Source organism: Dyella monticola, from assembly GCF_003363155.1.
GTDB lineage: Bacteria > Pseudomonadota > Gammaproteobacteria > Xanthomonadales > Rhodanobacteraceae > Dyella_B > Dyella_B monticola.
This window is the reverse complement of record NZ_QRBE01000013.1, coordinates 57,055-114,725: the sequence shown is the minus strand read 5'-3', so window position 1 is coordinate 114,725 and position 57,671 is coordinate 57,055. Positions and strand designations below refer to the sequence as shown.

Sequence of the window (57,671 nt, the reverse complement as noted above, 5' to 3'; positions counted from 1 at the left end):
ACCCGACGGCGGTCGCATCACCTTACGGTGCGGGCTGCACGACCACATTCCCTATCTGGAAGTGGAAGACAGCGGCCCCGGCATTGCTCCGGCCGAGCGTGAGCGCGTGCGCGAACGCTTCTACCGCGCCGCCGGCAGCGACGGACAGAGCAGCGGCCTGGGGCTGGCCATCGTCGAGGAAATCGCGCGCAGCCACCATGCCCGCTTTGAGATATTGGATGCGCTGGAAGGTAGTGGCGCGCGGATGAGAGTAGTGTTTCCGGGCGCATAGCGCGCGGCCTCGCACCTCCATAACCTTACGTCACGCTTCCGCATCGGCCGTCGCTGTAGCTGTACTGTCACGTACAATTTTTTTGACCGCCCCCCTTTTCGCGGCGGCACGATGCCTCCATAGTCGGGGGCTATCCCCGTGAGGCTTGCCCCGTGTCCATACCCAGTGCCGTCAAAAGCACCCCGATCTACGGCCGCCAGCAACTGCTCGACTACCTCGCCGCCGGGGAAAAGCCGCGCGAAGCATGGCGCATCGGCACCGAACACGAGAAATTCGGGTTCCGCGACGACGATTTGCGCCCGCCCACATTCGAAGGCGACCGCGGTATCCGCGCGCTGCTGGAAGGCATCGCGGCGCGCTACGGTTGGGAGATCGTGCGCGAGGGCGAGACACCTGTCGCGCTGGTCCAGGGCAACGCCAACATCACGCTGGAACCGGCCGGGCAACTGGAACTATCCGGCGCGCCACTGGAAACCATCCACCAGACCTGTTGCGAAGTGAACAGCCATCTGGAGGAAGTGCGTGCCGTGGCGGACGGGCTGGGCCTGGGCTTTTTGGGCATGGGCTTCCAGCCTAAGTGGCAGCGCGACGAGATGCCATGGATGCCCAAAGGTCGCTACAAGATCATGCGCGACTATATGCCCAAGGTCGGCTCGCTCGGCCTGGACATGATGAAACGTACCTGCACCGTGCAGGTGAACCTGGATTTCGAAAGCGAACCGGACATGGTGCGCAAGTTCCGCACCAGCCTCGCTCTGCAGCCGATTGCCACGGCCTTGTTCGCCGACTCCCCGTTTACCGACGGCAAACCCAACGGGTATCTGTCGTACCGCTCGCACGTATGGACCGATACCGACGCCGATCGCACCGGCATGCTCGACTTCGTGTTCGAGGACAGCTTCGGCTACGAACGCTATGTCGATTACATGCTCGACGTGCCGATGTACTTCAGCTACCAGGACGGTCGCTACATCGATCTGGCCGGCAAGGACTTCAAGCGTTTCATGAGTGGCACGCTCGAGGAGCTACCCGGCACGCACGCATCCCTGAAAGACTGGGCCGATCACCTCACCACCGCATTTCCGGAAGTGCGCCTGAAGCAATACCTGGAAATGCGCGGTGCCGATGGTGGTCCATGGAATCGTCTGTGCGCGCTGCCCGCACTTTGGGTCGGGCTGCTCTACGACGACGAAGCACTGCAAGCGGCGTGGGATCTGGTGAAAGATTTCACGCGCCAAGAACGCCATGCCTTGCGCGATGGTGTACCGAAGCATGCACTCAAGCTGCCGTTCCGCAACGGCACCGTGCGTGACCTTGCGCGCGAGACGCTGCACATTGCCGCGCACGGCCTGAAGCGTCGCAACCGCCTCAACCGCAATGGCGCCAACGAAAGCATTTTCCTTGAACCCTTGATCGAAATCGTCGAGGCCAACCAGACCCCGGCCGAGCGCAAGCTCGAATTGTTCAACGGTGAGTGGAACGGCAGCGTGGATCCGGTCTTCAAGGAATTTGCATATTGATTGCGGCAACGTCGTCGCACGCACCCTTTCTTGCCGGATTACTGCTCGGCGCTTCGCTGATCATCGCGATCGGTGCACAGAATGCCTTCGTGTTGCGACAAGGTCTGTTGCAGCGGCACCGTTTTTCTGTCGCACTGTTCTGCGCGCTATCCGACGCCGCGCTCATCGCGGCAGGCGTAAGCGGGCTTGGCGCTGCGATCGGCCAGCATCCACGCGCACTGGCCGTGGTGGCGTGCGCGGGCGCGCTGCTGTTGATCTGGTACGGCATCCAGGCGCTGCGCCGCGCCATTCATCCGCGCGTACTGGCGGCTGACGCCCATGCCGACACCGGCACGGTGTGGCAGGTACTGGCCACGTGCGCCGCTTTCACCTGGCTCAATCCGCACGTCTATCTCGATACCGTGTTGCTGATCGGCAGCCTCGCCTCCGCGTGGCCGTTGCTGGAGCCACGCATGCTGTTCGCCGTGGGTGCGGCAACGGCATCGTTCATCTGGTTCTTCAGTCTCTCTTATGGCGCGCGCCTGCTTGCGCCGCTGTTTCGCAAGCCCATGGCGTGGCGCGTGCTCGATGTGCTTATTGCAATAGTGATGTGGAGCATTGCAGGGAAGTTGTTGCTCTCTTTTCTCACGCGCTAGCGTTCGTCATCGCCCTAGTCGCGCGTGTGGATGCGCAACGCACGTGCAACCAGCGTGTCCAGGCTGATCTTTCCCGGCCCTGCGATCAGGAACCAGACGAAGATCAGCGTGTAGACCACTTCGTCGGCCTCGACGTAATCGTCCAATCCCATCAGGTTGGTGGATACCACCAAGGTCACCGCCACGATCATGTTGATGATCATCGGAATCGTCACCAGGCGTGTGAAAAGCCCAAGCATCAGCAACAAGCCGCCAAGCAACTCCGTCCAGGCCGACAGCGCGGCACTAAACGACGGATACGGTATGCCCCACCCCACAAAGCGCTGGGTGAATCCATCCAGGTTGTGCACCTTGGCGATGCCGGTTTCCAGCCAGAAGTAGCCAAACACCAACCGCACCACCAAGGGTCCGAGCCAACGCACGCTGTCCAGCACAGCCAGCGCGCGCGACGCCGTGGTCGCTATGAAATGACGCATTGCACATATTCCTTTGAAATAAGTAGGTGCATGATGCGTGGGCTCACCCACGCCCTCCATGTCCGGGCGTCCAGGCTTTCTTGCCGAAGGTCCTGCATGGCAAATCGCCACAGCAGCCGGACGAATGGGCATAAATGCGGGATGCACGGGCGCAGCAACCCATGGACCGGAGCAGCACAATGGCTTAGTCCGAATGTGCAGACTTGTCGCTCGGACACGTCATTCCCCGTGCCGCCATGCGGCGATCACATACTTCTTGGAGCCAGAGATATGAACATCAAGACAGTCAATGCCGGCGCGATGGCCGTGATGGTGGCCGGCTTATTTGCCGCCGCTACGGTATCGGCCGCGCCCATCGGCTCGCCCGCAGGCGACCAGGCCATGGTCAAGTGCCTGAACTCCTCGTCCTGCAAAGGCCAGGGCGCATGCAAGCAGGCCAGCAATTCCTGCAAGGGACAAAACTCCTGCAAAGGCCAGGGCTTCACCATGCAGAAGACGCAGGCCGACTGCACCGCCGCACAGGCCGCTGTGAAGAAGTAATGCATCGATCGTCCAGTACCTCTCCCCTCGGGAGAGGTACCGGCTCACCCACAAATCGCCCCATGACCGCCATGCGTCCTGATGCACTTCCTTATCTGGGCTACGGCCTTGGCCTGCGCGTGGAGTATTACGAGGCGCTGCTCGCGTCACCTCCGCAAGTCCAGTGGCTGGAAGTGGTCTCGGAAAACTACATGGTGGATGGTGGCCTGCCATTGACCTGGCTCGAGCGATTCCGCGAGCGTTTTCCGCTGGTGATGCACGGTGTGTCGATGTCGATCGGCAGCACCGATCCGCTCGATCAGGATTACCTCGCACGCCTCGCTGCCCTCGCACAACGCATCGAACCGGCGTGGGTTTCGGACCACCTGTGCTGGACGGGCGTGCAAGGCGTGAATCTGCACGACCTGATGCCGCTGCCCTACACCGAAGAAGCGCTCGATCACGTGGTGAGCCGCGTGAAGCATGTGCAGGACGTACTAAAGCGTCGCATTCTGCTTGAAAATGTATCCAGCTACGTAAGCTTTGCGCAGTCGCAACTGACCGAGTGGGAATTCATCGCCGAAGTGGCCGAGCGCTCGGACTGCCTCATTCTGCTCGACATCAACAATGTGCATGTCAGCGCGACGAACCACGGTTTCTCGTCATCCGACTACCTGCGCGGCATTCCTGTTTCGCGGGTACAGCAGTTTCATCTGGCCGGCTACGAACAAGGTGAACGCCTGATCATCGATACGCACGACGCACCCGTGTCGAACGCGGTGTGGGCGCTTTACGTCGAAGCTGTTCGCCGCTTCGGCCGCGTATCAACCATGATCGAGCGCGACGACCATTTTCCGCCCTGGGCCGATCTTCTTGCCGAACTCGACCACGCACGCGCCCTGGCCGAACCATTGCTGCGGGATGCGGCATGAGCGCGCTGCAGCAGCTACAACAGCAGATGCTCCAGGCCGTGATGGGTGGCGCAACGCAGGCGCACATGATCGAGGTACGCGGCGATGTTGTCGCCGACGCACAAAGCCGCCTGGACATCTATCGTCATGGCTATCGCGTCCGCCTGCGCGACGCGCTGGCGAACGAGTTCGTGGGTTTGCAGAGCATAGCCGGACGGCGTTTTCGCGCACTGCTTGATGCGTATATCGATACGCATCCGTCGGAGCACTACAACATCCGTTGGTACGGCAGTCGGCTCGCCACTTTTCTGGACAACACACACCGCCAGACGCCGCAGCTTGCCGAGATGGCGCGCCTGGATTGGGCGATCTCGACCGCGTTCGACGCAGCGAACGAAACACACCTGAGCGCCGGCGAATTGGCCGCTGTGCCACCGCATGCATGGGCGGATCTGCGGCTTTCCTTGCTGCGTGATCTGCAAGTACTCCCCTGCACCTGTAACGTGGACGCCTTTCGCCGCGCCGCCGATAACGGTAGCGAACGACCCCATCTGCGCCGCTACGCCGCGCCGCGGCACATGCTGGTGTGGCGTCTGGATACGCAGGTCCACTACCGCCGACTGGAGGAAGACGAATGGCAGGTGCTGTCCGCCGCCCAGCACGGGGCTCCCTTCGCCCAGCTTTGCGCGACGCTTGCCGCACGCCATGGCGAGACGGTCGCGCTGCCGCGCATGGTCGCCCTCCTGCAGGCATGGCTCAGCGCGGGTCTCGTCCATGGCCTTGGCACGGCTGCTTGAGCAATAACCGGGCAGGCACGGCCGCCCTGTAACTCCAACGGCACGCAGTCCGAATAACTGGCATAGAGCCCAGCCAAGGACGCGTTGCCCATGTACATCGAGCACCCTTCCGCCCTCGCCGGTGACTCCGCCCCGCTGCGGGTGGAGCCCGCGCTGGAGTCGTTGCTCAACCAGTCGATGCTCAAGGTCGAGGTAGTGGATGAGCTGCACTACTGCGGCGGCTGGTTCATGGACGAACCGCACCACCCATGCGGTTTATTTCACCTGGTCGGCGCGGGCCAATGCCAAGTGCAAAGCGCGGTGCTGGATGGGGCGCTGGAGCTCGAAATGGGCGATCTGGTGGTATTTCCGCATGGCGACCCGCATCGCCTCAACGCATCACCAGCCAGTGACACCGGCATTGCCGATCTGATTTGCGGCGAGCTGCATTTTTCCAGCCACGCCTATCATCCGCTCAAGCATGCGTTACCTGCGTGTTTCGTGGTTCGCGCCGCGCAGGCGGACCCGCTCTTTGCACGTCTGGCGGGAATGATGGGCCAGATGGTGCGCGCGGGCCTGCCCGGCCGCCAGGTGCTGATGAACAAGCTGGCCGATGCGCTGTTCACGCTGGCGTTGTGCGATTACGCCCAGCGGCATGCCGACCGCCGCGGACTGTTCAGTGCGCTGACCGATGCGCGCATCTGCAAGGTGCTGCAGGCCGTGCATGAGAACCCGGGCCATCCATGGACGATGCAGGCCATGGCCGCGCTCGCATGCATGTCGCGCTCTGCCTTTGCCGAACGCTTTGCGCAACTCATGAAAGTGCCGCCCATGCAATACGTTACACAATGGCGCGTCAGCATGGCCGAGCAATGGCTGCACGATCGGCAGCTTTCGGTAGCCTCGATTGCCGAACGGCTAGGCTACAGCAGTGAAGCGGCATTCCGTCGACTGTTCAAGCGCGTCAGCGGTGTCTGCCCTGGCCGAATTCGCGCCCATGGCAAACAGCCCGGCGTGCCTCAGGAAATCGCCCGATACCCGCTTTCGCCGTGACCGACGCCACGCGTCAGCGTAACGCTCCCCAACTGTGCCTGTGGCCACCTCGCTGAAACGTGGCATCATTCCTCGCAGTGCGTTGGAAACCCGCGCCAGAATGACGGGGCCGCCGCGATATGTGAATGATCGGGTCTGCCTGTCCAGGGTTTGCTTACATGGTGGCTAAGGAGATCGGCTGAATGGCATCTTTTCGAAGCGGCAGAGATGGCGGCGCCATGAGCCCCGTGCGTCCCACGCTGTCGCGACGTGTCCGCAACGGCGCCGGCCCCATGACAGCGCGCAATCTGCATGGGCACGTGGTGCAAATGCTCGGTCAGCGTATCGTCAGCGGTGCGATCAAGCAGGGCGAGGTGTTGCCGCCGGAAGCCACCATGGCCGAGGAGATGGATGTAAGTCGCACGTCCTTGCGCGAGGCGATGAAAGTGCTCTCCGCCAAGGGTCTGGTGGAAGCGCGCCCCAAAGTCGGCACCCGCGTGCGCGATGCGCGCTTCTGGAACCAGCTCGACGCCGATGTACTGGCATGGCGCTGCAATTCCATGCCCACAGCGGACTTCGTGCAAAAACTTTCGGAAATGCGCGAGATCATCGAGCCGGCCGCCGCGGCAAGCGCTGCGCGCCACCGTACCGTCACGCAGCTCAAGCGCATGCAAACGGCCCTGGAGGCGATGGAGGCCGCACCCGATCCGGAAGCCTGGACCAGCGCCGACATCGATTTCCATGAAGCGATTCTTGCCGCCACCGGCAACGAATTGCTCATCTCGCTGTTTTCGGTGATTGAAACGGCGCTCAGCAGCTACTTCACGATGTCCGCGCTCACGGCGGTGAATTTCAAATACTCGCTACCGCAACACCGCGCGGTGTTCCACGCGATCCGTGACAAGGAACCGGAGGTCGCGCAAAAGGCGATGCTCAAGGTGATTTCGGATACGCGGGAGAACTTGAGCAATAAGCGGCGTAAAGCCTGATTCGAGTCCGCTCTCGTGGCCATTGCCACCCCATGGCCGTCATGCCCGCGAAAGCGGGCATCCATCTTGCTCCGATGCAACATTGAAAATAGATGCCCGCTTTCGCGGGCATGACGCCGTTGCATATGCGCATCAATGCGCTGGGTCAAACTCGATGTAATCCACATCGTAAGCATGCTCAGCACCACTGAGCACGATGGTGTTATCGCCGTTTTTCAACGTGACGTGCACATCCATCATGCTCCATCCACTGTCACCGTCAGGCTTGCCGCTGCCCACGGCAATCACATTGCCATTTACGCTGATACGTGGCGTCGCCGCGAACCCGATATCCTCATAACGCACGCGCAATACGTGCGCGCCACCCTGATCGCGGTGGATGTCAAATTGCAGCTTGCCGTAAGGCGCCGCGGCGATGCGCGCCATGCGTCGGTTCGATGCATGCGGATTGTCGATCACCACTGCGTTGGTGCGCGCGGCATCTTCCGCTTCGTACCGATTGAAGTTGAGGGGCGCATTCGCATAGAGCATCACGTTATAGGTGGCCTTCCACGCCTGGTCCAGATTTGCCGAGGACGAGGACGTGACGTGCAGAAAACTGCCGTCCTTCTGCATCAGCAAGGCCTGCGTCCAACCCGCATGAATGTTGCCCGTGATTTTTTGCACGGGCGCGGGTACTTCCCACCACGGGCCGCGACCGCCGTCGTTGTTCCAATACAGGCTACGGCCGGCTGGATCGCCATTGCCGCCAGCGCGTTCGGCGGAAACGACGATCACGCCTTGCGCGCCACCGACAGGAAACCAGCTCGTCACCGGACAGGCCGCAGGCCATGCGCCGCCTTCGGTCTCCACCGGCGTGCCGCGATCGGCGGGATCGCCGAAATGGAGACCGTCAGGGCTGAATTTCAGATGGACCTTGCCGTTCTGCGGACCGTCGATGTCTTCGAAATTCATCACGTATCGCTTATCGGGCAGACGCGTCACCACCGCCATGCCGGGGCGCTCCACGCCGCCGGGCACCGCAACATCCGTCACTTCCTTGCCCCAGGTTTTGCCGCCATCGCTGGAAAGCTTGTGCGCGAGAAGTTGATTGAAACCTTCATCCTTGTGCTGTTCGCTGGAGTAGTAGGCGATCATCCGGCCATCGTCGAGGATATGGATGTCCGGCTCCCACACGCCATGGTTGTCCTTGTCTTCCGGATGGCCGCCACCACGCACGATCGAACCGCGGTAGTGCCAGGTTTTCCCTTCATCGGTGGATGCGTAAAGTTGAAGATCTTCCTCCACCACATGCCCTTTTTCGTCGTTGCGCGTGGCGTTGGCCGCCAGCAACAAGGTGCCGCGCTTGAGGTCGCCGCTGTCACGCGTCATTTCGGAGATGTTCGGTTGCCAGCGCAGTTGCCATGGCGACTGGCCAACGTGCTCCTGGTCGGCAATGTCCTGCATGAAGTGCCAGCTTTTGCCACGGTCATTGCTGACGTAGAGCGGAATCCCCGCCATGCCGTTCTGTTCGAAAACCAGCAGCAAACGGCCATCGGCGTGCGGATCGCCCGATTGCGTCAAGCGCACCACGGAGGCGTAACCGGTGCCCTTGGCCAAAAGCTGGCCGCTTGCCACGTCCGGCGCACGGTCCTGTGCATGCGCGACCTGCGCGCTTGCCATGGCAAGCACCAGGCAACTGGCATGCAGGGCCAGATCGCGTGTCAGTCTGCGCATGATTGAGTCCTCTTGCTTTCCATCAAGAAGCGGTCGCACGTGGCAACCGCCAGGAATAAAAAAAGGAGCACCGCGAACGATGCTCCGAGGGGGAATCAAAGCTTGAAACGGAAACCCAGGCTGACGGTGCGATCCTGGAAGCGAATATCGCGCGGACGCGTGGTGCCGTCGCCCCAATATTCGTGCAGGTCTGCGCCAAGCAGATTGGTCATTTGCAGCACGACGGTGCTATGCGTACCGATGTTGTAGCCGATCGACAGGTCCACCTGGTTCGCCGGCACGATCTCGTCGTTCACGCTCGCTACGTTCTGCGCGTTGAAGCCATCGATGTATCGGCTGCGGAAGTCATACGCCAGACGCACCGACCAGTTGTACTTTTCGTACATCAGCACCGCGTTGTAGTTGTCCTTGGACACGTTCTGCAGCGGCGTGGTAACCATCGGGCCGCCGATGTATTCGGGCGACTTGGTCGAACCGTCGATGTAGGTGAAGTTCAACTGCGTACCCAGACCGTTCCAGATGCCCGGCAGGAAGTCGAAGAATTGCTGATAAGCCAATTCCACGCCCTGCAGATAACCGCTGCCGGCGCTCTGCGGCGAGCTGATCTGATACAGCTGGCCGCCGATCGTTTCGTTGGTCACGTAGCTCTGGATGTAACCGTTGATGTTGCGATAGAACGCGCCCGCGCTCGCATAACTGCCCGGCGAGAAATACCACTCCAGCGACAGGTCGTAATTCGTGGAACGGATCGGGTTGAGGTACGCGTTACCGCTGCTGCCGTTGCCCAGGCGATTGACCGTACCCGGGTTGAGCGAGATCGACGGATTCAGATCGCCGAAGTCAGGATAGGTCACCGTCTTGGCAGCATTGAAGCGCGCCTGCAGCGTATCGGTGAAATGCAGCACCGCGCTGACGTTCGGCAAATAGACCGGTGCATGAGTGGACAATTGCAGCGGCGTGTAGATGCCGGTCGCCGTGTTGAACGAATACGCATCCAGATCGCGATGTACCTGCTCCACGCGTGCACCGATCAGGCCATCCAACGGCAGGCCGAACAGCGTCGCGGAGTACGCGCTTTGCAGGTACGCGGCGTAGGTCTTCTCGTCGATGTTGTAGTAGCGACCCGGATCGACCGGCGCCAGGCCTTGGTTGGTACCGTACAGCGCGCGAATCGCATTGGCATTGCCGACCAGATAGTTGTAGCAGCCGGTCAGCCAGCCGCCTGCCAATGCCGGACTGCCAGGCATCGCGCAGAAATAATTGGCCGGGAAGCGCGCCAGTACCTGGTTGGCCGGGTTCGGATTGAGGCTGAGTTCACCGGTGCCGCCGGGCGGTGCGATCGAGTTCTGCACGCTGCCGATATAGCTGGATGTGCGATCCGCCGTACGCACGCCGAACTGCAGGTTCTGGAAGAAGCCCGATTCGAAGGTGTATACGCCATCGGCGCGCCACGCCAGTTCATTGCCGCGTTCGTCGAACCAGGTCTGGTACAGGCCGTTGAGATAGTAGTTCTGCGCGTTGTTTTGCGGATTGCCGGCAAGCGACCAGTTCTGCTGGTTACCGGCGGTGCCGTTCCACACGGTGGTGATCGGGCCTTTCAGGAACGTATCGACGATCAGCGTATCTTCGGTGTATGAGGATGCGGTCTCGGACAGGTCGGTCGAGAGGCTCCACGCATCGTTATGCCATTTCGCGCCGATCGAGCTCTGGATGTCGTGGCCATGCTCCTGATGCGTCTGCGTGCTAGTGGCGGCGTAGCTGTTGCCGCTCCAGGTTGCGCTGGTGGCGTCGCACACGCGCTGACCGTAGTAGGCGCCCGGCAGCGCGTCCGCGTAGCAATTGTTACCGACGGTGTAGGACGTCGGCGTCGCCGTGCCGTTCGGATAGGTGAAGAAGAACGGCTGGTTATAGCTGTCGTAGTCGTAATCCATCATGCCTTCGGCGTAGATTTCGGTCTGCTCGTTCGGCTTCCATTGCAAGGCGTAGTTCACTTCCGGCCGGCGGCGGTAACCGATGTTGTAGTCCGCGCCGAAACCGTTGGGCACTTCGATGAGGCTACCAGTGGAGCTGCGGATCGGCGTGCCGCTGGTTGTTTCCAGCAGGGTCGGGAAATCGCCCCACACAGCCTTGTAGTCGTAATGCTGGGTGTTGATGCTCGCATTGAGCAAAGCACCAAAATCACCGGCATCGGTATGCCAGCGATCGCTCAGCAGCAAGCTGGCATTGCCGTCGGTGCGCGCCGCTTCCGCGCTGTTGGTACCTGTAATGGTGCCGGCAACCTCAGGACCCTGGAAATCGAGCGGGCGGAACAATTGCATGTTGACCAGGCCCGCGATGCCGCCATCAGGCTGGCTGGCATCGCTGGTCTTGTAGACCTGCACCGACTTCACCGCGGTGGCGGGCAGATCCTGGAACGCGAAGGAGCGACCGGTGCTGCTGAAGATCTCGCGACCGTTCAAGGTCGTTTCCACGTTCGGCAGGCCGCGTACCACCACGGTATCGGTCTCACCTTGGAAACCCTGCGCGATCTGCACGCCGGTAATGCGCTGCATGGCATCGGCAACGCTGTTGTCCGGCATCTTGCCGATGTCCTCGGATACGATCGAGTCGACGATATTGTCCGAATCCTGCTTCATCTCGGCCGCCGAACCCAAGCTCGCATGCAGCGGCGTCACCACCACGGTGGAAAGTGTGGAAGCATCGGCCTCCTGCTTCTTTTTCTTATCCTTGCTGTTGGTGGTGGCATTGCTGGGCTGCGCGTCGCTGGTCTGTGCATTGCTCGTGCCATTGGCCGGCTGACTGATGTCGGACGGCTGGGATGCCGTCGTCGCCGCATGCACTGGGACCAACGACGATGCGATGGCTACGGCAAGCAACGTCATGGTGCAGGTGATGGTGTTGCGCTTCATGGTTCCTCCCCTTCCCGGCTTAGACTGCCCGCGTTTTGGCAATCGGCCGACCGGTGCTGTGAATGTTGGTTTTCTAAGCAGGTTTCTATATTAATACTACTATATGATCACCGGCATCCAGCCAGAAAAAAAGCCGCGACCCTGCGGCCTTCTATCGCAGTGAACCGTCAGTGCACCGTGTTCATGGCATGGGTGTCGTCCGTTAACGGCAGCAGTGCACTCGCCGGCACCACGCCACGCGGTGCACTGGTCAGCGCTTTGAAAATGTCCGCTTCGCGCTGGCGATAAGGCGTTCCGTCCTGCCGGAGCAGATCATGGAACCAGATCACCGGCGGTTGCAGCGTGTACGGACGTTGCCACGAATCCCACGGGAAAATCGTCTGCGTCTTGCCCGACACAAAACCCCAATTGACCATGCCCACATCGAGCTTCTTGCCCAGCGGAAGCACCCCGTCGATCGTCGAACCCGCACTGCGCGCCATGTATTCGGTGCAAATCACCGGGCGCCCGTACCCGCGCAATTGCTGCACGCGCTTGAGGAACGCCTCAGGGAAATCGTAGTTGTGGAACGTGATGATGTCCGACTCGGTGAGCTGCGTCCGTTCTACCGCGTTGAGTGCGTGCAAGTTGGACCAGTCCGGGTCATGCCACACGCCGCTGGTCAGCGGCTGACTCGGATGTTGGCTGCGCGCCCAGGCAAACACTTCCGGCAGCAAGTGCGCCACGCGCTGGAACTTGTCCTTCGGTTCTTCGGCCGCGTAGTTGCCACCGCCATCGTTGTCCGGTTCGTTCCATACATCCCAGGCAAGCACGCGATCGTCATGCGCAAAGCTGCCAACGATATCCTTCACATAGGCTTCCAGCTGCGGGTAGCGTGAAGGGTCGTCGAGTATCTTCGTGCCCGGTGCCTGCACCCACCCGGAGTTGTGTACGCCGGGAATCGGCGGATGTTGCGGACCCAGTGCGGGATCGGGATCCCAGCACGAATCGAACAGCACGAAAATCGGCTTGATATGATGCTTGGCGGCGATGCTCAGGAAGGTATCGATGCGCTTCTTGAAACCATCGCGATCCTGATCCCACAACAAGTTGTGCAGAAACACGCGCATGGTGGTCATGCCGAGCCCTTGCGCCCAGCCGAGCTCCTGATCGATACGCGCCGGATCGAAACTTGACGCCTGCCACATTTCCAACTGATTGATTGCATCGGAAGGAATGTAGTTGCTGCCCACCGGCCAGGGCTGCTTTGCATACCAGGCTTGCGCCTGAACCGCGCTCCATCGCTGCGCATCTGCAGCATGCGATGTCGAGACACCGATCACCGCCATTGCAAGACATCCTGCCCACCACACTCGCTTCATTGCTACATCCACCTTTGATCTTTGATACGGACTTGTTTGCAGGAGAAGGCTTTTCCAGATGCAAAACGACGCTCCGTCGCAGTACCGCTCCCTGAGCGCATCAGCGTGTTCTATTTATTCGCCGCAGCATCGATGCCGAAGCGATATACGATGATGTTCCGATAGGTTTCACCCGGGGCCAGGCGTGCCGATCCGAAATCGGGATGATTGGGTGTATCGGGAAACAATTGCGGCTCCAGTACGAACGCATCACCCTGCCGATAAATATGGTGATCCTTGCCCACCGTCGTGCCGTCCAGGAAATTACCGGAATAGAACTGCAACCCGGGCTTGCCGGACCAGAGCTTCATCACACGACCCGATTGCGGATCTTCTACGCGCGCAACCACGCGCGGCTCGACTTCCTTGCGACTGAGCACCCAGTTCATGTCGTAGCCGTGACCGAACAGCAACTGCTGCGATCGACCATCGCGGATGTCCCGCCCGATCGGCTTGGCCTTGCGAAAATCGTAAGGCGTGCCGGCGACCGGTGCGAATGATCCGGTGGGAATGGCGGCGGCGTCGCTCACCGGCGTGATGGCATCGCCGGGAATCATCAACTCCTGATCCATCACCGAACCGGAGCCTTCGCCGGCAAGATTCCAATACGTATGATTGGAAATATTGACGATCGTGGGCTTGTCCGTCGTCGCTGAGTAGCCGATTTTCAGCTGGTTGTCGTCACTCAGCGAATAAGTTGCCTTGACGGTGAGCGTACCCGGATAACCCTGGTCGCCGTCGGGGCTGACGTACTCCATCGTGACACTGGGTGTGGCGCCGGCTTTCACATCGAGAATCTTCCACGCCTGCATGTCGAAACCTTTGGCGCCGCCATGCAGGGAGTTCGCGCCGTCATTCAAGGTGAGGTTATAGGTCTTGCCATCCAGCGTGAATTTCCCATGCGCGATACGGTTGGCGTAGCGACCCACCGTGGCGCCGAAATATTGCCGGCGATCCAGATAACCCTGCAGCGTGTCGTAACCAATCACCACGTCGGCGAGCTTGCCGTTGCGATCGGGCACCAGCAGCGATTGCAACGCCGCGCCATATGTCATGACGCGCGCACGCATGCCATGACTATTGGTCAAGGTAACGATCTCTACATTCTGACCATCTGCCGTGTGTCCAAACGACGCGCGGGTGGCCTGCCCGGCCGCTGCGGCGAGCGGCAGCATGGCCGCTACCGTGTAGATGGAACCGAGCAGAACAGCACGTTTCATCAAGCGGATCCCCTTCCCGAATGGAGTGGTGACATGCCCTGTCGCTTCTGAGCATATTGTATGATTATATACACGCAGGGCCGGCTGGGCTTTACGCGCTGCAGCATGAGCATCGAACGATTCAAGTGGGGGCAGAGCGAGTGATGTTTGCATGAGTGGGGATTGACGCAACGCGTGGCGGAAAAACCAGGTGTTATAAGCAGGCAACATGACAAACACACCATGCGGGCTGCAACCTGCGAACAGTTACCGGCCGTAACCATCCGATACGAATACTTTTGCGCAATGCAGCACGACCTTCTCTTTTCCATCACCGAACATGAGCACCGATGAGAGTTGCAACCACCCGTAATTTGCACGGCCATGTCACCCACGAGCTGGGAGAGCGCATCGTGAGCGGGGCATTGCGGCCCGGCGAGGTGCTGCCGCGCGAGGAAGCGCTGGCCGAACAGATGGCCGTAAGCCGCACGGCGCTGCGTGAAGCATTGCGCGTGCTATCCGCCAAGGGCCTGGTCGAAGCGCGTCCGAAGGTTGGCACGCGCGTGCGCGAAGAACGTTACTGGCAGCAACTCGATGGCGACGTGCTGGCGTGGCGCTGCGCATCCATGCCGCCCGCCGCGTTCGTGGAGAAGCTGGTGGAAATGCGCGAGATTTTCGAACCGGCGGCCGCGGCGTTCGCTGCGCGTCGCCGCGATGAGGCGCAGCTCAACGAGCTCCAAACGGCCTATCTCGCGATGGAGGCAGCACGCACCAGTGATGAGTGGGTCGAGGCGGATATGCAGTTTCACGAGGCCGTATTGGTCGCCACGAACAATGAATTGATGATCTCCTTGTTCTCCGTGGTGGAGACCGCGCTCGGCGCGTTCTTCGTGCTCTCCGCGCACAGGAGCAACGATTTCAAATATTCGTTGCCTTATCACCGCCAGGTCTTCGAGGCGATACGTCGCCGGCAACCCGAGGTCGCGCGTCGCGCCATGCAGCAGATGATTCTGGACGCACGCGCCAACATCACCGGTAAGCGCCGTGCGAGGAAATCCGCATGACGGATGTACGGCTCATTGGACTGGATTGGGGCACCAGCAGCCTGCGCGCCTATCTTTATGATGCTGATGGCAACGTGGTAGCCACGCGTCAGCGCGCATGGGGCATTCGCCACTTGCCCGAAGGCGGCTTCGCGGCGGCATTGCAGGCCATCACCGTCGACTGGCCTGCCTGCGTAGCCGTGGCAGCAGGCATGGTCGGCAGCCGCCAGGGCTGGCGCGAAGTGCCATACACCAACGTCCCGGCGGACGCGGCGAGCATCGCGCGCGGTATGCAACGCGCGGATGCCTGTGACAGCCACGCGCTCTGGATCGCACCCGGCCTGTGTCAACGCACGCCCGCCGATGTGATGCGCGGCGAGGAAACACAAATCATCGGCGCGCTGGCGCAACAACCGCTTTATCACGCGAGTGCGCGGTTTGTGCTGCCTGGAACGCACAGCAAATGGGCAACCGTGGCCGATGGTCGCATCGTCGCCTTCGACACCGTGATGACGGGCGAAGTGTATGCGTTGCTGATGCAGCACTCCATCCTGAGTGCGGGCGTTCCGGTGGGCGCAATGCCGCACAACATGGAAGCCTTCACGCGCGGTGTGTGCGTTGCGCGCGATAGCGGCGCGGAAGGCGCTTTCAGCCGGCTTTTTTCCACACGCGCGCAGATGTTGGCGGGCGATCTCGATGCGGCCGACGTACCCGATTTCGTGTCCGGTCTCCTGATCGGCGAAGAATTCCGTATTGCGCGCATGCGCAACGACGGCGACATTGCACCGCTTTGCCTGATCGGCGAATCGGCGCTCTGTGATCGTTACATCGTGGCGGCCGGGCACTTCGGTTATGGATCGCCGCACGTCATTGCCGATGCGTCGGCGCAGGGACTTTGGCAACTTGCTTCTGCCGCCGGCTTGCTCGCTAAGGCAACGCTTCATTCTTTTTCCGGAGTAGCAACATGATTCGCGCATGGCTCGATCCCCTTCCCCTTGTGGCCATCCTTCGTGGCCTGCGTCCAGAAGAAGCGCTGGATATCGGCCGTGCGCTTGCGGAAGAAGCGTTTCGCGTCATTGAAGTACCAATGAATTCGCCCGAGCCGCTCGACAGCATTCGTTTGCTGTCATCGGAGCTGGGGGATCGATGCCTGATCGGTGCGGGCACCGTGTTGCGACCCGAACAGGTGGCGCACATTGCTGCTGCGGGAGGACGGGTGATCGTCATGCCACACGCCGATACCGCGGTGATCGCCGCCGCCAAGCGTTCGGGCATGTATTGCATACCCGGTGTCGCCACGCCCACCGAAGCGTTCGCCGCCATGCAGGCCGGCGCTGATGCGATCAAGCTCTTTCCCGCCGAGCTGCTGACGCCGGCCGTGCTCAAGGCGTGGCGCGCGGTGATGCCGCGCGACTGGGCGATGCTGCCGGTCGGCGGCATCACGCCCGATACGATGGCTCCTTATATCGCCGCTGGCGCCGGTGGCTTTGGCCTCGGCTCCGCGCTTTACACACCCGGCCGCGAGGCGAGCGATGTCGGCCGTCGTGCTCGTGCCTTCGCCCAAGCCTGGAAAACACATTCTCAAGGACATACTGCATGAAGATCACCCGTCTCACGACGTTCCTCGTTCCGCCCCGCTGGCTGTTCGTACGCATCGATACCGACGAAGGTGTCAGCGGTTGGGGCGAACCGGTGGTGGAAGGCCGCGCACACACGGTTGCGGCGGCGGTCGAGGAGCTTTCCGACTACTTGGTCGGCAAAGATCCGCGCCATATCGAAGATCACTGGAATGTGATGTACCGCGGCGGTTTCTATCGCGGCGGCCCGATTCTGATGAGCGCGATCGCAGGCATCGACCAGGCGCTTTGGGATATCAAAGGCAAGCATCTTGGCGTACCCGTGCATGCGCTGCTGGGTGGCCCGGTGCGCGATCGTATCCGCGTGTACTCGTGGATCGGTGGCGATCGCCCTTCGGACACGGCGAAGGCGGCAAAGGATGCAGTAGCGCGTGGGTTCACCGCGGTGAAGATGAATGCCACCGAGGAAATGCATTTTGTCGACACGCACGCCAAAGTGGAGCGCGTACTGGAAAACGTACAGGCCGTGCGCGATGCGGTCGGACCGGAGATCGGCCTTGGCCTGGATTTCCACGGTCGCGTGCACAAGCCGATGGCAAAGGTGCTGATGCGCGAGCTGGCACCGTTCAAGTTGATGTTTATCGAGGAGCCGGTGCTTTCCGATCATCTGGAATGCATACCGGAACTGGCCACCATTTCACCTGCGCCGATCGCACTGGGCGAGCGTCTGTATTCGCGCTATGACTTCAAGCGGGTGTTCGCCACTGGTGGCGTGGATATTATCCAGCCCGATCCCTCGCACGCAGGCGGCATCACCGAAACACACAAGATTGCGATGATGGCCGAAGCCTACGATGTGGCGTTGGCGCTGCATTGCCCGCTCGGCCCGATCGCACTGGCGGCTAACCTGCAGCTTGATGCGATCTGCCACAACGCCTTCATCCAGGAGCAGAGCCTGGGCATTCACTACAACGCTACCAATGACTTGCTCGACTACGTCACCGATCGCAACGTTTTCTCCTACGAGAATGGCTACGTGACCATGCCGGGTGGGCCTGGACTGGGCATCGAAGTGAACGAAGCCTATGTCGCCGAGCGCGCCGCAGTGGGTCATCGCTGGCGCAATCCGATCTGGCGTCACAGCGATGGCAGCGTCGCCGAATGGTAATGCTTTCCACGGAATCCAACATGCCCATGTTTGCTACGTATCCCAGCCTGGTCGACCGCGCGGTGCTCATCACCGGGGGCGCGACCGGTATCGGCGCATCCTTCGTGGCGCACTTTGCGCAGCAAGGCGCGCGGGTTGCTTTTCTCGATATCGACCAGGCCGGTGCGGCGGCGTTGTGCGATGCGTTGCCGGAGGTTCGTCATGCACCGCTGTTCTTGCGTTGCGATGTCACCGATCTTTCCGCGCTGCGCGGCGCGATCGCCACGGCGAGTCAGTCGATCGGAACCATCGGCGTATTGATCAATAACGCGGCCAATGATCGGCGCCATCGCCTGCAGGACACGACGCCTGAGGAATTCGAGCAAAGCATCGCCGTCAACCTGCGCCATCAGTATTTCGCCACCCAAGCGGTCGTGCCCGGCATGCGCGAACGGGGTGGCGGCTCCATCCTGTGCCTGGGTTCCACCGGCTGGATGATCAAGAACGCCGGCTATCCAATGTATGCGATGGCGAAGTCGGCCGTGCGCGGGCTGGTCAATGGACTGGCGCGCGAGCTGGGCAAGGATCACATTCGCATCAACGCGCTGGTGCCCGGCTGGGTGATCACCGACAAGCAACGCGAGCTATGGCTGGATGAAGCCGGCGAAGAAGAAATCCGCCGCAAGCAATGCATGCCCGGTTATCTGGGTGGCGACGACCTTGCACGCGCCGCGCTGTTCCTGGCCGCCGATGACAGCTGCATGTGCACCGGGCACGATTTCATTGTCGATGGCGGCTGGGCATGAGCGTGCAGGCCTCATTGGTGCTGGATGCACGCAATACGCTGGGCGAAGGTGTGACGTGGTGCACACGCAACCAATCGCTCTATTGGACGGACATCCATGCGTCGATGTTGTGGCGCTATCGACCCGCCGATGGCAACACGCGCCGCTGGCCCATGCCCGAACGGCTCGCCTCGTTTGCCTTGTGCGAGAACGATGGCTGGTTGTTGCTTGGCCTGGCCAGCGGGCTGGCGTTCTTCCACGAAGACAGTGGCGAAATGATCCGCGTCACCGACGTCGAGCGCGGTTTGCCGACGCGCTTGAACGATGGTGCGTGCGATCGCCAGGGCCGCTTCGTGTTCGGTACGCTGCACGAACCCGTCGGCGACGAAGCGCGACGCGCCGCAGGTCATTTCTACCGCCTGCATACCAACCTCGTCCTGGAGCAATTACCCCTAGGGGAGGTTGCGATCAGCAACAGCATCGCGTTCAGTCCCGACGGTGGCACGATGTATTACTGCGACTCAATAACGCGCATCGTGCACAGCTGCCGATACGGCGACAGCGTGGCGGATGTGCGCGTGCACATCGACCTGTCGCAGCAGCAGAGCGAGCCGGATGGCTCGGCGGTGGACAGCGAGGGTGGACTGTGGAATGCCGAGTGGGGTGCGGGCCGCGTGGTTCGTTACGATCCCCATGGCAAGCCAGACCGTGTTATCACCGTGCCTACGCAACAACCCACGCGCGTTGCCTTTGGCGGCGAGCGGCTCAACATGCTTTACATCACCAGCGCTCGCGACGGATTGTCCGACGACGCACTGGCGAACGATCCGCATGCCGGCGGCCTGTTTGCCGTCGAAGTGCCTTTCACCGGCATGCCCGAACCATGTTTTGCCGGCCGGCCTGCATGAGCCGGCTTTTTTTATGCGTTACGAAGAAGATGAAAACATCCGCACGACGCGACCGACCGGGGAGTCATTCATGAGTGCAGTTTCAACACCTATAGCCACACCCGCGCACGCCAGGGCCACTGCGATTTTCACCTGCATATTGGCTGCGTTGGCCGGGCTGATGTTCGGCCTGGACATTGGCGTGATCGCCGGCGCACAGCAATTCATCCAGAAAGACTTCGGGATCAGCGATAACACCCTGGAGTGGATTGTCTCGATCATGATGGCTGGCGCCGCAGTGGGCGCGCTGAGCGCCGGCTGGCTGTCCGCCCACCTCGGACGCAAGCGCTCGCTGATTCTTGGCGCAGTGTTGTTCGTAGCTGGATCCGTGCTGTGCGGTGTGGCGTGGACGCCCGGTGTATTGATCGCGGGCCGCTTTGTGCTCGGTCTGGCGATCGGCATCGCCAGTTTCACCGCACCGCTGTATTTGGCTGAGATCGCACCGGAATCGATTCGCGGCGCCATGATTTCGCTCTATCAGCTAATGATCACCATCGGCATCCTCGTCGCGGCGCTCTCCAACGCAGCCCTAAGCTACACCGGCAGTTGGCGCTGGATGCTGGGCATCATCGCGATCCCTGGTGCACTGTTCCTGCTCGGGGTGGCCTTCCTGCCGGAAAGCCCGCGCTGGCTGATGATGCGCAACCGCCAGTCCGAGGCCGAGCAAGTGCTGCACCGGTTGCTCGGCAGCAACGACGCCATCGAGCGCGAGATCGGTGAGATCCGCGAGCAGCTGAAGACGCCGCAGCGCGGTGTGCATATGTTCTTCCAGAACGCGAACTTCCGCCGGTCGGTGGGCCTGGGCGTGCTATTGCAGATCATGCAGCAGCTCACCGGCATGAACGTGGTGATGTACTACGCCCCGCGCATCTTCCAGGGCATGGGCTATGCCACCGAAGCGCAGATGTGGTTCACGGTCATCGTCGACCTGGTCAACGTACTGGCCACCTTCATCGCGATCGGCCTGGTGGACAAACTGGGCCGCAAGCCGATCCTGCACATCGGCTTTATTCTGATGGCGTTGGGCCTCGGCGTGGTCGGCACGATGATGCACCTGGGCATCCACTCGCACGGCGAGCAGATCTTCACCGTGGGCATGCTGCTGATCTTTATCGTGGGCTTCGCGATGTCCGCCGGCCCACTCATCTGGACGCTGTGCTCGGAGATCCAACCGCTCAAGGGTCGCGACTTCGGCATCGGCTGTTCCACCTTCACCAACTGGGCGGCCAATTGGCTGGTGGGCGTGTCCTTCCTGAGCTTGCTCAACGGCATTGGCAATGCGGCAACGTTCTGGCTCTACGCCGCCTTCAACGTGGTGTTCATCGCGTTGACGATCTGGCTGGTGCCGGAAACAAAGGGCATCACGCTGGAACAGATCGAACGCAATCTCATGAGTGGCAAGCGGCTGCGCGACATCGGCCGCTGATCCATCGCAGTTTGCAAGAGGGGAACACCCGGCCGGAGCACACATCCGGCCGGTTACATACAACAAGAACGACTATTCGGCTTTGTCTTCAACATCACATGTCGCCACTTGCGGCAGAGGAGATGCTTTATGAAACACCCGAGATTTTGGTCGACTTGGCGTTCCCTTGGCTTGCTGTTGTTGGTCGTCTCGCTTGCCATCGGCACGCGACCAGCGCACGCCGCCACCGGTACGCTGCTTAGCGGAAGCACGCTTTATCCGCGCGTGGTTCGCCTGGAGCATGGCCCAGCATCCGTCAACGGCATGCTGGTGGCGAGCACGAACGGCATCATCTTTCAAAGCACGAACAATGGCGCGAGTTGGAATTTGATCGGGCCTGTACCGACGATCAGCGGTAGTACCGAATACTGTTGTGCGACGCTCTACGAGCTACCTCAACAAGTTGGCGCACTGGCAGCAGGAACACTGATATTCGCGGCGACCTACAACAACACCACCACACCGGCCATTGAGGTCTATACCAGTACCAACCAAGGTGTCTCGTGGTCGTACCACAGTACGCCCGTGCAAGGCGGAGATAGCTCACACGGTTTGTGGGAACCGGAGTTTGAAGTCGCCAATGATGGTGGACTGGTGATGTTCTGGTCCGACGAGACGGATGCGTGTTGCAGCCAGAAACTCGCACAGATCCGCACCTACGATGGATTGACCTGGCAGGACAAAACCAACACCGTCGCCAGTACCGTCCAGGCGGATCGCCCGGGCATGGCCACGGTGAGCAAGCTGCCGGACGGCCATTTCTTCATGAGCTATGAACTGTGCGGTCCTGCCGCGTGCACCGTGTTCTATCGCACGTCCACGGATGGCTGGAATTTCGGTGACCCGACCAACACTGGCACAAAAGTGGCCACCGCCACGGGGCAATATCTGGAACACGCGCCGGTGAATGTGTGGAGCCCATCCGTCATTTCCAGCAACGGCGCGATCGTGCTGGTCGGACAGGTGATGTACGAGTCGAGCGGTGCAGTGTCCAATTCCAACGGCGAAGTATTGTTCGTGAACACCAACGTCGATGGCAGCGGCAACTGGTACACGATCAATGCGCCCGTGCAGGTACCTACGGCGTACAACAATTATTGCCCGAACTATTCGTCCGCCCTGCTGCCCGCTACGGATGGCTCGAACATTCTCGAGCTCGCCTCCGATTACAACAATGGCGGCTGCATTACCTACTTCGGCAGCGAATCGTGGAACAACCTGCCGACGGATGGTTCGGTGCACGCGTTCCACAACATGCAAAATACCTCGCTGTGCCTGGACGACACGGGCTGGGGCACGACCAACGACACCAGTGCCGAACTGTGGGATTGCAACGGACTGGCCGTACAAAACTGGGTGGTGCACGCCGAGGGCGGTGGTTGGTACAGCATCCAGAACCAGTACTCAGGGCTGTGCGTGGACAACACAGGCGGCAGCACTACGCCTGGCAATCTGGTCACCCTATGGGGTTGCGTAGGCAATGCGAATCAGTCGTGGTTGTTCATGGATCTGGGTAACGGCACGTACAAGTTGATGAACCAGGCGTCTGGATCGCTGAATTTGGACGACACCGGCGGCTCGACGACGGAGGGCACGCAACTGCAGATCTGGACCGATAACGGGTTGGCGCCACAGCAGTGGTTGCTTGACTGACATCAAGGTCGCACTCCATCGTAGAACAAGAAAGGCCGGCAGAATGCCGGCCTTTCTCTTATGCCATGAAAGTGACGCTTACTTGGTGGGTGTCTGCTGCTTGAGTCCGCGATCGATCAGCATGGGCTCGAGGCTCGGATCGCTGCCACGCCAGTCCTTGTACAGCTTGGCGAGCTCTTCGGTGTTGCCGCGCGAGAGGATCATGGCGCGGAAGTGGTCGCCGTTTTCGCGCGTCAGTCCACCGTGGTCCTTGAAGTTCTCGAAGGCGTCGTCGGCGAGCATTTGCGTCCACAGGTACGCGTAGTAGCCGGCCGCATAGCCATTGCTCCAGATGTGCAGAAAATAGCTTGAGCGATAGCGCGGCGGTACATAGGAAAGGTCGGTGCCATCTTTCTTCAGCGCAGCCGCTTCGAACGCATCGACGTCCTGCTTGGACTGATCCGCCGACAACGTATGCCAGTTCATGTCGAGCATCGCCGCGGAAACCAGTTCGGTCATGTCGTAGCCCTTGTTGAACAACTGGGCTTTCTTGAGCTTGTCCACCAGCTCCTGCGGCATCGGTTCGCCGGTCTTGTAGTTCTTGGCGTAGTGGGCAAAGACCTTCGGATCAAACGCCCAATGCTCGTTGAACTGCGAGGGGAATTCCACGAAGTCGCGCGCAGTCTGCGTACCCGATAAGGTGGGGTATTGCTCGTCCGCGAAGATGCCATGCAGGCCGTGGCCGAATTCGTGGAACATGGTAACCACGTCATCGGTCGACAGCAGCGCCGGCTGGCCCGGTGCAGGCTTGGTGAAGTTCGCAACGTTGTAGATCACCGGCTTGGTGCCCAGCAGCTTGGACTGCTGCACGAAGTTATCCATCCACGCGCCGCCGTTCTTGTTGTCGCGTTTGAAGTAATCGAAATAGGCCAGCGCGATCGACTTGCCGTCTTTGTCGAACACTTCGAACACGCGTACATCCGGGTTGTAGACGGGGATGTCTTTGCGTTCCTTGAAGGTAAGGCCGTAAAGCTGGTTGGCGGCGTAGAACACGCCGTTCTGCAGCACGTTGTCCAGTTCGAAGTACGGCTTGATCTGTGACTCATCCAGATCATATTTGGCCTTGCGCACTTCTTCGGCGTAATGCTCCCAATCCCACGGTTCGAGCTTGAAGGTGGGTTGCTTGAGCGCAGCCTGATCGTTGTCGATCTGCTTCTGGATGTCGGCCGCTTCCAGCTTGGCGCGCGCGACGGCGGCGGGCGCGAGCTTGCCCATGAAGCTCATCACCGTTTCCGGCGTTTTGGCCATCTGATCTTGCAGCGTCCACGCGGCGTAATTGGGAAAGCCGAGCAGCTTGGCTTCCTGTGCGCGCAACTGAGCGATGCGCGAGATGGTGTCGCGCGTGTCATTGGCATCGCCTTTTTCCGCGCGCATCCACGATGCTTCGAATAACGCCTTGCGCGTGTCGCGATCGGTCAGATCCTGCAGTTCGGGTTGCTGCGTCGTGTTCTGCAGCGTGAGTACCCATTTGCCATCGAGGTGTCGATCCTTGGCGGCCTGGGCGGCGGCGGCGATGTCTTCATCGGAAAGACCGGCAAGCTTGCTCTTGTCGTCGACAACCAGCGCGCCGTCTTTGGCGGCGGCAAGCAACTTGTTGTTGAACTGCGCTTCGAGGCTCGCCTCTTCCTTGTTGTAGTCCTTGAGCTTGGCCTTGTCGGTGTCCGAAAGCTTGGCACCGGCCATGACGAACTGGCGATACACCACATCGATCAGGCGCTGCGATTCCGGGTCGAGCTTGAGCGAGTCGCGCTGATCGTAGACAGCCTGGATGCGTGCGAAAAGCTTGCTGTTGAGATGGATGGCATCTTCGTGCGCAGCAAGCTTGGGAGCTTCGTCTTCCTGCACTTTCTGCAGCGCGTCGTCGGTGTTGGCGCTGGTAACGGCGTTGAAGACGGCCATCACGCGATTAAGCAACACGCCGGTTTTTTCCAGCGCCACATAGGTGTTCTCGAAGGTCGCCGGCTCGGGATTGTTGGCGATCTTGTCGACCTCGTCCAACTGCTGCTTCATGCCTTCTTCGATAGCCGGCTGATAGTCGCCGTCCTTGATCTTGTCGAACGGCGGCGCCTGATAGGGCAGCGTGCTGGCGGTGAAGAACGGATTGCTCATCGGCGCCTCGGCGGTAGCGGTGGTCGCTGCTTTGGCCGGCGCGCTGGCAGAAGCGGCCGGCGCGCTGGCGTTTTCATTATGGGATTGCGAACAGGCGGCGAGCGCGACGGACAAGCCGATCGCGAGAACACGAAGACGAAGCATGGAAGCTCCCCGGGAAAGTGGCTGCCGACGGGCAGGAAGGTGAAAGACTAGCGCCCGACTCTAGCCAGAGCCATCCCCCCCTTCCAAGCCTGCCGGATGACCTACCGGGCGGGATTCCCTTCAGGTGCTATAGGTACGGTCTTTCCACTTGGAGCGCACGCCGCGCCAGTAGCGGATCGCCGAGCTCCAGGTCATGCCCAGATAAAGCACCGCACCCAGCGGCAGCAGGAGAGCCCAGGCCAGCCGCATGTGGTAGTAGCGCAGCATGGGCACATAGCTCAGCATCATCGCCGCCAGCGCCAGCAAGCCCAGGCGCCAGGCCGGCGAGCCGAGCATGGCGAAGGGCAGCCCGTAGGCGATGGCGAACAGCACCGTCACCACCAGCAAAAGCAGCGTGGAATAGCCCAGTTGGGTGAAGGCCGAGCGCGCCACCATATCGTGAATGGAGCGCAGATTGCCGTAAGGGCGCAGGCTGACCACCCCGCGGCTCAAGCCCAGCCAGGTGCGGTAGCCGGCGTTCTTTATCTGCCGGGCCAGGGTGCAGTCGTCGATCAGCGCATTGCGCAGGCTGGCGAAGGCGCCGGCCTGTTGCAGCGCCTGGGTATCGACCAGGATGCAGCCGCCTGCCGCCGCCGCGACCAAACGCGAGGATGAGTTGGAAATCGAAAAGGGGTACAGCAGCTTGAAGTAATACACGAACGCCGGCAGCAGCAGGCGATCCCAAAAGCTGGTACGGCGGAGGTCGGCCATCAGCGAAACGAATTGGCGATTGTCGTGCTGCTTGTGCGCGAGCAACGCCGGCAACAGGCCGGGCTGCAATTGGATGTCAGCATCCAGCAGCAAGGTCATCGGTGTGTGCACGTGCGCGTTGCCCTGCTCCAGCGCCCATAGCTTGCCTGCCCAGCCTTGCGGCAAAGGCTGCCCGCCAATCACACGCACATTGGGGAAGGCGGCGGCGATGTTCCCCGTGTCATCGGTGGATTGATCGTCCACCACAATGATCTGCAAGCCACTGCCTTGAGCCTGCAGGCCAGACAGCGTGAGGCCGATGACATCGGCCTCGTTGCGTGCGGGGATCAGTACCGTGATCTGACTGAGATCGACCGACGCGGCGTGCGGGTCGGCCTCGATCCGTTCACGGGTACTCCAGGGCCGCCACGGTGTCAGCAGCAGCCCTACCCACATCAATGCCGGCAGCGACGCGGCAATCCATTCCAAGAGCCCCATCGTCGGCCGTTTTCAGATCAATGGTTCGCGTCGGTCGTGGTGGACGTGCGGCGCTGGATCGAGCTGATCGGAATGTGGATGGCCGTCGCATCGGCACGGTTGCCGTACTTCACCGGCAAATCCGGCGCCATCGGGCCATCGGTGCGCGGACCGAACATCGACACCTTCAGCGCCTTCAACGGATGGGCGAACATGTCGTTCACGGCAGTGCCTTCGAAGCCGCAATGCGCCATGCAGTTGTCGCACTTCGGATTGATGCCGACACCGTACTTCTCCCACTCGGTCTCTTCCATCAGTTCCTTGTAGGTCTTGGCGTAGCCTTCGTCGACCAGCAAGTAGCACGGCTTCTGCCAGCCGAAGATGTTATACGTGGGGTTGGACCACGGCGTGCACTGGTACGCCTGGTTGCCCGCGATGAAGTCCATGAACATCGCCGACTGATTGAACGCCCACTTGCGCTTGCGTTCCTTGCCGACCTTGAAGATGTCGCGGAACAGTTGCTTGCTCTCGGTACGGCCCAGGAACACATCCTGGCGCGGTGCATGCTGGTAGCTGTAGCCCGGCGACACGGTGATGCCTTCCACGCCCAGTTCCATCGCGTAGTCGAAGAAGTCGGCGACTTCTTCCGGCGGCTCGCTGTTGAACAGCGTGCAGTTCACCGTTACGCGGAAACCTTTGGACAGCGCCAGCTTGATCGCCGTGACAGCCTTTTCGAACACGCCATCCATGCAGACGGATTTGTCGTGCTGCTTCTCCAGTCCATCAAGATGCACGGACCAGGTGAAGTACGGTGAAGGCTTGTATTCATCGATATGCTTGGGCATCAGGATGGCGTTCGTGCACAGGTACACGAATTTCTTGCGCTCGATAAGACCTTCAACGATCTTCGGCAGATCCTTGTGAATGAGCGGCTCACCCCCGGGAATGGACACCACGGGCGCATCGCACTCGTCCACCGCAGCCAAGGCTTGCTCCACGCTCATGCGCTTTTGCAGGATTTCCTTGGGCTGATCGATCTTGCCGCAACCGGCGCACGCCAGGTTGCATTGGAACAATGGCTCCAACATCATCGCCAACGGGTAGCGCTTCTGACCACTCAGCTTCTTCTTGAGAATGTATTGAGCGATCGTGGTTTGTTGAATAAGAGGGATACCCAAGGGATTCTCCGGAATGTCTGTGCAGCGCTGCGTGCTTGGTGCAGCCGCTAGCAGGGAAATCTTACCTAGCCAGTACAGTATAAGCCACACGAACCATGCTCGTACGGCCGCCCTGCCCGATCGTTAATCTTTGATGCGTGGCTCGAATACGTGGGGATAGTTGCGGCGAATCCGCTCCCACTCGATCTTGAACCAGGGTGTGAACGACTCAGGCTTGGCCGCGATTTCCGCATCCAGTGCATCCGGCACGATGTAGCGCAGGCCTGAAATCTCGTTCACATTCACCGTGGGCGCATCGTCGCTGCAACCGGCATACACCCAGCATAACTCGTGCTCGGCACCATCCGCGTCGAACTGCGCCTGGTATTCGAACTTGAACAGGTAGTCCAGCGGACAGGCCATGCCGAGCTCTTCCTTCAGGCGGCGATGGGTGGCGGTGTCCACCGTCTCGCCGCGGCGCGGATGGCTGCAGCAGGTGTTGGACCAGAAGCCCGGCCAAAGGCGCTTGCCCGGTGCGCGCTGCTGCAACAGCAACTCGCCTTTCGTGTTGAACACGAACAGCGAAAAGGCACGATGCAAGGTGCCGCTGCCGACATGCGCGGAGGCCTTGTCCATGAAACCGACATCGCGATCGTCATGGTCGACCAGGATCAGCGGCTCGTCGTCGAACGACACCACTTCGTTGGAATCGCGCCAGTCCTGGCGTTCGTGTTCTGCGTTATCCAATGTCGACCTCCATCGCCTGGTAACCGGCGTCGCGTATCGAAGCGGCCACCTTGTCGCGATTTTGCGGGCACAGCGCGACGATCGAACCACCACCGCCGCCGCCCGTGAGTTTTGCGCCGAGCGCACCGTGTTCGCGCGCGATCTGCACCAGTTCTTCCACTTCCCAGCTCGACACGCGCAGCGCGTTGAGCAGGCCGTGGCAGATGTTCATCAGATCGCCGAGACGTTCCAGATCATACTGCTGCATCGCTTCCACGCCTTGCAGCGTGAGCGCGTCGATCTGCTGGAAGATGCCATCGTACAGCGCCGGACTGCGCTGCCATGCCGTGCGCACCTTACCGACTGTCACGGCGGTGAGGCTTTCCTTGCCACTGATGCCGATCACCAGCGGAATGCGCTTGGGCAGATGCAGCTCGCGCACCATCGGCGCGTCGCCCTTCTTGCCGGCGCGCTTGTACAACAACGGCTTGCCATAGGTAGCGACCGTATTGTCGATGCCCGAAGCCGAACCGTGCGCCACTTCTTCGCAACGGAAGGCCAGCGCGTTGATCTCTTCGTCGCTCAAACCCAACTTGTAGTGTTGATCGAGCGCGCGAATCACCGACACCGCCATCGCGGCGGACCCACCGAGGCCCATCGCGCGCGGTACGTTCGGGAACACTTCGATGCGCATCGAGCGATCGGTCAACTGCAGCTCATCGAAGATGATGCCGAGCGAACGCTGGAACGAATCGCGATGCGCCGGATCACGATGCAAGCGATATTCCACGCCCCAGCGGGGAATGAACATATCCACGCCGCCAGATTTGGTATCTTGCGCCACCGCGCGCACTGCCAACGGCACCGGCGCGGCAATCGCGTGACTGCCGTACACCACGGCGTGCTCACCCAGCAGAATGATCTTGCCGTGACCGCAGGCGCGATGGTCCACCGACGGCTGTTCGATGGTGGTCGCCGGCACGCCGCGCGACTCCTTGCGCACCTGGTCGACGATCTCCTGTGCCTTCCAGATCTTGATCTCGCCGCTTTCCACGAGGCGCTCCACCACGGTGTCGAAGATTTCCGGTGTGGCGCCTGCCGCCACGGCAACGCTGCGTGCGTGCAACGTCATGTGGCCTTGCTGGATGCCTTCGGTCACCAGCGCGCGCAAGGCAGAGAAATTCTGTGCAAGGCCGACCGCACCCATGATTTCGGCCAGTTCGCGCGCCGTCTTCACACCGAGCAGGCGCAAGTTGAGCGCCACCGTGGCGTTCGACTGCAGCGGACCGCCGACGGTGCCGACCTTCATCGGTATATCCAGCTCGCCGATCAGCTCGCCCTTTTCGCCCTTGTACCAGCGCGTGAGCGAGGTGTAGCGCCCACCGCGCGCGGCATACGCATGCGCTGCCGCTTCGATGGCGCGCCAGTCGTTGCCGGTGGCGAGCGCGACGGCGTCGACGCCGTTCATGATGCCCTTGTTGTGTGTAGCTGCGCGATACGGATCGATGCTGGCGAATTCGTTCGCGAGCAGGATGCCATCTCGCACTTCTTCACCCTCGAAACCCTTGCCGGTGAGCTGGTCGGCCGGAATCACGCAGCGTGCGCGCACCATCGAGCGATCGGTGAGGTTGGAAAGAATGCGCAGAAACACGCGCCCGCCCGTCATCGTCTCCACTAGCGAGGCGATGCCTTCGCACATGGTGTTGACGAGGTTGGCGCCCATCGCGTCGCGCGTATCGACGAGCAGGTGCAGCACCAGCATGTCGCCGCCTTCGGGGCGCGGATGCACGTGCACTTCCAGATCCTGCGCACCGCCGCCGCGCGCCACCATCTGCGGATGCAGGCTGTTGGCGAGGTTGAGGATCTCGTCCTTACGCTGCAGCAGCGTGGCCTTCGCGTGCGCCAGATGCGGTACGTCCACCACCTGCACCTGGCCGATCAATACCGGCTCGGTGCTTTCTACCGTGAAACCGCCGGTGCCGCGCACGAGTTTGGCAGCGGACGACAGCGCCGCGACGATCGACGGTTCTTCCACCACCAGCGGCACGATGTAGTCGCGACCGTTGACCAGGAAGTTCAAACCCAAACCGACCGGCAAGCCCATCACGCCGACGACGTTTTCGATCATCTTGTCGGCTTTGTGGATCTTCAGCGTGTGATCGCCAGACACGAGCGCCTGATAATCCTCGGCCGACAACCAGCCGCGCTCATGAATAATACGCACACGGTCCGATACCGAAAGTTTGTAGAAAGCTGGAAAGCGGGACCGTTCGGCACTCGAAGAATCGGCGCTCATGACTTAAGCACTCCGTGATGGGTCATTTGTCGCATACCTGACGCCACGACCGGCATGTGGCGCGTGAGCCATGACGTCCTAACAGTTGCGATCACGTCAAAATCCTTGAAGGGGCAGATTTGGCGTCCGGGCGCATATGGCAACTCAACCCGTGGGTATCAAGTCCTAGGGGAACGACCTGCATACCGGCCGAAACAATGGCGCGTTCAAATGTCGCCAACCTTTCCGCGCTCGGAGCGAACACGACGCCAAAGTCGCCGCCAGCGCCGCAAGGCTTATAGCTGACATCGGTACCGGATGCCATATTGGCAAGCTGTTTTTGTGCGGGAGAGTAGATTTCCAGACCGCACGCGGCGCCAAAACGCTGCAAACCCAACGCGTATTCGTTCGTAAGGCCAATGAAAGATTGCATGCGCTGTTGCCGTAGCGCATCGATCGCGGCAGTGGAAATAGCGCTGAGCTCGTTCATGTGCGCGGCATAATCGGCCGCATGGCTTTCACGCCAGCGCGCAAGGCGCTCAAGCGAATCACCCGTGGACACGGACTGCCCCGACCATACGAACAGGCAATGCAAGCCGTGCATCGACACCTGTTCATAGGTGGGTTCGCGCGCAGCGCCGACGAGTTGGTAGCAGATCAAGCCGCCCGCTACGCTGGCGGCGATATCCACGCCGCTGCCGCGACCGCCTTGCCACGCGCCATGCATGCGCAGCAGTCGCCGCATCCACTGCGTGCGATCGGCGGTTGCCTCGGCGTGCCCCGCGTACGTGGCCCATGCGCAGGCAAGTGCCACGGTCAATGCCGCGCTGGAACCGAGCCCGAGCTTGGCGCGTGTCGGTCCATCCGCATGAAAGAAACCGGAGGTATCCAGATGCACGTCCATGCCTTCCCCGGCAACCGGCGCAAGGCCTTCGCCAAGCAGACCGTGCCACACATGATCCACTAGTGTGAGCTTGGTTCGAATGGCGTCATCGCATTGCCACTGCAAGCGGCCATCGCTGCCGATGATCGCGCGGGCTTCGTCGATACCAAGGTCCGGCGCATGGACATGGCACGCACGGTCGGCGCGCGACACCAAGCGCACCTGGGCGCGCCGATCCACCGCCAGCACCAGGGCGCGCGCACCTTCCAGCACGGCGTAGTCGCCCAGCAGGACCAGCTTGGCAGGTGCGCTGGCGGTGAGCTCCATCACGCCTCCACGGCTTCCGGCACAATGGCACGCGCGCCTTCACCGAGGGCGGTATCGAGCACATCCAGCACACCGGCAACATCCCGCAGGGCAGCCTTCACTTGCTCGATGGCCGAGGGGGCGCAAACGGCTTTCACCTGCGGACCCGCATCGACCGTGAAGAACACCGGCACGCCTTGCTGGCGCAACGCACGCACGCGATGCATGCACTCGACCGTTGCGCCGTTCCAATAAAGCAGGCCCGGCTGCGCGGCGAGCGCCAGCGCGTGCATCTTCAGGCAACTGTATTCGGCGATGCGCGCCAGCGCGTCGAAGTCGCGCTCGCGAATGGCGTCGCGGGCCACGCCCAGATCCGTTTCCTGGGTATCGATCCACGCCGATTGATAGGGCGAGGTCTCCGCCGTACGCCGCATGCCTTCGGTAGAGCCGACCTGCTTGGCCGCGGTAGAGGTGATCGCTACCGCCACGCGCAGCGGCCATGCTTCGGCATCCAGCAACGGCCGCGCCACCGAATCGGTGCCGTCGGCCAACGTGCCGTGCGCCCATTCGACATAACCGCCGAAGAGGGAGCGCGCCGCCGAACCCGAGCAACGGCGTGCAAGTACCGATTGTTCGGCCAGGCTCAGATCGAGCCCCAGCGCACGCGCGCCGGCATGCACCAGCGCCGCAAAACCGGATGCAGAAGAGGCGAGCCCTGCCGCGGTGGGGAAGTTGTTGCGGCTCGCCACCTCGGCGCCGTAGTCCACACCCGCGCGCTCACGCAGCAGATTCAAACACGCCTTGATGCGTTTGCCTTCGGCTTCATCGCTGCGGCCATTGAGGCTGACGCGGTCCTCTTTATGCCCCGGCACGAAACGCACATCAGTGCGCGTCCACAGGCTCTCCAGCGTGATCGAAATGGAGCCTACGACCGGCAGGTTCAGCGCCGCGTCGCGCTTGCCCCAGTATTTGACCAGGGCGATGTTGGGCTGAGCCTGGGAAGCCGCGCGCAGTTCACCGGATGCATCGGTGCGTGATTCGCGATTCATGATGTCTCGTAAGGGGGAGAGGGTCTTGTACGGATATCGCCGGGACAGCCGGACCGGTTACTTCCCGGGCGCCTCCACGAACGGCCGTTGCCCGGGCGCCGCGGTCGTTTTCATGGTGACCCGGGTCCACACGGTACTGCCGCCGAACAGGCTGATGCCAAGGTAGCCATGCAGCTTCAGCCGGTCCGGGCCAAGCATCCGAACCCAGCAATTATAGGTGCGGCCATCGTCCGAATTGTAGACGTGGCCGTCCCGCCACTTCTTGTCGCCCGGGTCGAACGTCAGCCCCCATAGGAGCCTGAGGCCGGTCAACGGCCTGGAACGAAGGGCCGGATCGGGGTTTTTGCGATCGGTGACCCGCTTGCCGGCGAGCTCGGGGCCGTCTTCGGGCCCATAGGTATCGTGCAGCTGCCACAGAATGCGGCCCTGGTACTGGTCGCCCGCCTGCTCGATGTGGATCACGGCATCGTGGCTTTCCACCAGCCAGTCGCCCGCGATCGACGAGGGTGTGGGCACATAACCGTCGGCATCATCCGCTATGGCATAGCCGGCCCAGCACAACACGAACAGCAACGCGCACCACCCTGTGCCGCGCCAGCGTCTGATATGCGTCATGGCATGCCCTCTTGCACGAGCGCACTCAAGGCCATACATCCGCGCACTTCGTGTCGGCGATTTGTCGGTAGCATAAACATCTATGTTCTCAAGCTGGCTGATCGACACGCTTATCCACGTACTGGGCATCGCGCTTGCATTTGGCGCGACAGGCTATGCCTGCGCAGCCGTGTGGGCCGTGATGAAAGCGCCCCGAACATCCCAAATCACCGGCGCAGCCGATCGGCCGTGCCCGGCGAGCATACTCAAGCCGCTGCATGGTGCCGAGCCCAGGCTTTATGAGAACCTGCGCAGCTTCTGCATGCAGACGCACCCTGACTACCAGTTGGTATTTGGTGTGCGCGACCCGGACGACCCGGCCATTGCCGTGGTCGAACGATTGCGTGAAGCCTTCCCGCAGCGCGCGATCGCACTGGCCGTCGATCCGCGCGTGCACGGCGCGAACTTCAAAGTCAGCAACCTCATGAACATGCTGCCGCATGCGCGGCACGATCTGCTGGTACTGGCCGATGCCGACATCCATGTGGGGCCGGATTATCTCACGCGCGTGACGGCGCCGCTGGCCGATCCCTCGGTGGGTATCGTCACCTGCCTGTACTATGGCATGGCCGGGCCTTCGATCTGGTCGCGGCTTGGACGTCTATTCATCGACGACTGGTTCGCACCTTCCGTGAAGCTTTCACATGCCTTCGGCTCCACTCGCTTCGCCTTCGGCTCGACCATTGCCCTGCGTCGCGATGCGCTCGAAACGATCGGCGGGTTCGCAGCCTTGCGCGACACACTGGCCGACGATTTCTGGCTCGGCGAGCTGACGCGTCGCGCCGGCTTGCGCACGGTGCTGTCGGATGTCGTGGTCGGCACGGATGTCGGCGAAAGCCATCTGAAAGATTTGTGGTCGCACGAACTGCGCTGGCTACGCACCATACGCTCGATCGCCCAGGCCGGTTTTGCCCTTACTTTTGTGTGTTTTACCTCGCCTTTGCTATTACTGGGCCTGCTTCTGGCCCCCGGGCCGGTCAGCGCGGGCCTGGCCCTGCTCGGTGGCGCCGCGCGGGTTTTGCTACACTTTTTGCAGCGGCGCATCAGCGATCAAGCCTTCGCCTGGCATGAAGTCCTGTTGATTCCCCTCCGCGACGTCTTATTGCTGATGGAATGGGCAACTGCCCTGGCCGGTTGGCAGGTAAAATGGCGCGGACAGGTACTGCATGCACGAGGCGACGGTTCAGCGCCGTAGACCTAACTTGGCGGCTCGTACTCTTTGAACGATCTGCTACCCCGGGCACATTGAACGCCCCGCAGGAGTCATTCGTAATGAAAACGCTTTTTCTGCAAGCTCCTTCCTTCGATGGCTTTGATGGCGGCGCGGGTTCGCGCTATCAGGCCAAGCGCGAGATCAAGAGCTTCTGGTATCCGACCTGGCTGGCGCAGCCGGCCGCAATGGTGCCCGACTCGCGCGTACTCGACGCACCGGCCGACGAGATCTCCGTCGAAGAAAGCTTGAAGATCGCCGCGGAATACGACCTGGTGATCATCCACACCAGCACGCCGTCGTTCCCGACCGATGCCAAGTTCGCCGAGCTGCTCAAGCAGCGCAAACCCGAGGTGATGGTTGGCCTGGTGGGCGCGAAAGTAGCGGTCGATCCGACCGGCTCGCTCACCGCATCGACGGCCATCGATTTCGTCGCGCGCGAAGAATTCGACTACACCTGCAAGGAAGTGGCCGAAGGCCGCCCGTTCGAAAGCATCACCGGCATCAGCTACAAGCTGGCCGATGGCACCGTGCAGCACAATCCGCCGCGCGCGATGATCGAGAACATGGACGACTTGCCGTTCGTCGCGCCGATTTATAAGCGCGACCTGACGATCAACAATTACTTCATCGGTTACCTGAAGCACCCGTACGTTTCCATCTACACCGGTCGCGGCTGCCGCTCCAAGTGCACGTTCTGCCTGTGGCCGCAGACGGTCGGCGGTCATCGCTATCGCACGCGTTCGGCGGCGAACGTACTGGCCGAGGCGAAGTGGATCAAAGAGAACATGCCCGAAGTGCGGGAGCTGATGTTCGACGACGACACCTTCACCGACAGCTCCAACATGGAGCGCGTGCATGACATCGCACGCGGCCTTGGCGCAATGGGCTGGACGTGGTCGTGCAACGCGAAGGCGAACGTGCCGCACGAGTCGCTGAAGATCATGAAGGAAAACGGCCTGCGCTTGCTGCTGGTCGGTTATGAATCAGGCGACGACCAGATTCTGCACAACATCAAGAAGGGCCTGCGCACCGACATCGCGCGCCGCTTCACCGAGGACTGCCGCAAGCTGGGTATCCAGATCCATGGCACCTTCATCCTCGGCCTGCCGGGTGAAACGAAGGAAACCATCGAAAGGACAATCCAGTACGCGAAAGAAATCAACCCGCATACTGTCCAGGTCTCCTTGGCAGCGCCCTATCCGGGCACCTCGCTGTATAAGCAAGCGGTTGAGAACGGCTGGCTGAAAGAGAACGAAGCGGTCAACCTCGTCAACGACAAGGGTGTGCAGCTGGCACTCATCGAGTATCCGCATCTTTCCAAACAGGAAATTTTCCACGGCGTGGAAAGGTTCTACCGGGCCTTCTACTTCCGCCCGTCGAAGATCTGGGAAATCGTCAAGGAAATGCTGACGAGCTGGGAGATGATGAAGCGCCGTCTGCGCGAGGGCGTGGAGTTCTTCCGCTTCCTGCGCGCGCACGAGGCCTGATCCCCTTCCCGTTTTGGGCATGGGTGTCTCCATGACATTCGCAATGCCCGATTTTTCCTCGTCGTCGCTCCCGCGAAAGCGGGAATGACGGCCAGGCAAGATTGAGCATTGCACCGACACCTATGAATGCCTCGATAAAACCAAACCCCGAACACGCTGCAGCGTCGCATCGTCCACGGCTGATCGTCACCGCCGACGACTTCGGCTTGCATGAGGCTGTCAACGATGCCGTCGAACGCGGTTATCGCGATGGCGTGCTGCGTGCTGCGAGCTTGATGGTGGCCGCGCCAGCCGTGGCCGATGCGGTGGCGCGCGCGAAACAGCATCCTGGCCTTGCCGTGGGCTTGCACCTGGTGTTGGCCGATGGACGGGCGATGCTGCCGCGTACGCGCATTCCCGACCTCGTCGATGCTAACGGCATGTTCGATTCGAACATGGTGAACAACGGTTTTCGCTTCTTCTTTCTGCCGCACGTGCGCCGTCAGCTCGCTGATGAAATTCGCGCGCAGTTTGAAGCCTTTGCGGCTACCCGGCTCAAGCTTGATCACGTCAACGCGCACAAGCATTTCCATCTGCATCCCACCATCCTCACGCTCATGCTGACCATCGGCCGGGAGTACGGCATGCGCGCGATCCGCCTGCCATCGGAACCTGGCATGGGCCCGTGGTTGCGTCCGTGGCTGGGATTGATGCGCTGGCGCCTGGATCGCGCGGGCGTCGCCTATAACGATCACGTGTTCGGGCTTCGCCACAGCGGCGGCATGGATGAGACGGTGATGCTGGATATTTTGCAGGCGCTGCCGGATGGTCTTTCCGAGGTCTATCTGCATCCTGCCTCGCACGGGCACATCACTGAAAGCATGGCTCAATACCGGCATGCCGAGGAACTGGCCGCGTTGCTGTCGCCGCGCGTACGCGCCTTGATCGCCGAGCGCTATCAGCTCTGCGACGGCTTCTCCGACGCGGTGGCTCAGGCATGAACATGAAAGTGCTCAGCTATGTCGCCGGCCTGCTTGGCCTGGGTGCCGCCATTGCACTGGTAGCGCATCAGGGCTGGGGTGAAATCGCTGCCGCGATCGATCACGCCGGCTGGCCGCTGTTGTGGTTGCTGCCATTCCACGTATTGCCGCTGCTCCTGGACGTGCTCGGTTGGCGCGCACTGATCGCGCCACGCGATCCGGACAGGCAGGCCACCGTGCCATTCCTGTTCTGGGTGGCCGCAATTCGCGAAGCGAGCAATCGTCTGCTGCCGGTGGCCAACATCGGCGGCGAGATCATCGGCATTCGCCTGGTGAAATGGCGTGGCATCGGCGGTGCCGCCGTGGCGGCGAGCATCATCATGGAGGTGTTGCTCACACTGGTGAATCAATACCTGTTCACGGCGCTGGGCATCATTCTGCTGATCGAGCTCACCAGCAGCATCAGCGCGTTCAGCACGGTGATTTCGGCACTCGCCGCGAGCGTGCCGCTGCCGATCTTCCTGATCATCATCCTGCGCCATGGCAAGGTTTTTTCGCGATTGGAAGGCTTTGCCGAAAAGCTGCTCGGCGGGCGTTCCACGCTCACCGAACTGATCGACGGCGCGAACCTGGATCAGGAGATTCGCGAACAGTATTCGCGCCCGCTGCGCCTGATGGTTGCGACGGGCTGGCAGTTCGTCGGCTATGTAGTGGGTAGCTTCGAAACGTGGCTCGCGCTGCATCTGCTGGGTTATCCCATCAGCGTATGGGATGCGATCGCCATCGAAGCCGTGACGCAAGCCTTGCGCCATATCATTTTCATCGTCCCGGCCGGCCTCGGTGTCCAAGAAGGCGGCCTGGTGTTGTTCGGCAACATGATCGGGCTGCCACCGGAGGCCAGCGTCGCGCTGTCGCTGGTCAAGCGCATGCGCGAGGTGGGTTTCGGTGTGCCCGCCTTGATTTCCTGGCAATGGGCCGAAGCGCGCAGGCTGTATGCGGGCTCGTCCGCGCGCGCCAATTCAGAGCATCCTTAAGAGAATCCGATTGATGACGTTCGAACACGAGGCTTTTGACCCCGAAGCACTGGTCCCCGGTTATCGGGAACCGGTGTTGCCGACTGGCGAACCGGACGCGGCCACGATCGCCGCCTCCGAAGCGCGTACGCGGCATTGGTCGAGCACGCAAGCCGGACGTATCAAATACGGCTCGGACGTGCATAAGCAGATGATGTGCCGGATGTTCGAGGAGACGTTCAATCCCTATCGCCCATCGGTACTGCAATGGCCGACGCTGGATGAGGCGGCGCTCCATCGCATCACCTCGCTGCCGATCTGGGACATCGCCGTGCAGACCGAGGGCAAGGCGCGCCTGCGCATGGCAGCCTATGCGCGCACGATCGCCGATCCGCTCATGCGAAACGCCCTCGCGCAGAACGCGTGGGAAGAAAATCGGCATAAGGAAGTGCTTTCCAAGATGGTCCAGCACTACAGCATTCCGCTGGTACCGGAACCGCTGTACGAATATCCGAAAGATCCCGAATGGGCCTATCTGGTCACCGGCTACAGCGAGTGCATCGATAGCTTCTTCGCCTTCGGCTTGTTCAAGGTGGCTTACGATTCGGGCCTGTTTCCGCCCGAACTGATCGAGACGTTCGAACCGGTAATGCAGGAGGAGTGCCGCCACATCCTGTTGTTCGCCAACTGGGTGGCGTGGCATCGGCGCAATCTCAATCTGTTCCAGCGCATCGCCTTCGAATGGAAGGTGTTCCGCGTGTGGTGCTTTCTGGGCATGGAGCGCATGGATCTGGCCAAAAGCCTCGATGCCGACGGCAACGAGCACGCGCAGGACAACAACTTCACCGTCAACGGTGCGCAATCGGTGACCGAGAAGGAACTAAGCGTTGCGGAGCTGATGGCCACGTGCGTGAGCGAAAACGATCGGCGCTTCGCCGGCTACGATGAGCGTTTGTTGCGTCCGACCACGATGCCGTTCATGGTGAAATGCGCGCTGCCTGTGCTACGGTTTTTCGAGCGGCGCAAACGCAAGTAATCCCGCATGCCCCGTCATGCCCGCGAAAGCGGGCATCCATTTCTACTTTTTGCATTAGAGCAAATGGATGCCCGCTTTCGCGGGCATGACTGCTATAAGGCAACCAAGAATTCAAACGTCAGCGCTTTTGCTGAAACCACCTCACCGCATCTTCCAGCGCCAACCGCGCCGGACGCGCCGTATAGCCCAGCTCTCGCTCAGCCTTTGCGCTGGTAAAAAACATGCGCTTTTTCGACATGCGCACTTCTTCCACCGTGGCGATGGGATTCATACCGGTAAGCCGCGCCCACGCTTCGGCGACGTAGGCCACCGGCATCACCGCCGCGTGCGGCAGGCGTACTTTGGGTGGTGAGCGTCCGGCGATCTGGGCGATCTCGGTCAGCACATCGCGCAGGCTCATGTTGTAGCCGCCCAGGATGTACTTTTCACCCACCACGCCACGTTCGTACGCCAGCACATGGCCCGCCGCGACATCCTCCACATGCACAATGTTGAGACCCGTATCCACGTAGGCGGGCAACCGCCCGGCCATCGCATCACGCACGATGCGGCCGGTCGGCGTGGGCTTGATGTCGTGGGGGCCAATCGGCGTGGACGGGTTGACGATCACCACCGGCACGTCTTCGCTCGCATACTGCCGAGCCACTTCCTCGGCGAGGAACTTGGAGCGCTTGTAGTGGCCGATCATGTCGTCCACGGTGACCGGCGTGATCTCGCTGCCAGGCGCGCCATCTTTGGGAATGCCCAGCGTCGCCACGCTGCTGGTGTAGACGACGCGTTGCACACCTGCGCGCTTGGCCGCTTCGAGAATCGCGCGCGTGCCTTCGACATTGGCCTGGTACAGCACGGCCGGATCGGGCGCCCACAGTCGATAATCGGCCGCGACGTGAAACAGCACCTCGCACCCGTCACAGGCGGGCAGCAGGCTGGCCGGCCGGGTGAGGTCACCTTCCACTACCTCCACATCCAGGCCCTGCAGATTGCGGCGATCCGACCCGGCACGTGCCAGCACGCGAACCGCATGCCCATCCCGCAGCAATCGACGCGCGACAGCCGAACCGACGAAGCCGGTGGCGCCGGTAACCAGTGCCCTCACGATGCAATCATCCTGATGAGGAGAGGCCTGACGACAACGGGCGCGACGACTCGCGCATGCAAGAAACGAGGAAAAGTCATCGGCCGATTATGGACGAAAACCGCCCGGCGATGCGCCGATGACCGCGTACCAGACATGTGCCCCGCCCCCCCCTTCACCATCATCCTTTCGTCTGCATTTCAATCGCGATATTGCGGCCCATGCACCACGCAGGCTTGTTCAAGCACCCCGCGTGCTTCAGCATATTGCGATGCCCGCCCCCACCCGCCAGCCCCACGCCAGCCGTACAGTGCGCATGCCGTCCAAACCAGCCCCCAGGGAAACCTCGCACCAGACCGCCGTTCCGGATTCGTACCCGCATGGGTGTGTCATAATTCCGGCGGTCGAGGCATGCCAATGATTGAATTACACAATGCCACCGCCGGACGCGGGAAGGCCGACGCCTACCAGGATGCCATCCTGCCGAAGGTGTCCAGGACTTTTGCGCTAACCATCCCGCAGCTCCCGCCGGAACTGCGGCGCGCCGTCGCGAACGCATATCTGCTTTGCCGCATCGCGGACACCATCGAAGACGAGCCGGCGCTGTCGGTCGAGGAAAAGCGCGCGTTCGAAAACGCGTTCGTCGATGCCGTGATGGGCGATGCCGATCCGGAAGAAGTGGCCCAGGACATCGCGCCCAAACTTTCCAACAGCACGCTGGACGCCGAGCGCGACCTGATGCGGCAGCTGCCGCTGGTGCTGGAGGTCACGCGCAGCCTCAATCCATCGCAGCAGGCATCGATCGTAAAGTGCCTGCGCATCATGTCGCACGGCATGCACGAATTTCAGCGCAAGGCCGGCCTGCATGGGCTGCCCACGCTGCACGACCTGGATCGCTACTGCTACTGCGTGGCGGGCGTGGTCGGTGAGATGTTGACGGAGCTGTTTGTCGATTTCGAACCGCTGCTGGCGCCGCATCGCAACGCGATGCTGCGCATGGCGGTGTCGTTCGGCCAGGGCCTGCAGATGGTCAACATCCTCAAGGATCAGTGGGAAGACCGCACGCGCGGCGCCTGCTGGCTGCCGCAGGACATGTTCGCGCATCACGGCGTGAAGCTGGCAACGCTGCAAACCGGCAAGCAGAACGAAGCCTACGCCGCCACGATGTCCGAACTGGTCGGCATCGCGCATGCGCATCTGCGCCAGGCGTTGGATTACACGTTGCTGATCCCTACTAAGCATGCCGGTATCCGGCGTTTCTGCCTATGGGCGATCGGCATGGCGGTGCTCACGCTGCGCAACCTGCAAAATAATCTCGATTTCTCCGCCGGCACGCAGATCAAGATCTCGCGCAAGGCGGTGGCGCGCACCATTCTCATGACGCGCCTCCTGGGCAAGTCCAACACCGGATTGCGCTGGTTGTTCGCGAGCACCGCGCGCGGCCTGCCGCTCACCCCGCTGACCGCCGAATGGAGCGAGCCTTCCACGCCCGCACGCACATGGCCCAAGCGTTCCATCCCGCACATCGCCGACGCCGATTGGCGTGAGCCGGCCGATGTACAGGAAGTACGACACCGATGAACCCCTTCACGCCTACCACCGCAACCGCCGCTACTGCCGAGCTTTTCCAGTCCACTCAACCAGGTTCGCTGGACGAAGCGATCGAGCGTGGCCGCGTTGCCTTGCTGGCGCAGCAGCATCGGGATGGACACTGGTGTTTTGAACTGGAGTCCGACTGCACCATCACCGCCGAATACATCCTGATGATGCATTACATGGATGAAATCGACGATGTACTGCAGGCGAAACTGGCGCGCTACCTGCGCGCCACGCAGGTGAAGGACGGGCACGGCGGCTGGCCCCAATATCACGGTGGCGACATCGATCTGTCGTGCACCATCAAAGGTTATTACGCACTGAAGGCTGCTGGTGAGGATCCCGAGGCCGAGCACATGCGTATTGCCCGCAAGGCGGTGCTTGCACATGGCGGCGCGGCCAAGGCGAATGTCTTCACGCGCATCCTGCTGGCGCTGTTCGAACAGGTGCCGTGGCGCGCCACGCCGTATGTACCGGTTGAAATCATGCTGCTGCCGCGCTGGTTTCCGTTCCACATCGACAAGATTTCCTACTGGGCCCGCACCACGCTGGTGCCGCTCACCATCCTTTGCTCGCTGAAGGCCAAGGCTGCCAATCCGCGCAAGGTGCATATCCGCGAACTGTTCGTCACGCCGCCGGAGCAGGAGCGCCATTATTTCCGCCGTGGCGGCCTGCTTAATCGGACGTTCCTGGTGCTGGACAAAATCGGCCGCGTGGCCGATCGCTTCATACCAAAAGCGGTGCGCCAACGCGCGGTCAAGCGAGCGGTGGATTGGTTCGTGCCGCGCCTCAACGGCGAGGATGGCATCGGTGCGATTTTTCCGCCGATGGTCAACAGCCTCGAGGCGATGACCTTGCTCGGTTATCCAAAGGATCACCCGGCGCGCCAGACCTGCCTGCGCTCGATCCAGAAACTGGTCGTACATCGCGCGGACGGTTCGGCCTATTGCCAGCCCTGCGTGTCGCCGATCTGGGACACCGTGTGGAGCGCGCTGACGCTGATGCACACCAGCGACGATGCGCACACGCAAAGCGCCATCGATAAATCCATCGACTGGCTGACATCCAAGCAAGAGCTGGAACTGCAGGGCGACTGGGCCGTGCGCGCGCCGGATCTGAAGCCGGGCGGCTGGGCGTTCCAGTACAACAATGCCTACTATCCGGACATCGACGACACGGCCGTCGTTGCCGCTCTGCTGCACATTCAGGATCGCCGTCGTGGCGAATCCGGGCGCCATCGCCTCAACACTGATCGCGCCATGGACTGGATGATCGGTCTGCAATCGAAAAATGGCGGCTTCGCCGCGTTCGATGCGGACAACACGTACTACTACCTCAACGCCATTCCCTTCGCCGACCATGGCGCCCTGCTCGATCCACCCACCGAGGATGTTTCCGGCCGCGTGGTTGCCGCGCTCGGTGTGCTGGGCCGCCCGCAGGATCGCGAAGCCTTGCGCCGTTGCGTCGACTACCTGCGCAGCACGCAGCTGGAAGACGGTAGCTGGTGGGGCCGCTGGGGCAGCAACTACATCTACGGCACCTGGAGCGTCCTGGCTGGCCTGGCGCTGGCTGGCGAAGACCCGCAGCAGCCGTATATCCGCAAATCCGTTGACTGGCTGCGCGCGCGCCAGCACGCCGATGGTGGCTGGGGCGAAACCTGCGACAGCTACATCGATCCGGAACTGCGCGGGCGCAACCAGGGTATCAGTACGCCGCAATCCACCGCATGGGCGCTGCTGGCGCAGATGGCGGTGGGCGAAGTACGTTCGGAGTCGGTGCGTCGCGGTGTCGCGTTCCTGCTCGCCAAGCAGCAGGCCGAAGGGTTGTGGTTCCATCCTTCGCATAATGCGCCCGGCTTCCCGCGTGTGTATTACCTGAAGTATCACGGCTACACCGCGTACTTCCCGCTATGGGCGTTGTCGCGGTATCGCCAATTGCTGCCCTTGGCCAAGGCTTGAACGTCGGCACCCCCATCCATACGACCGGCATCGTCGTGGCGCTGGCGGCGGAAGCGCATACGCTGGTGACGCGCAACGTGAAGTCTGGACGCGTCATCCCCATGGCCGAAGGCGCCGCGCTGTACCTCAGCGGTATGGGTCCGGTTGCGGCGCGGCAAGCGGCGCAGCAACTGGCCGAGTCTGGGGCAGTCGCACTGAGCGTGTTCGGCGTCGCCGGGGCACTTAGCGAGCAGCTACGTAATGGCGTGCTGTTTTGTCCGGAGTGCGTGCTCGACGAAGAGGGACGTTCATATCCCACGGATGACAGGTGGCGAGCCAGCTTGCAGCAACAACTGTCCAGGACAGCATTTCCCCTTCGCATGGATGGCACGCTGCTGACTGCTGCCGCGCCACTGCTCACCGCCGCAGCCAAAGTCACCGCCCATCAGCGTTATGGGACGCTGGCGGTGGACATGGAAAGCGCCGCCGTCGCCGCCGTTGCGCGGGAGCGTGATCTGCCGTTCATCGTGTTGCGGGCAATCGTCGACGAAGCGCAGGATGCGATCCCGCCAGCGCTGAACGGCAGCGTGGATGCATGGGGACGCGCACGCCTGCTGCGCCTGATGGCCGCCATGTGTGGCCACCCACTGCTTCTGGGCGAATTACCGCGACTATACTCACGCATGCAACGAGCCACGCAGGCGCTACGCGCCGCCGCCCAAGCAACAGGGCCGACATTGGGCTGGCATCGCTGATCCGTTTCGAATCGCCGTCGCCCCCGGCTATGTTTATGGAGAACTCTGTCATGTCCCTGCGTCACCGTTTCGCAAGCACCGTGGTTGGCGTCGCCTGCGCATTGGCCAGTGTCGCCGCCTCGGCCCATGCCATCCTCATCGACAGCACACCCAAGCCGAACGGCACGCTCAGCGCCGGACACGTGCAGATGATGTTCAAGTACAACAGCAAGATCGATCAGCACCGTTCACGCATCACGCTTATCGGTCCAGACAAGCGTGAGAAAGTGCTGGCTATCGCGACCGACAGCAAAAGCAACGAGCTGGATACCACCGCTGACCTGACGCCAGGCACGTACACGCTGCGCTGGCAGGCGCTGGCGCTCGATGGTCACATCACGCGTGGTGATCTGCCGTTTACGGTAGTGGGTAAGTAACTACTCGCACGCTAAACGCTCAAAGCATTCCGCTTTACAGCCGTCAGCCCCGCGAAAGGGAGGCGTTTGTGTGGGCGTAGCGGCAAAATAAGCGGGTGTATTCCATCAAAGTCCTCCTGAGTATTTCCAGTGGAACTTCTCGTCGATATCTTCGGTTACCTCAGCATCATCCTGCACGGCATCACCATCGTCGCGCAGTCGATGACGCTGGGTGGCATCTTGTTCCTGGTGTTCCTGGTTCGCCCGTTCATGCACATGCTGCCGCAAAGCGGCGACCTTGAACGACGCATCGCGCGGCTGACCATCTGGAGCGCCATCGGTCTCATCGTGGCCGAAGTGGCGGGCGTCGGATTGCAGGTGGCGGTGGTGTCATCCACTGTGGACTTGAGTTTCTTCGACGTGATGCAGGCGCCATTCGCGATCGCCGGCACGGTAAAGACGTTTTGCGCGCTATGCCTGATTCCCTGCTTGAGCCGGCGCATGTCCATCGGCTTGCCCGGTGCGCTGTTACCGCTGCTGCTTGGTGTGATAGAGCTGACCGCCGCGACCTTCACCACGCATGCGTATGCGCGTCTTGATCACAACATGCTGCTGTTGTTCGTCGAAGGCCTGCATCAGTTCGGCGCGGCCATCTGGATCGGCGCCATTCCTTGTTTCGTCGTGGCGCTGAGCAAATTGCAGGATGTCAATGGCTGGCGCATGGTCGGCGCACGCTTCTCACGCATGTCGATGGTGGGTGTGGCGAGCATCGTCGTTTCCGGCGCGGTCATGAGCGTGTTCTATATCGGTAGCCTGCAAGGTTTTTACGGCACCGCCTATGGCGTGATGGTAGGCGCGAAGATCGCGATGTTCCTTGCATTGCTTGCACTGGGACTCGGCAACCTGATGGTCACCGAGCGGCTGCGCAAGAACCAGGATGCATCGGTGATCCGCTTGCGCCGCTTTGCCGAAGTGGAAATCGGCGTCGGCTTCACGATTTTCTTCGCGGCTGCATCGTTGACCTCGGTGCCGCCGGCGGTGGATCTCACCGCCGATCGCGTCACCTTGCATGAAATCGCCGTGCGCAATGCGCCAGCGTGGCCGCGACTGACGTCGCCCGATCACGACGAACTGGCCATCTCGCAAGCGCAGGCGCAATTGGATCACGAAGCCGCACAGCGGCATCAGGACGCCGCGCTGGCGGTAGTGCCCGGCTCCGGGGTGTTGCCGCCGCGCAATGCCGAGGACATCGCCTGGTCCGAATACAATCATCACTGGGCCGGCATTTTCGTGCTGGTGATCGGCCTGCTCGCCTTGCTCAATCGAGCAGGCATTCGATGGCTCAAGCACTGGCCTTTGCTGTTCCTGCTGATGGCGGGATTTCTGCTGGTGCGTTCCGATCCGGAAGTGTGGCCACTCGGGCAGGAAGGTTTCTGGGCGGCGTGGCGCGATGTGGAAGTGGCACAGCATCGCTTCTTCGTGGCGCTGATCGTCCTGTTCGGCCTGTTCGAATGGGCGGTGCGCACCGAACGCCTGCGCAGTCCGAAAGCGGCGCTGGTGTTCCCGTTGCTGGTGTCGGTCGGCGGCGCGATGTTGCTGACACACAGCCATCAAATTTCGAATGTAAAGGACCAGCTCCTAATCGAACTGACCCATACCCCGCTCGCGTTGGCGGGCGTGGCCGCCGGCTGGGCGCGTTGGCTGGAATTGCGCCTGCCGGGCCGGGGCGGGCGTATCGCGGGTTGGGTATGGCCGATCTGTTTCATGCTAGTGGGCGTGATCCTGCTCTGGTATCGCGAAGCCTGAGCCGCCGAAGCCCCGGCGGCCAATGTTAAAATTGCGACCTGCCTGCCCCGTGGCTGGGCGGGCTTCCCCTTCTGCCCGGATTTCCAATGAGCCTGACGTCCCCCGAGGTTTCTGCGTTCGCCGACCGCGTACCGGCCTATCTGACACGCCTGGAGCGCACCACGGACACTCTCCTGCCGCCTGCCTCCATCGACCCCGAGCGGCTGCATCAGGCCATGCGCTATGCCTGCGAAGGTGGCAAGCATTTGCGCGCGTTGATGGTGTATGCCGCCGGTGAAGCGCTGGGCGTGAAGGCAGAAAAACTCGACGCGGCCGCTTGCGCGGTGGAACTGATCCATGCCTATTCGCTGGTGCACGATGATCTGCCCGCGATGGACGACGATGATCTGCGCCGTGGCCGCCCCACCGTGCACAAGGCCTATGACGAAGCCATCGGCATCCTCGTCGGCGATGCGCTGCAGACGAGCGCCTTCGAAGCGCTCGTCACCACCGACGCGCTCGATGCGGAGCAAAAAGTACGCATGATCCGCGCGCTCGCGCATGCCTCCGGTTCACTAGGCATGGTTGGCGGCCAAGCCGTAGACATGGCTTCGGAAAACCTCACCCTGACGCTGGCACAACTGGAATCGCTGCATGCGCGCAAAACTGGCGCGCTGATCCTGGTCACCTGCCAGCTCGCTGGCATCGCGGCGAACGCATCAGCTGCCGTGCAGCACGCGCTGGAAACGTACGGCAAATGCATCGGCCTGGCCTTCCAGATCCAAGACGACGTACTCGACGTGACCACTGACACCGCCACGCTCGGCAAGACCGCCGGCAAGGATGTGGCGCAAAACAAGTCCACTTTCCCCTCCCTGCTGGGGCTGGATCCGGCCCGGCAGCGCGCCGACGCCCTGTTCGACGAGGCGCGCGCCGCGGCCCGCAGCGTCTCCGGCCGTGCCGAACCGCTGCTGTGGCTGGCCGATTACATTCAACAGCGCGATCATTGAAGGTGAGAGTACTGACCGCGCCGGCCTGACGGCTGCGCACTCGTTTTGCTGGCGGCTCTTAGGTACAGGGAGGTGCCGTTCTGGCTGAATGCATGGCCAGGGCTACAACGAACAACGACAGGAAGGACGTTGATCGATGTTTACATCCATCGCCGAGTTCTGGCGCAAATGGCGGGATGCGCTGCACACGGGGCGGCAGATCGATGCATTGCTCGCGCATGCCGATCCGCGCGCTGACCTGGCCGCGCGCAACGAATGGCTGGTGGAGGTTTCGCACTGGTTGCATCGTGGCGGCATCGTCACCGGCGACACGGCGCAACCCGATCAACCGCCGAAATATCCGCCGCATGTGCGGTTGCGCTATCTGCTGCAATTGCTCGATCGCAATCCGGAGTGGAAAGCGCCCGTTACCTTGACGTTGCAAGGCATCGTGCGCGACATGGATGCCATGGCGCTGCTGTGCGATGCAGGCATGCCGTCGCACTCGGGTTTCATCGGTGCGTTGCTTGAGCGTCTGCGCGACTCGTTGATTCCGGCGGCGCCAAACAGCCGCGATCTGTCGACCTTGTTCACGCTCATGTTTCCCTCCGCCGAGGACGCGAAATGGGTAGCGGCGCTGCCGCGCGAGCTGCTGGAAAAACTCGGCGAATTGTTCGCCTATAGCGACATCACGCAGGACGACACGGTATCCACGCAAGCCAGCCCATCCAAGCCGTACAACCAACTGTCGGTCGAACTGCTGGCTGCCTTGCATAACCTGATCGGACAAATCGGCTCGACCGGCCTATCCAAGGCCATTCGCACGCGCCTGAGCGAGCAGCGTGTGGATGCGCTGCCGTTCTACAAACTTCCACGCGCGATGCTCGCCATCGAAACGGACGCCCAGGAAACGGACGATCCGGACGACCACCCCCATGGCATCGGCAAGACGTTATTGCAGGACGTCAATTACCTGCGCGCGTTATTGGATGAATGCCATCGCTCCCTGCACGAAGTACATGCCCATCTGAATGAGAATGGCGTCAACGTGGACATCGTTTTCCAGCTCGAACGGATGCATGCGCGCATGGCGCGTGCCGAGCGCCTGCTGGAAGCGTGGCTGGCGATACGACAGCACGACGAATCGATCGAACCTATTGCCAGCCTGTTTGCCGATCTCATTGCCGCCAATCATGCCAGCCACAGCGTGGGCAGCCTGGTACGCAGCAATTTTTCGTTGCTATCGCGCAAGGTGGTCGATCGCAGTGCGGAGGATGGCGAGCATTACATCACCTACGACCGCAAAGATTATCTGCATATGGTGGGGATGGCCGCAGGCGGCGGCCTGATTACGGCGGGCACGGTGTACGTGAAGTTCTTCATCGTAGCCATGCATATGCATCCGATGATCGAAGGTTTCTTTGCGGGACTTAACTATGCATTCTCCTTCCTGCTGATGCATTTTCTGCATTTCACGCTGGCTACCAAGCAGCCGGCAATGACGGCACCCCTGCTGGCGCAGAAGCTGGAAGGCATCGGCACACCGCAGGGCATGGATGACTTCGTACAGGCAGTGGTGGCGCTGATCCGTACGCAGGCCGCCGCCATTTTTGGAAATCTCGCGGCCGTGTTCCCGGTGTGTCTGGCGATCCAGCTTGCGGTGCATTATCTGTTTGGCGTCAACCTGATCTCGCCCGAGAAAGCACAGGCAACGTTGCACTCATTCTCATTGCTTGGCGTAACGCCGCTTTATGCGGCCGCAACGGGCGTGCTGTTGTGGGCGTCAAGTTTGCTGGCGGGATGGGCGGACAATTGGTTCGTGCTGCATCGCCTGCGCGATGTGCTTTCCTACAATCGCCGGTTGCGGTTTGTACTGGGCGAACGGGGCGCAACGCGCCTGGCCAACTTCTGGCGTCGCAATATCGCCGGCGTCACCGGTAATTTTTCGCTAGGCATGATGCTCGGCCTGGTGCCATCCATTCTTACCGCGTTCGCGTTGCCGTTCGAAGTGCGTCACGTCACCCTGTCGACCGGTTCCATCGGCGTTTCGCTTGGCGTACTTGGGCGTAGCGCTTTTGATGCCAGTGAAATCGGATGGGCCGTGGCGGGTACCGCTTGCATGGCGGTGCTCAATGTGGCGGTAAGCTTTACGCTCGCGTTCCGGATGGCCTTGCGTGCACGGTCGATGCAGCGGCGGGCGCGCCAGGAAATCAACCGGGCGATCTGGCGTTATGTGCTCGCCCATCCGTTGCAACTGCTGTTTCCCATCAAGCGCAAAGCCGTTGCGGACGCTGCGTAGCCGACGGGATGCACAAAACCTCAGGCGGGGCGGACATCATGCAACTGCCATTCACTGCCGATCAGCCAACTCAAGCGCTGGCGCAGAATGTTCATCGGAAGGTTGCTGATCACGTCCACTTCGGTATGCAGGTCCACCGTTTTCGCACTGACCGTGGCGAGCTGATCGGTGATGCCCAGGCGCTCGTCCACGCTGTCCGGATCGGGTTGCATGGCGCGCCAGCGCTGGAACAATAAGGGGCTGCGCAAGGCCTCCTGCAGCGCGGCAGCAAAATCGTTCGGGCCGGCGCCTTCGTAGCGCAGCGTCGGCTCCGGGCCGCGTGCATGCAGCAGATCCTTGATCTGCAGGTAGTAGTGAGTGCGGTTGGTCATGCTTTTCTCCTTTTCTGGTGACCGTTCCTGTGAATCCCCTTAACGCTGCGGCACCGCCTGGGCCAGCAAGCCCGATGCCCGTTCCGGCGACACGCCGTGGGGCAGAATCCCTAAACACGGCGCCGGCAATATGGCGCGCAGCGTCGCGATATTTTCCTCGAACGCGGCCATGTCGGGGTCGATGCAGTTCCCAATCCAGCCTGCCAGCATGCATCCGTCGGCGACAATGGCTTCGGCGCTCAGCGCGGCATGGTTGAGACAACCCAGCCGCAAGCCCACTACCAACACCACCGGTAGTCCCCACGCCTTGGGAATATCCGATGCCAGCACGCCCGGCGCCAACGGCACGCGCCAACCACCCACGCCTTCGACCACGACGTTGTCGTAGCGTGCGCACAACGCACGGAACGCCGCGTGCAGGGGTGGCAGGGCGATCGTCACGCCGTCGTGAGCGGCCGCCAGATGCGGTGACAAGGGGTCGCGCAAGGCAATGGGGTTGATGTCTCCATAGGCGGGTGTCGGTGTGCTGGCCGCCTGCAGCGACAACGCATCGTCATTGCGCAAACCTTGCGCAGTATCGACGCAACCGCTGGCCACCGGCTTCATGCCGCAGACGCTCTGCCCGGTGCTGCGCAAGGCATGGATCAACGTGCAGGCGGCGTGCGTCTTGCCGATGCCGGTATCGGTGCCGGCGATGAAGAGGGCGCGGGTCATGCCAAAGGCCCGTCAAGCCCGTACCGGGCGCGCAAGAGACACCGTTCGCTCATAATGATTGTCTTCCCCACTTGTCCTGGGCACTAAGCGGCCCATTTTAGAGTGTCATGTTCGAGATCAAAGCCAGTCATACCACCAGCAAGCGCGAGCAGTACGCAGACCTCGTGCAACAGGTTCGCGGCATGCTCGCCGGCGAGCAGGACTTCATCGCCAACGCGGCCAATTTTTCCGCACTGGTTTTTCACAGCCTGCCCGATTTCAACTGGGCGGGTTTTTATCTGTACGACGGCACCGAGCTGGTGGTCGGCCCCTTCCAGGGCAAGCCGGCCTGCGTGCGCATTGCCATGGGCAAGGGTGTATGCGGTACCGCGGCGCAAACCCGCCAGACGCAGCTGGTGCGCAACGTCAACGACTTCGATGGCCACATCGCCTGTGACGCCGCCTCGCAATCGGAAATCGTCGTGCCGCTGGTGAAAGCTGATGGCACGCTGCTTGGCGTGTGGGATGTGGACAGTCCCTCGGTCGGCCGTTTCGACGAGGAAGATCGCGCCGGGATGGAAGCCTTGTGTGCGGTGTTCATGGAAAGCGTGTGCTAGCTTAGCGGCCGTCATGCCCGCTTTGGCGCGCATGACAGCAGTAAAAAGTGAGGCGATGTTTCTCCGACTGCTTCAATTCACCTGGCGCATATCGCGCTCCAGGAATCGCATCACCGCCGCGCGCGCCTCCTCCACGCCGGTGCCGGCCTGGGCCGAAAACACCTGCACCGTCACCGGGGCGTTCTCACCGATGTCCTTGCGCAGGGCGGCCAGCGCCTGGCTCGCCTGATTGCGCGACAGCTTGTCCGCCTTGGTCAGCAATACGTGGCAGGGCAGCAGGGTGGCGAGGCAGAAATCCAGCATCATCCGGTCGAACTCCTTGATCGGATGACGAATGTCCACGATCAGCACCACGCCGCGCAGGCTGCGACGCACGTGCAGATAGTTGTCGATTTCGCGGCGCCAATGTTCGCGCAGATCCTCTGGAACCTTGGCGTAGCCGTAGCCGGGCAGATCGATCAGACGCGTCGCCATGGCCTGCGACGTTTCACCGCGCACCACTGTAGGCAGTGAAAAGGCCACCATCTGCTGTGTGCGGCCCGGTGTTTTGGAGGTGCGCGCAAGGCCCTTGTGGCCGGTCAATGCATTCAATGCGCTGGACTTGCCTGCATTGGAGCGCCCGGCGAATGCCACTTCGGCACCTTCGTCGGCAGGCAATTGCTGGATGCGATGGGCGGCAAGCACGAATTGTGCGCCCTGCAGCGGATTGGTAGGCATAGATCTTTGTTTGACCGGCTAGGATGGGGAAAGGATAATTTCAGGATGCCCTGAAGCATTCTGCGGTTCTGCCAGTCACGGTGCGCGGAGGGTGCGCCCCGTACATCCAACAGTATTTTCTGGAGGCAAGTGTATGAGTTTTCGGCTCGCCGGTTGCCGGCCCGCTGTTGTCAATGCAGTAGCCCTGGTTCTTGCTCTGTCCACCGGCGCCGTACTTGCGCAGAACAACCAGGCTCCGGCCGCGTCGAAGGCGACTGCCGCAGCCGCCGCCGCCATCGCGAAGCCCGCGCCGGCGGCCAGCTCGCCGGCCGCCGTGGTGCCCACCGCCGCACCGCAAGATGAGACCGCGATGCTCGCCACCAAGCCGGGCGACGCGACCGCCGGACAGGCCAAGGCCGCCGCTTGCGGCGCCTGCCATGGCATGGATGGTAATTCCAGCGATGCGCAGTATCCCAAGCTCGCCGGCCAGCACGAGGCGTACATCGCGCACCAGCTGGAGAACTTCAAATCCGGCACGCGCCAGAACGCGATCATGCTTGGTATGGCCACCCCACTGTCCAATCAGGACATGCGCGACATCGGCGCCTACTTCGCCAGCAAGCAGCCGCTGCCGGGCGTGGCCGACCAGGCGCTGGTCGAACTGGGCCAGAAACTCTACCGCCAGGGCGACACCGATCGCGGCATTCCGGCCTGCATGGCCTGTCACGGCATGGACGGTCGCGGCAATCCTGGCGCCATGTATCCGGAGCTCACCAGCCAGCATGCGCAGTACGTGGAAGCCAAGCTGAAGGATTTCCACGACGGCGTGAGCTGGGGCAAAGATGCGCACGCGCAGATCATGCCGCTCATCGCCAAGAATCTTGACCCGCAGGACATCGCGGCCCTGGCCAGCTATGTCGAAGGCCTGCACGTGGCCGACCATAGTGCGGCTGCGGCATCCCCGTAACTTCCGGCCGGCCGTGTTGTCCAAGGCGTTTCCGTTTCATCCCACTCGAGGCCAGCCATGCTGAAGCGTTTGTCTTTTCTCTGTGCGGCGCTGATTGCGCTGTCCGCCTGCAGCCATAACGGCTCCGATACCACGGCCCCGCAGCCCGCACCGGCCCAGACATCCGCCCCTGCGGCCCCGGCCTCGGCCGCCAGTCCGGCTGCCGCCTCCACTGCGCAAGCGCCGGCAGCCGCCTCCACGGCCACCGCTGCGGCCGCTGCCGGTGCCGCCGCCGCGTCCAGCACGACCCAGAAACCCTCCGCCCCGGCCGAACCCTTCGTCGACAATGGCAAGTGGGTCGAAGGCAAGAACTACTTCACCATCGAACCGCAGCAACCCACCAGCAACCCCGACAAGATCGTGGTGACCGAGGCGTTCTCCTACGCCTGCCCGGCCTGCAACGCCTTCCACACCACGATGGACCAGATCGAAAAGAGCCTGCCGTCGAATGCGGAGGTGACCTATCTCCCCGTGGCGTTCCGCCCAGACGAAAACTTCCCGCTGTTCCAGCGCGCGTACTACACCGCCAAGGCGCTGGGTGTAGCCGAGAAGGCGCATGACGCGATGTTCGACGCCGTGTGGAAGTCCGGTGAGCTGGCCTCCGACGACCTCACCACCGGCCGCCCTAAGCCGCAATCAGCATGGCCCACCATTGATGACGTGGCCAAGTTCTATGCCAAGTACGGTGTCGACCCCAAGCAGTTCGTCGCCGTGGCCAACTCCTTCAGCATCAACACGCAGATGAAGCGCGCTGTTGACCTGGTCAAGGCCTACGGCGTGGACGCGACACCCACCATCATCGTCAACGGCAAGTACCGTTTCACGCCGGGCGATGCCGGCGGATACGCCCAGTCGGTCGAGCTGACCAAGTGGCTCGTCGCCAAAGAAGCCGCCGGAAAGTAACTATCCCCACCTAAGCGCCCGGTCCGCCGGGCGCTTTTGTTTGACCCCAAAAAGCCACGGCCCCACCCGTGATGACGCAGGTACCACCATGTTCAAGACCACCCGAATCCATCTCATCGCTGCGCTTTGCGGTTTATTGCTGACCACCGCCTGCAGCGCCGCAAGCCCGAATGCGCCCTACACCGAGGGCAATCAGTACATCACCCTGCCGGCGCCCTATCACCGCGTCAGCCCGAGCGGCAAGGTCGAAGTGGTGGAAGTGTTCTCCTACGCCTGCATCCATTGCGCCGAGTTCGCGCCCTACGCCGACGAATTGCGCAAATCGTTGCCGCCAGGCGTGGAATTCAAGCTGGTGCCGGCGCCGTTCAATGATGCCTGGGTGCCGTTTGCCCGCGCCTATTACGCCGCCAAGAAAATGGGCGTGCTCGAACAGACGCACGATGTTTTGTTCGAAGCCAAGTTCAAGGATCAATTCCCGATCAATTCCAATGATGAAATCGCCGATTTCTATGCCCAGCACGGCGCCAACCGCGCCGAGTTCATAAAGATCGCGCAGTCGCCGGAAGTCAGCGCACACATCAAGAATGACCTCGCCCTGCTGCAGGACTGGGGCGTGGACGGCACGCCGACCATCGTCGTCGACGGCAAATACCGCACGGCCAACGTCCGCACCTTTACCCAACTGGTGGCGCTGACGAAATGGCTGGTGCAGCAGGAACTGGCCGCCCAGCCGAAGTGATCGTGAGGATGCTCCGGTTCCATCTCGGAGCATCCTAGCCGTGCGGTTTTTTTCACAATAACCGCACCTGGAACCTTTAGGATGCTGCGTCCTTTTGGCATCCTTGACGTTGGACCATGACCCGCGCCCCCGCCAAGCATCAACGGCTGCGCCTCCTGAGCTGCAACATTCTGGCGGGAGCCAGCGTGCAACGTTACCGGCAGTACGTCACGCGCAGCATCAACGCGGTGCTGCCGGGGCGTAACAAGCTTGAGAACCTCGATCAACTGGCTGAGCTGCTGCCGCAGTTCGATGTGGTCGGATTGCAGGAAGCCGACGCCGGCAGCCTGCGTTCAGGCTTTCTCAACCAGACGCGCTATCTGGCCGAAACTTCCGGCATGCCGTTCTGGAGCCACCAGCCCAATCGCCCGCTGGCCCAGCTTTCGCACACCGCCAACGGCCTGATCTGCCGCTTGGAACCGCGCACGGTGATCGACTATCCGCTGCCCAGCCGCATTCCCGGTCGAGGCGCGTTGCTGGCCAGCTTTGGCGACGATGCCAACGGTCTGGCCGTGGTGATCGCCCACCTTTCGCTAAGTGCGCAGGCGCGTGCAAAACAGCTGGCGTTTATTGCCGAAGTTTTGCAGGATCACCCGCACGCCGTGCTGATGGGCGATCTCAATACCGACCCACACAGCCCAGAAATGCGTCACTTGTTCGCGCATTCGAGCCTGCAGCCACCGGGACAAGCCGTGCCGACCTTTCCAAGCTGGAAACCGCGACGCGCACTGGATCACATCCTGGTTTCTTCGGACATCCGCGTCGAAAAAATGTGGACGCTGCCGCAGGCGTTCTCCGATCATCTGGCCCTGGCCGCGGAAATCCAGCTGCCTTCTGCCACGCTCCACTCAACTCCCGCCAAGACCCATCGATGACCACGCGACGACTTGTTCCGCTTGTTTTGCCCTGGCTGCTGATCATTGCAATCGGCGTGTTGTCGGCGTGGCTGCGCTACGGTTTCATCGAACCGCCTGCGCTGGCGCATCGTTGCGATGACGGCAACGCACCGCTGTGGTGCGGCGCGCGTCAATTCATCGTGATCGGCTTCAACACCTATGGCTTCGGGATCGCGGCCCTTATCGTGACCGTGCTTTCGCTGCTGCTGAAAAAACCGTGGATTGCGTGGCTCGCCGCCGCGCTCGGTGTGCTTGCACTGACGCTCTACTGCTACTACGCCGGCGCGGTGGCGCTACTGGTTGGCTGCCTGCGCCTGCTTCGGTTGCAAGCGAACGCTGCGATGACAACGCCAGGCCACCCACACGGGCACGGCGATGGCAAGGTTCAAACCCAGCCATAGCCACGTCACCTTGTTCATGCCCACTTCCTGCACGACCGGCGCGATCGCAAGCAATGGGCCGACGCTGGCGAGAAAGCGTTGTTCCGCAGAGGGCATCGACCATTCGTGCGTGAGCAGCCCGAAAACACCGTAGGCCACGCACGGCAAAGCGAACAGGCCCATCGGGAAATCCAGATAGCGTCCGTCGAATGCGATCAGGATGTCGTACAGCACCAAGCCGAAGAGCGCGCTGAAGCGCCACCAGGACGAAGGCTCTGTGTGATCGTGGCGATCGGCAAGATGCGCCGCGATACGCCGGGCAAGCGCAGCAGCAATCGCCAGCGCACCGACCAGGCACACCGATGAGAGCAGCCACTCCCACCACGCAGCACACGCGAACGTCATCTGCCGTACCTGCCATGCAGCCGCCGTACCGGCCGCAAATCCGGCCAGCGACAACGCAAGCCATCCTTTCACGCTATGCCATGCGCGACGCGAACCGCCCACCCGCATAAATGCCGCAGCACCTGCGACACCGGCCAGCCAACCCAGCCACCAGTGCGGATCTTCGACCACCGGGCCCAGCATGGGAAATTTCGGCTGCGCATCCGAATTGAAGATGCCCCAATAGCCGCCGACCGTGCCTTCCAGCGCGCGCTTCCACGGCTGATCGAAGGTTTCGATCACGTTGTAGGGCATGTGCACTTGCGCGGCATAACGCAGAAAGCTGCGTATATACATCGCCTCATCGACCAGGCTAGGTTCGGCGGAGCGACGCAGGCGCCCCGCGCTGGGCCAGCCGGTTTCACCGATCATGATCTGCTTGCCGGGGAACTCGTGCTGCATGCGCGTATACACGTCTTCGACGTGACGCACGGCATCGGGCGCTGCCACCGGCTTGTTTTCCCAATACGGCAGAATGTGGATGGTGACGAAATCCACCACGCTGGCCATTTGCGGATAGCGCAGCCAATTCTCCCACACGTCGGCATAGGTCACCGGAATGGTCGGCGGCGCCTCGGCGCGCACGCGCTTGATGTATTCGGCCAGGCGTTTGGGCGAAAGATCGCCGCGCAACAACACTTCGTTGCCAACGATGATGCCGCGGATGACTCCAGGATTGGCCTTGGCGGTGGCGATGCCCTGCGCGATTTCCTGCTCGTTGATCTTCGGCACGTTGCCCAGCCAGATGCCCATCAGCACCTGCATGTGATAGCGGGCGGCGATAGCCGGTACCGCCGCCAGACCATTGCTTTGCGAATAGGTACGCACGC

General features: G+C 61.7%; 52 protein-coding genes (2 of these 52 only partly in view). 34 read left to right on the top strand and 18 right to left on the bottom strand.

The genetic code is table 11. From position 1 onward, the window contains the following. The 3 genes from DWU98_RS18095 to DWU98_RS18085 form a co-directional block, all read left to right on the top strand. Positions 1–271: the 3' end of a sensor histidine kinase gene (locus DWU98_RS18095; RefSeq protein ID WP_158545110.1), read on the top strand. Its footprint begins 1,217 nt before the window's first position; the window shows 271 of its 1,488 coding nt (coding positions 1,218–1,488); the start codon falls outside the window, past its left edge; it ends in the stop codon at positions 269–271. Positions 272–423: 152 nt separating this feature from the next. After that, on the top strand, positions 424–1,791 hold the full coding sequence (locus tag DWU98_RS18090; RefSeq protein WP_115496969.1) for a glutamate--cysteine ligase: 1,368 nt from the start codon (positions 424–426) through the stop codon (positions 1,789–1,791). After that, positions 1,785–2,426: a LysE/ArgO family amino acid transporter gene (locus DWU98_RS18085; RefSeq protein WP_425480245.1), complete on the top strand. Its 642-nt coding sequence runs from the start codon at positions 1,785–1,787 to the stop codon at positions 2,424–2,426. Before DWU98_RS18090 ends, DWU98_RS18085 begins: the two co-directional genes overlap by 7 nt. 14 nt (positions 2,427–2,440) lie before the next feature. On the opposite strand, the gene DWU98_RS18080 is transcribed toward DWU98_RS18085, so the two are convergent. Next, entirely contained in the window at positions 2,441–2,902 is a 462-nt protein-coding gene (locus DWU98_RS18080) for a DoxX family protein (protein WP_230474923.1), read from the bottom strand. Between the two features lie 270 nt (positions 2,903–3,172). Between DWU98_RS18080 and bufA2 the strand changes: the two genes are divergently transcribed. The 5 genes from bufA2 to DWU98_RS18055 all read left to right on the top strand — a co-directional run bounded on the left by bufA2 (position 3,173) and on the right by DWU98_RS18055 (position 7,129). After that, entirely contained in the window at positions 3,173–3,442 is a 270-nt protein-coding gene (gene bufA2 / locus DWU98_RS18075; protein ID WP_115496967.1) for a BufA2 family periplasmic bufferin-type metallophore, read from the top strand. A 62-nt stretch (positions 3,443–3,504) separates the two neighbouring features. Beyond that, entirely contained in the window at positions 3,505–4,353 is an 849-nt protein-coding gene (bufB, locus tag DWU98_RS18070; protein WP_230474922.1) for an MNIO family bufferin maturase, read from the top strand. After that, a complete protein-coding gene (locus tag DWU98_RS18065; protein ID WP_115496965.1) occupies positions 4,350–5,129 on the top strand; it encodes an HvfC/BufC N-terminal domain-containing protein in 780 nt (259 codons plus the stop codon). Before bufB ends, DWU98_RS18065 begins: the two co-directional genes overlap by 4 nt. A gap of 90 nt (positions 5,130–5,219) precedes the next feature. After that, positions 5,220–6,161 carry a helix-turn-helix transcriptional regulator gene (locus DWU98_RS18060; protein WP_115496964.1) on the top strand — a complete coding sequence of 314 codons (942 nt, stop codon included), beginning with the start codon at positions 5,220–5,222 and terminating at the stop codon, positions 6,159–6,161. A gap of 182 nt (positions 6,162–6,343) precedes the next feature. Continuing rightward, a complete protein-coding gene (locus tag DWU98_RS18055; protein WP_230474921.1) occupies positions 6,344–7,129 on the top strand; it encodes a FadR/GntR family transcriptional regulator in 786 nt (261 codons plus the stop codon). Positions 7,130–7,261: 132 nt separating this feature from the next. Here the strand turns inward: DWU98_RS18055 and DWU98_RS18050 are convergent, their stop codons facing one another. The 4 genes from DWU98_RS18050 to DWU98_RS18035 form a co-directional block, all read right to left on the bottom strand. Further along, a complete protein-coding gene (locus tag DWU98_RS18050; protein WP_230474920.1) occupies positions 7,262–8,845 on the bottom strand; it encodes an exo-alpha-sialidase in 1,584 nt (527 codons plus the stop codon). A gap of 95 nt (positions 8,846–8,940) precedes the next feature. Continuing rightward, entirely contained in the window at positions 8,941–11,754 is a 2,814-nt protein-coding gene (locus DWU98_RS18045; protein WP_115496962.1) for a TonB-dependent receptor, read from the bottom strand. Between the two features lie 167 nt (positions 11,755–11,921). Beyond that, complete coding sequence (locus DWU98_RS18040; protein ID WP_230474919.1) at positions 11,922–13,082, bottom strand: glycoside hydrolase 5 family protein; 1,161 nt, start codon at positions 13,080–13,082, stop codon at positions 11,922–11,924. A 143-nt stretch (positions 13,083–13,225) separates the two neighbouring features. Further along, positions 13,226–14,374: an aldose epimerase family protein gene (locus DWU98_RS18035; RefSeq protein ID WP_115496960.1), complete on the bottom strand. Its 1,149-nt coding sequence runs from the start codon at positions 14,372–14,374 to the stop codon at positions 13,226–13,228. A gap of 329 nt (positions 14,375–14,703) precedes the next feature. Here DWU98_RS18035 and DWU98_RS18030 point away from each other — a divergent pair, with 329 nt between their 5' ends. The 8 genes from DWU98_RS18030 (at position 14,704) to DWU98_RS17995 (ending at position 22,970) form a co-directional block, all read left to right on the top strand. Then, positions 14,704–15,417 (top strand): FadR/GntR family transcriptional regulator, encoded by a 714-nt coding sequence (locus DWU98_RS18030; RefSeq protein ID WP_115496959.1) that lies wholly within the window; start codon positions 14,704–14,706, stop codon positions 15,415–15,417. Continuing rightward, the gene (locus DWU98_RS18025) at positions 15,414–16,364 is read left to right on the top strand and encodes a 2-dehydro-3-deoxygalactonokinase (protein WP_115496958.1); all 951 of its coding nucleotides are present in this window, start codon (positions 15,414–15,416) and stop codon (positions 16,362–16,364) included. Before DWU98_RS18030 ends, DWU98_RS18025 begins: the two co-directional genes overlap by 4 nt. Beyond that, the gene (locus DWU98_RS18020; protein WP_115496957.1) at positions 16,361–16,996 is read left to right on the top strand and encodes a 2-dehydro-3-deoxy-6-phosphogalactonate aldolase; all 636 of its coding nucleotides are present in this window, start codon (positions 16,361–16,363) and stop codon (positions 16,994–16,996) included. The genes DWU98_RS18025 and DWU98_RS18020 overlap by 4 nt, the downstream gene beginning before the upstream one ends. Continuing rightward, entirely contained in the window at positions 16,993–18,141 is a 1,149-nt protein-coding gene (gene dgoD / locus DWU98_RS18015; protein WP_115496956.1) for a galactonate dehydratase, read from the top strand. The genes DWU98_RS18020 and dgoD overlap by 4 nt, the downstream gene beginning before the upstream one ends. A 20-nt stretch (positions 18,142–18,161) precedes the next feature. Next, entirely contained in the window at positions 18,162–18,926 is a 765-nt protein-coding gene (locus tag DWU98_RS18010) for an SDR family NAD(P)-dependent oxidoreductase (RefSeq protein WP_115496998.1), read from the top strand. Next, complete coding sequence (locus DWU98_RS18005) at positions 18,923–19,813, top strand: SMP-30/gluconolactonase/LRE family protein (protein ID WP_115496955.1); 891 nt, start codon at positions 18,923–18,925, stop codon at positions 19,811–19,813. The genes DWU98_RS18010 and DWU98_RS18005 overlap by 4 nt, the downstream gene beginning before the upstream one ends. Continuing rightward, positions 19,737–21,278, top strand: coding sequence for a sugar porter family MFS transporter (locus DWU98_RS18000; protein ID WP_329955407.1), 1,542 nt, complete (start codon positions 19,737–19,739; stop codon positions 21,276–21,278). Before DWU98_RS18005 ends, DWU98_RS18000 begins: the two co-directional genes overlap by 77 nt. 129 nt (positions 21,279–21,407) lie before the next feature. Next, positions 21,408–22,970, top strand: a complete 1,563-nt coding sequence (locus DWU98_RS17995) for an RICIN domain-containing protein (RefSeq protein WP_115496954.1) — start codon at positions 21,408–21,410, stop codon at positions 22,968–22,970. Between the two features lie 78 nt (positions 22,971–23,048). On the opposite strand, the gene dcp is transcribed toward DWU98_RS17995, so the two are convergent. The 8 genes from dcp to DWU98_RS17955 all read right to left on the bottom strand — a co-directional run bounded on the left by dcp (position 23,049) and on the right by DWU98_RS17955 (position 33,479). Further along, positions 23,049–25,262 (bottom strand): peptidyl-dipeptidase Dcp, encoded by a 2,214-nt coding sequence (dcp, locus tag DWU98_RS17990; RefSeq protein ID WP_115496953.1) that lies wholly within the window; start codon positions 25,260–25,262, stop codon positions 23,049–23,051. Between the two features lie 120 nt (positions 25,263–25,382). Continuing rightward, complete coding sequence (locus tag DWU98_RS17985; RefSeq protein WP_425480244.1) at positions 25,383–26,480, bottom strand: glycosyltransferase; 1,098 nt, start codon at positions 26,478–26,480, stop codon at positions 25,383–25,385. Between the two features lie 26 nt (positions 26,481–26,506). Then, the gene (gene hpnH, locus DWU98_RS17980) at positions 26,507–27,646 is read right to left on the bottom strand and encodes an adenosyl-hopene transferase HpnH (RefSeq protein WP_115496951.1); all 1,140 of its coding nucleotides are present in this window, start codon (positions 27,644–27,646) and stop codon (positions 26,507–26,509) included. Positions 27,647–27,769: 123 nt separating this feature from the next. Then, complete coding sequence (gene idi / locus DWU98_RS17975; protein WP_230474917.1) at positions 27,770–28,372, bottom strand: isopentenyl-diphosphate Delta-isomerase; 603 nt, start codon at positions 28,370–28,372, stop codon at positions 27,770–27,772. Continuing rightward, positions 28,365–30,647, bottom strand: a complete 2,283-nt coding sequence (locus DWU98_RS17970) for a hydroxymethylglutaryl-CoA reductase, degradative (RefSeq protein WP_115496950.1) — start codon at positions 30,645–30,647, stop codon at positions 28,365–28,367. The genes idi and DWU98_RS17970 overlap by 8 nt, the downstream gene beginning before the upstream one ends. 91 nt (positions 30,648–30,738) lie before the next feature. Further along, positions 30,739–31,836, bottom strand: coding sequence for a mevalonate kinase family protein (locus DWU98_RS17965; RefSeq protein ID WP_115496949.1), 1,098 nt, complete (start codon positions 31,834–31,836; stop codon positions 30,739–30,741). Continuing rightward, positions 31,836–32,864 carry a diphosphomevalonate decarboxylase gene (gene mvaD / locus DWU98_RS17960; protein ID WP_196239534.1) on the bottom strand — a complete coding sequence of 343 codons (1,029 nt, stop codon included), beginning with the start codon at positions 32,862–32,864 and terminating at the stop codon, positions 31,836–31,838. Before mvaD ends, DWU98_RS17965 begins: the two co-directional genes overlap by 1 nt. Before the next feature lie 57 nt (positions 32,865–32,921). After that, positions 32,922–33,479, bottom strand: coding sequence for a DUF2147 domain-containing protein (locus DWU98_RS17955; protein WP_158545109.1), 558 nt, complete (start codon positions 33,477–33,479; stop codon positions 32,922–32,924). A gap of 82 nt (positions 33,480–33,561) precedes the next feature. Between DWU98_RS17955 and hpnI the strand changes: the two genes are divergently transcribed. From hpnI to DWU98_RS17930, 5 genes are all read left to right on the top strand, one after another. Next, complete coding sequence (gene hpnI, locus DWU98_RS17950; protein ID WP_115496948.1) at positions 33,562–34,713, top strand: bacteriohopanetetrol glucosamine biosynthesis glycosyltransferase HpnI; 1,152 nt, start codon at positions 33,562–33,564, stop codon at positions 34,711–34,713. A gap of 77 nt (positions 34,714–34,790) precedes the next feature. Beyond that, positions 34,791–36,218 carry a hopanoid biosynthesis associated radical SAM protein HpnJ gene (gene hpnJ, locus DWU98_RS17945; RefSeq protein ID WP_115496947.1) on the top strand — a complete coding sequence of 476 codons (1,428 nt, stop codon included), beginning with the start codon at positions 34,791–34,793 and terminating at the stop codon, positions 36,216–36,218. Positions 36,219–36,340: 122 nt separating this feature from the next. Continuing rightward, positions 36,341–37,198, top strand: coding sequence for a hopanoid biosynthesis-associated protein HpnK (gene hpnK / locus DWU98_RS17940; protein ID WP_115496946.1), 858 nt, complete (start codon positions 36,341–36,343; stop codon positions 37,196–37,198). Then, positions 37,195–38,211 carry a flippase-like domain-containing protein gene (locus DWU98_RS17935; RefSeq protein ID WP_230474916.1) on the top strand — a complete coding sequence of 339 codons (1,017 nt, stop codon included), beginning with the start codon at positions 37,195–37,197 and terminating at the stop codon, positions 38,209–38,211. Before hpnK ends, DWU98_RS17935 begins: the two co-directional genes overlap by 4 nt. Positions 38,212–38,224: 13 nt before the next feature. Next, on the top strand, positions 38,225–39,226 hold the full coding sequence (locus DWU98_RS17930) for a ferritin-like domain-containing protein (protein ID WP_196239533.1): 1,002 nt from the start codon (positions 38,225–38,227) through the stop codon (positions 39,224–39,226). Positions 39,227–39,344: 118 nt separating this feature from the next. On the opposite strand, the gene hpnA is transcribed toward DWU98_RS17930, so the two are convergent. After that, positions 39,345–40,322, bottom strand: a complete 978-nt coding sequence (hpnA, locus tag DWU98_RS17925; RefSeq protein WP_115496945.1) for a hopanoid-associated sugar epimerase — start codon at positions 40,320–40,322, stop codon at positions 39,345–39,347. A 396-nt stretch (positions 40,323–40,718) separates the two neighbouring features. On the opposite strand from hpnA, the gene DWU98_RS17920 reads away from it, so the two are divergent. From DWU98_RS17920 to DWU98_RS17890, 7 genes are all read left to right on the top strand, one after another. Then, complete coding sequence (locus DWU98_RS17920; RefSeq protein ID WP_196239532.1) at positions 40,719–41,882, top strand: phytoene/squalene synthase family protein; 1,164 nt, start codon at positions 40,719–40,721, stop codon at positions 41,880–41,882. Then, positions 41,879–43,855: a squalene--hopene cyclase gene (gene shc, locus DWU98_RS17915; protein ID WP_115496943.1), complete on the top strand. Its 1,977-nt coding sequence runs from the start codon at positions 41,879–41,881 to the stop codon at positions 43,853–43,855. The genes DWU98_RS17920 and shc overlap by 4 nt, the downstream gene beginning before the upstream one ends. Next, entirely contained in the window at positions 43,852–44,589 is a 738-nt protein-coding gene (locus DWU98_RS17910) for a phosphorylase family protein (RefSeq protein ID WP_230474915.1), read from the top strand. The genes shc and DWU98_RS17910 overlap by 4 nt, the downstream gene beginning before the upstream one ends. Before the next feature lie 50 nt (positions 44,590–44,639). Beyond that, a complete protein-coding gene (locus tag DWU98_RS17905) occupies positions 44,640–45,005 on the top strand; it encodes a copper resistance CopC family protein (RefSeq protein WP_158545108.1) in 366 nt (121 codons plus the stop codon). Between the two features lie 129 nt (positions 45,006–45,134). After that, positions 45,135–46,790, top strand: coding sequence for a copper resistance D family protein (locus DWU98_RS17900; protein WP_115496941.1), 1,656 nt, complete (start codon positions 45,135–45,137; stop codon positions 46,788–46,790). 86 nt (positions 46,791–46,876) lie between these two features. Next, on the top strand, positions 46,877–47,779 hold the full coding sequence (locus DWU98_RS17895) for a polyprenyl synthetase family protein (protein WP_115496940.1): 903 nt from the start codon (positions 46,877–46,879) through the stop codon (positions 47,777–47,779). A gap of 136 nt (positions 47,780–47,915) precedes the next feature. Beyond that, complete coding sequence (locus tag DWU98_RS17890) at positions 47,916–50,057, top strand: site-specific recombinase (protein WP_115496939.1); 2,142 nt, start codon at positions 47,916–47,918, stop codon at positions 50,055–50,057. A gap of 20 nt (positions 50,058–50,077) precedes the next feature. Here DWU98_RS17890 and DWU98_RS17885 read toward each other — a convergent pair whose 3' ends face one another. Both DWU98_RS17885 and bioD read right to left on the bottom strand, forming a co-directional pair. Next, positions 50,078–50,428, bottom strand: a complete 351-nt coding sequence (locus tag DWU98_RS17885) for a hypothetical protein (protein ID WP_115496938.1) — start codon at positions 50,426–50,428, stop codon at positions 50,078–50,080. A gap of 39 nt (positions 50,429–50,467) precedes the next feature. Further along, entirely contained in the window at positions 50,468–51,142 is a 675-nt protein-coding gene (gene bioD / locus DWU98_RS17880; protein WP_115496937.1) for a dethiobiotin synthase, read from the bottom strand. Between the two features lie 107 nt (positions 51,143–51,249). On the opposite strand from bioD, the gene DWU98_RS17875 reads away from it, so the two are divergent. Next, positions 51,250–51,738, top strand: coding sequence for a GAF domain-containing protein (locus DWU98_RS17875; protein ID WP_115496936.1), 489 nt, complete (start codon positions 51,250–51,252; stop codon positions 51,736–51,738). A 72-nt stretch (positions 51,739–51,810) separates the two neighbouring features. Here the strand turns inward: DWU98_RS17875 and yihA are convergent, their stop codons facing one another. Further along, complete coding sequence (yihA, locus tag DWU98_RS17870) at positions 51,811–52,455, bottom strand: ribosome biogenesis GTP-binding protein YihA/YsxC (protein WP_115496935.1); 645 nt, start codon at positions 52,453–52,455, stop codon at positions 51,811–51,813. Between the two features lie 133 nt (positions 52,456–52,588). Here yihA and DWU98_RS17865 point away from each other — a divergent pair, with 133 nt between their 5' ends. The 5 genes from DWU98_RS17865 to DWU98_RS17845 all read left to right on the top strand — a co-directional run bounded on the left by DWU98_RS17865 (position 52,589) and on the right by DWU98_RS17845 (position 56,418). After that, positions 52,589–53,401, top strand: a complete 813-nt coding sequence (locus DWU98_RS17865; protein ID WP_115496934.1) for a c-type cytochrome — start codon at positions 52,589–52,591, stop codon at positions 53,399–53,401. Between the two features lie 57 nt (positions 53,402–53,458). Continuing rightward, the gene (locus DWU98_RS17860) at positions 53,459–54,343 is read left to right on the top strand and encodes a thiol:disulfide interchange protein DsbA/DsbL (RefSeq protein WP_115496933.1); all 885 of its coding nucleotides are present in this window, start codon (positions 53,459–53,461) and stop codon (positions 54,341–54,343) included. 88 nt (positions 54,344–54,431) lie between these two features. Beyond that, on the top strand, positions 54,432–55,082 hold the full coding sequence (locus DWU98_RS17855; protein ID WP_115496932.1) for a thiol:disulfide interchange protein DsbA/DsbL: 651 nt from the start codon (positions 54,432–54,434) through the stop codon (positions 55,080–55,082). 116 nt (positions 55,083–55,198) lie between these two features. Next, entirely contained in the window at positions 55,199–55,996 is a 798-nt protein-coding gene (locus tag DWU98_RS17850; protein ID WP_115496931.1) for an endonuclease/exonuclease/phosphatase family protein, read from the top strand. Continuing rightward, positions 55,993–56,418 (top strand): hypothetical protein, encoded by a 426-nt coding sequence (locus DWU98_RS17845; RefSeq protein WP_115496930.1) that lies wholly within the window; start codon positions 55,993–55,995, stop codon positions 56,416–56,418. Before DWU98_RS17850 ends, DWU98_RS17845 begins: the two co-directional genes overlap by 4 nt. Here the strand turns inward: DWU98_RS17845 and DWU98_RS17840 are convergent. Next, positions 56,311–57,671, bottom strand: partial view of a glycoside hydrolase family 17 protein gene (locus DWU98_RS17840; protein ID WP_115496929.1) — the 3' portion only. It continues 256 nt past the right edge of the window; only the last 1,361 of its 1,617 coding nucleotides appear in the window; its start codon lies off the right edge, out of view — the gene reads right to left on this strand; the stop codon is at positions 56,311–56,313. The two genes, DWU98_RS17845 and DWU98_RS17840, sit on opposite strands and share 108 nt — an antisense overlap.

Coding starts and splice junctions, on each gene's coding strand:
- DWU98_RS18080 (WP_230474923.1), bottom strand. CDS start 2,902: ATGCGTCATTTCATAGCGACCACGGCGTCGCGCGCGCTGGCTGTGCTG.
- bufA2 (WP_115496967.1), top strand. CDS start 3,173: ATGAACATCAAGACAGTCAATGCCGGCGCGATGGCCGTGATGGTGGCC.
- bufB (WP_230474922.1), top strand. CDS start 3,505: ATGACCGCCATGCGTCCTGATGCACTTCCTTATCTGGGCTACGGCCTT.
- DWU98_RS18065 (WP_115496965.1), top strand. CDS start 4,350: ATGAGCGCGCTGCAGCAGCTACAACAGCAGATGCTCCAGGCCGTGATG.
- DWU98_RS18060 (WP_115496964.1), top strand. CDS start 5,220: ATGTACATCGAGCACCCTTCCGCCCTCGCCGGTGACTCCGCCCCGCTG.
- DWU98_RS18055 (WP_230474921.1), top strand. CDS start 6,344: ATGGCATCTTTTCGAAGCGGCAGAGATGGCGGCGCCATGAGCCCCGTG.
- DWU98_RS18050 (WP_230474920.1), bottom strand. CDS start 8,845: ATGCGCAGACTGACACGCGATCTGGCCCTGCATGCCAGTTGCCTGGTG.
- DWU98_RS18045 (WP_115496962.1), bottom strand. CDS start 11,754: ATGAAGCGCAACACCATCACCTGCACCATGACGTTGCTTGCCGTAGCC.
- DWU98_RS18040 (WP_230474919.1), bottom strand. CDS start 13,082: ATGGCGGTGATCGGTGTCTCGACATCGCATGCTGCAGATGCGCAGCGA.
- DWU98_RS18035 (WP_115496960.1), bottom strand. CDS start 14,374: ATGAAACGTGCTGTTCTGCTCGGTTCCATCTACACGGTAGCGGCCATG.
- DWU98_RS18030 (WP_115496959.1), top strand. CDS start 14,704: ATGAGAGTTGCAACCACCCGTAATTTGCACGGCCATGTCACCCACGAG.
- DWU98_RS18025 (WP_115496958.1), top strand. CDS start 15,414: ATGACGGATGTACGGCTCATTGGACTGGATTGGGGCACCAGCAGCCTG.
- DWU98_RS18020 (WP_115496957.1), top strand. CDS start 16,361: ATGATTCGCGCATGGCTCGATCCCCTTCCCCTTGTGGCCATCCTTCGT.
- dgoD (WP_115496956.1), top strand. CDS start 16,993: ATGAAGATCACCCGTCTCACGACGTTCCTCGTTCCGCCCCGCTGGCTG.
- DWU98_RS18010 (WP_115496998.1), top strand. CDS start 18,162: ATGCCCATGTTTGCTACGTATCCCAGCCTGGTCGACCGCGCGGTGCTC.
- DWU98_RS18005 (WP_115496955.1), top strand. CDS start 18,923: ATGAGCGTGCAGGCCTCATTGGTGCTGGATGCACGCAATACGCTGGGC.
- DWU98_RS18000 (WP_329955407.1), top strand. CDS start 19,737: ATGCCGGCGGCCTGTTTGCCGTCGAAGTGCCTTTCACCGGCATGCCCG.
- DWU98_RS17995 (WP_115496954.1), top strand. CDS start 21,408: ATGAAACACCCGAGATTTTGGTCGACTTGGCGTTCCCTTGGCTTGCTG.
- dcp (WP_115496953.1), bottom strand. CDS start 25,262: ATGCTTCGTCTTCGTGTTCTCGCGATCGGCTTGTCCGTCGCGCTCGCC.
- DWU98_RS17970 (WP_115496950.1), bottom strand. CDS start 30,647: ATGAGCGCCGATTCTTCGAGTGCCGAACGGTCCCGCTTTCCAGCTTTC.
- DWU98_RS17965 (WP_115496949.1), bottom strand. CDS start 31,836: ATGGAGCTCACCGCCAGCGCACCTGCCAAGCTGGTCCTGCTGGGCGAC.
- mvaD (WP_196239534.1), bottom strand. CDS start 32,864: ATGAATCGCGAATCACGCACCGATGCATCCGGTGAACTGCGCGCGGCT.
- DWU98_RS17955 (WP_158545109.1), bottom strand. CDS start 33,479: ATGACGCATATCAGACGCTGGCGCGGCACAGGGTGGTGCGCGTTGCTG.
- hpnI (WP_115496948.1), top strand. CDS start 33,562: ATGTTCTCAAGCTGGCTGATCGACACGCTTATCCACGTACTGGGCATC.
- hpnJ (WP_115496947.1), top strand. CDS start 34,791: ATGAAAACGCTTTTTCTGCAAGCTCCTTCCTTCGATGGCTTTGATGGC.
- hpnK (WP_115496946.1), top strand. CDS start 36,341: ATGAATGCCTCGATAAAACCAAACCCCGAACACGCTGCAGCGTCGCAT.
- DWU98_RS17935 (WP_230474916.1), top strand. CDS start 37,195: ATGAACATGAAAGTGCTCAGCTATGTCGCCGGCCTGCTTGGCCTGGGT.
- DWU98_RS17930 (WP_196239533.1), top strand. CDS start 38,225: ATGACGTTCGAACACGAGGCTTTTGACCCCGAAGCACTGGTCCCCGGT.
- DWU98_RS17920 (WP_196239532.1), top strand. CDS start 40,719: ATGATTGAATTACACAATGCCACCGCCGGACGCGGGAAGGCCGACGCC.
- shc (WP_115496943.1), top strand. CDS start 41,879: ATGAACCCCTTCACGCCTACCACCGCAACCGCCGCTACTGCCGAGCTT.
- DWU98_RS17905 (WP_158545108.1), top strand. CDS start 44,640: ATGTCCCTGCGTCACCGTTTCGCAAGCACCGTGGTTGGCGTCGCCTGC.
- DWU98_RS17895 (WP_115496940.1), top strand. CDS start 46,877: ATGAGCCTGACGTCCCCCGAGGTTTCTGCGTTCGCCGACCGCGTACCG.
- DWU98_RS17890 (WP_115496939.1), top strand. CDS start 47,916: ATGTTTACATCCATCGCCGAGTTCTGGCGCAAATGGCGGGATGCGCTG.
- DWU98_RS17885 (WP_115496938.1), bottom strand. CDS start 50,428: ATGACCAACCGCACTCACTACTACCTGCAGATCAAGGATCTGCTGCAT.
- bioD (WP_115496937.1), bottom strand. CDS start 51,142: ATGACCCGCGCCCTCTTCATCGCCGGCACCGATACCGGCATCGGCAAG.
- DWU98_RS17875 (WP_115496936.1), top strand. CDS start 51,250: ATGTTCGAGATCAAAGCCAGTCATACCACCAGCAAGCGCGAGCAGTAC.
- yihA (WP_115496935.1), bottom strand. CDS start 52,455: ATGCCTACCAATCCGCTGCAGGGCGCACAATTCGTGCTTGCCGCCCAT.
- DWU98_RS17865 (WP_115496934.1), top strand. CDS start 52,589: ATGAGTTTTCGGCTCGCCGGTTGCCGGCCCGCTGTTGTCAATGCAGTA.
- DWU98_RS17860 (WP_115496933.1), top strand. CDS start 53,459: ATGCTGAAGCGTTTGTCTTTTCTCTGTGCGGCGCTGATTGCGCTGTCC.
- DWU98_RS17855 (WP_115496932.1), top strand. CDS start 54,432: ATGTTCAAGACCACCCGAATCCATCTCATCGCTGCGCTTTGCGGTTTA.
- DWU98_RS17850 (WP_115496931.1), top strand. CDS start 55,199: ATGACCCGCGCCCCCGCCAAGCATCAACGGCTGCGCCTCCTGAGCTGC.
- DWU98_RS17845 (WP_115496930.1), top strand. CDS start 55,993: ATGACCACGCGACGACTTGTTCCGCTTGTTTTGCCCTGGCTGCTGATC.